This is a genomic window from uncultured Maribacter sp., assembly GCF_947496775.1.
GTDB lineage: Bacteria > Bacteroidota > Bacteroidia > Flavobacteriales > Flavobacteriaceae > Maribacter_B.
Genome location: NZ_CANMDU010000007.1, coordinates 173,014 through 230,684, shown reverse-complemented (window position 1 = coordinate 230,684; position 57,671 = coordinate 173,014). Strand labels below are relative to the sequence as shown.

Here is a 57,671-nt window from a genome sequence, read left to right as displayed (position 1 = left end):
GTTATTGGGTCTGTTGGAAATAAACAACCATTAGCATCTCTTACTGTTATAGTATAAGTTCCTTCAGTTAAATTTTCAAATCTATGTGCGTTAGGGGTTGTATCTGGAATAAAAGTAACTCCATTTATACTATACGCATAAGGAGCGGTACCACCAGTTACATTTTGAGCTTCTATGATTCCGTCTTGTGTACAAGTATAATCATTAATAAGTGATGAATCTGCACTTAAAGCAGTACTAGGAGTAGAAATAGAATAATATTCAAAGTAATCACAAGAAGAACTTCCTTTTCTTTGGTTAATTGCTATAGCATAATCACCAGCTGTTAAATCTGGAAAATAACCCGAGGTATTTGTATCTAAAGCAGTTGCTAGGTTATAGTTGTCTTCATCAAAACCTACAGCATTAAATAAATAATATGTAAGTTGATAACCGTTGGCACTTAGCAGATTAAATTGAATAGATCCCGTAGTATCGCCAAAACACAATACATCTGTAATAGATATTGGGTCAAATTCTGCTGCAGGTTGAAATTCAATACTTACGGTATTTGATATTGCATGACAACTATTTCTGTCTACTACTACAAATGTGTAGTCTCCTGGTTCTAGAATATCGAAAATTACACTGGTCTGATATTCTGAAGGAGGTATATCATTAATAGTTGGGTATGATGTTATAGTTGTGCCTGTTTCATCAACATATTCCCAAATGGCATAGGTATGTGGTGTTTGCCCACCGTCTGAATCCATTTGAATATTGCCTTCTTTACAACTAATATGTTGCGATACTAGGGCCGTTAAGTCTAAATCATTTTCATCTATAATAGTAATTTGTTCATTATAAGAACAACCATCTTCTGTTGTTACGTAGGCTATATAATTGCCTGCATTTAAACCTGTGAAAGTAAAATTATTATCATCTTCAGCAGCCGTACTAGTGTCAACAATACTTCCTAGTCCTCCATTGGAGCCATCATTTAATCTGATTTCATAGTAATATTTTGCATCTGCATTAGTCACCTGTATTGTAGCTGTGCCTAAAGTAGTGCAGTTTGCAGGAGTAACATTTACATTATACTGTACATCTCTTTCTACAATACCAATTACTGGAGTTTCAAAAATACAACCATCTACAATTGGAGTTCCAGTGCTGTCTAGTTGTGTTACTTGTACTCTATATGCTCCATTTTCTCCTGTTCCAAAATCAAAATTAGGGCCGTTATTTGCACTAAAAGGGATTATAACATTACCAGTAGCATCATCTACCAATTGGTAACCATAACCAGCTCCTAATGGATTCATATTAATATATCCATCTGTAGAACAAATTATATCTTTTTTTGTAAATGATATAGGTAGAGTGTTTAGAAAAACATTAAAATAGAAACGACTTGTACATCCGTTTTGGTAGGTTACAGACAATCTATATTTACCAGCATCATTAACAAGGTAGTTATTACCTGTACTTACTTCATTCCAGTCGCATGTTAAATTTTTATTTGCGCAATCATCGCCAGGGTCATCCCCTTGACAACTACCCTCAACTAACCTTTCCCATACTATGTTTTGCGTATCTAATATGTTAATTTGAAGTAGTCTGGTATCATTAATTCCACATAAAAATAGTTTAGGCAATTCATCATTATCTATACTACATTGAACAATTTCACCTGCTAAATCATTTGCAGGGTCAATATCGCTATTTACATCATTAAAATATTCAATTATTGGGTTTGTAATACTCCCTGTTCCATAAGGTTCTACATGGATTATTTCTTTAAAACCTTTACACGGATCTAGATCTTCTTTATCTACAATATAAGTACCTACTTCAGTAACAATTATTGTACTTGGGTCGTTGTCTGGATCGCCATCGGTTATTATGGTATCCGTTTGGTCAAAAATGCCATTATTATTATCATCTCTTCTCCATTCGTATCCTCCAAAACCATCTCCTGCATCTAATATTGCTTCATTACCACATAGTTCAACCGTTCTTTCAAAACTACAGTCAGAAAGATCATCTAATAAAAAGTTCGTTGCTCCAGGAATTATAAATCCACAAGCGTTAAAATCTGTAACACTAGGATCATCGGTAATTACTGCTGAATTTTCTATTCCTCTATAAGTAGAATAGGCTATATTTTCTATTAAATCGGAACAAGCATTAACAAAATCAAAACAATTCTCTGCTACTTGTACACGCATTCGAATGGAATAAGGAGTAAGCCCTTGTTCTACTAAATTATTAGGTATGGTAAAAGTAACGGTTCGTGTTGCTGGATCATAAACATAAGTTACGCCTGTTGGTAAAACCATGTCTGCAGCTGTAAAGTCTGTTCCATTTGGCGGAGCAACATTTACAGGAAGAACATCTCTAATAGTATAACTATCCGCATCATCATTACCAATGTTTTGAAAAGATAATACATAGTCTAGAGTCTGTCCAAGATTTACCCCTTGCCCTGTAATATCTACACCGCCAGGGGTATTTACTCTTTTTTCTAATACAATATTGGGTTCTATAATTTCTACATCAAAGGAAACGAAGAAAACATCATACTTGTCTTGATCGGAGTTAAGGCGTAAGACGGCATTAGTAGCATCGTTAGGAATTACATTGTTGTTAGGGACATTGGTAACAGGGAATAAATCTACATCCCAACCCAAAGTGTTTGTACTGTTAGGATTACGTGTTGTTACTATGTTTGGGTCAATGGAAATACTGGAGTTAAAAAAGTTATCTACAGGGTTTACGGTACTGTTTAATGGAGTGAAAGCGATAGGGTCATAAGGAATGGTTGCATTAATAGCTAAACCATCTCCCGAATTGCCATTAACACCACCAAATGCATTATCTCCTTCTAGAGCCGCTACACCTATATTAGCACGTACATTAAAAGGAGCTGGTAATGTAGTAAAACCACTTATTGGAATTTCAACATCTGGAGCAGCTGATGCAATCCCGGCATAACCATCAAAAGTGGTAATGTATTTACTACCAGGTAAGTTGGGGTTTTCATAAACTATTACCATGGACCAACCACCTGAAATTCCACCTGAAATTCCACCACCATTACTAGCAAGTACATTGGCAACGGTATATTCTCCATCTGGATTTGCAAGACCTGTAATTATAGAGGTTACATCTTTATAACAAGTATATGGGCTATAATATCCAAAATCTGTATCGCCATTACCATCAAAAAGGATTTCGTCTGCAGTTAAATCTTGGTATGTACCATTTGGAGTTCTAAATTTTATATTGTCTATATTGCTCCTGTCCGAGTTTACATAAACGGCACCCCAATACAGACCAGCATATCTTACTAAGGCGCAACCTTCATCTGGAACATCTAATGTGGCACTACTAGAACTAAAGGTGTCATCATTACCATCACCATCGCTATCAACAATTCCATCAACATCAATATATTGCATATTGTGACTGTCATTTGATGTTGAAGTACTTCCCGTATCATTATATGGGTCGTTAGGAGATACTGGTGGCACCCAAGTAGCTTGTGGATTCCATCTTCTATTTCTTCCTCTTCCTTCCCATGCTCCTATCCAATACCCATCTACTTGTCGGTTAACAATGTTGTTGGCTATGAAAGTTAGCTCACCACGAATATCTGCTGAATATCGAACATCAAAGTCGTTTTTTATTTGCGAGTATCCTGTGAATCCTATAAAAAGGAATAGTATAAAAAATAGTAGGTTTGGTTTCTTAAAAGTAATGGCTTTCATTTGGTCGCTTCTTAGTTTCAGTAGAGTCCCAAATTTCAGATGCGTCTTTCAACTGAGATTGGGGAATCTTCTAATAACAAATATTAACTTTATAAGCGAGCTGTAGAATTTATTGTTGTAACATGGTATATTATTGTTGTGAAAGCATATTTTACTAGTGTTACTAAACGATAAAACCCTCTATTTACAGAGGGTTTTATCGTTTTAATATTTTATAAATTTTTCTAAAAATCAAGAAAAATAGTACAACAATGTTTTTTTAAATACAGTTTTTCTCTTCATTTTCTTTTTTAGTTTATGCCATTTCTTCTTCTCTTGTAACTCTCATAATCCACATTTTATCATCATAAGAATCGTTTATTTTGGAGTAGTAAGATATAAGTGCATTATTCCAAGATTCATGTCTTTTTAAATATACATAACGGTAGTTGTTTTCTGGATTAATAAAATAACTGGCATTTAAGCCATAAGAGTTTAACAGTTTTACAAATCGGTTAGCATTATTAGGATTAGCAAATACATTTGCAATTATATAGTATCCAGAATTTGCTCCATCAATTTTATATGTTTTTGTTGTTGGTTCTGTAGCAGCAATATTGTCTTTTACAATAACATTGGATTGTAAATTATCTGTATTGTATTTAGAAGATTTCTCTTTTAGTTTATCTACATTACTAGCATAAGCTTCATTAGTGTATTTATTATCTACATTCATAATCCAAAGGGAGCCCTCGTAGCTGCCATTCATATTACTTTTATAGGCTTCAGCTGCTTCTTCCCAAGTATCATAACGTTCTAGGTACACATACTTAAGCCCATTATTTTGATTGTCTATATAGTCTGCAGCAATACCTTTATCCTCTAGTTTATTTATAAATTTGTCTAAATATTGGCCGCCTTTATATACATTAGCCACCACATAATAACCATCTTGAACGCCATCTAAGTTTTTAAACTTTCTACTTTTTATAGGTTCTTGAGTTGGTGTTGTAGAAGCATAATCTGTACGTTGTGTATTGTCTTGTGCGCTTGTAGGTTTTGGTGTAACCTTTGGTGCAGTATAGGTTGTGTTATTTTCTTTTCTTTTAGTAGTATTGTCTATTTGAGCTACAGCAGGTTTATCTCTTCCTGTGTAGAATAAGTTTTCTGCTCTTTTCTCCACATCTGGTCTTTGACCATTGGTTTCGCTACGAACCATTTTCATTACCAAATTAAATCTACGTTCTAAATCTTGTTGTCTATTGGCTTCTAAAGAATCTTGTTTAAACATTAATTCGGCAAGTACTTCATCATTTTCCGCTAACTTTTTCTTTAAAGCTTCTAGTTCATCATTAGTTGCTAAATCTTCTGCTTTTATAGTGGAATTATCTGCTAATTCGTCTTCAAAGTCATCCTCTAGCATTACACGATCTTCTGTAAGGTTTGGTGTAAAGGAATAAGCAAAGGAAATTTCATGAGTAACACCTAAATTATCAATATCTGTACTTAAACCTTTTTCCATAGTATATCCTAAAGAAAGTCTTCTATTAAGGTTAAAACCTATACCGGCAGATGCTCCGTAAAAACTATCATAGCCACCTTGGATCCAGCCTAATTTAGGAAGATCTAATAATAAACTACCTCCTAATTTAACATCTTCTTCTCCTTCCATTTTTACTCTTGCCAAAGGCATTAATCTAGCATTTTCCATTACACCGGAAGAGTTTTTAAACTGATGGGTATATTGTAAATGGGCAGAATATGTTTTATCCTTAAATTCTGTTAGTGTTTCACTAGTTTTTAAGTTGTAATCGAATAGGTTTTCAGCGAATGCACCAACATCAAAATTACCATAAGAAAGGTTGAATCCTGGTTGAAAGGATAGTATATTTTGATCTTGTGCCCCATTTAGTCTTGGGTCATTTATATCTACTTGCGATGTTCTATTTAAGTTTATTCCACTACTGTAATACGCTAAGTTGGCACCAAAAGTAAAATTGCTTTTATCACTTAGTTTAATACCGTAAGCGTAATTGGCCAAAACACCAATATTATCGGTAATACCTGCTCTTTGTGTGTACAGACTTAGTCCCAATCCACTGCGGTCGCCCATTCTACCACTATAACTTAAAAAGTAAGTTTGGTTGTTATTTTCAAAACTTGCGGATTGGTTTCTATGCAAGAGATTTATATAAGATTTATCTTCTCTAACCGTCGAGAATGTGGGGTTTATTAAAAAACGGTTGTATTTTAAAAGGTTTTGCGAGGCTACTTCATATGGCAAAGTAGGATTGTCTTCTTGAGCATTTACCGCAGTAAAAGCTAAGAAAGCAAATAGTAATAGGCTGGTTAATTTTTTTAGTTTCATCTTATTAACGGATAACTGTAATTGTACCTTGTTTAAGAGTTTCGTTGGCATTTTTTATAACATAATAAAATACCATATTTTGTTTGGCAAATGTTGTGGTAGATTGTGGCCAGTTATTCTGGTAACCCATAACATTCAATAATTCTATTCCTTTATCGGTATATATAACGACATTTATATCGGACTTATTAGAGTAAGTGTTTGGAATTACCCATTGGTCATTTGCACCATCTCCGTTTGGAGTTATAACATTTGGCACATTAAATAGATCTTGGTATACTACAGTAACTGGCTTGCTAATTTCGCAATTGTCAATATTAGCAATAAGAAGATAATTTCCTTCTTCTGTAAAAGTATAGGAGTTTGTTGTTCCCATTTCAATATTATTACTATCTAACCAACGATATGCTGTACCTCCATTTGCTGTAACGGTTTTAGAACTTCCTTCTGGAAAGATAACCTCACCATCTACATCTAAGGTTATTAAGCTCGAATCTAATGGAGATATAACTATGTCATTAGAGTTTAAAGAGCATCCATTTTTGTCTAGTACCAGTCGGTATGTTCCTGCTGTTGTGACTGTTATAGTTGGGTCTGTGGTATTGATAGATGTCCCGTCTAATTCCCATGAAAATGTTTCGGATGATAGATCTTTGGTGGTAGAAATAGTAATAATATCACTAGAACTACAATAAACAGTACTGGTGCTATTTATAGTTACGGTTTCACTTGTTAGTAACTGAACTGTTAAATTTTCCGATGTATCATTGTAAGTATTAAGGATGCCTTGCACAGTATATGTTCCGTTTTCAGGAGTATCTGTTAAGCTAATAGATTTACTAGTTGCTCCACTAACATTGACACCATCTTTTCTCCACTGGTAATTAAAAGAGTCTATTAAGGATGTTGTTACATCTGTTTTTGTTCCATCACTTTCTATTGCATTTATAGTTTGCACTTCTAAAATAATAGAAGTACTAACACATGCTGTATAGGTTGATGCATAATCTGCGATAATTTCAAAAGAACTAGGTACTACAGCAATAGTATTATCTGAACTTCTTGTAGTTCCCGGGCAAGTACCACCGCCTTGTGTTACCTCTGCATAATAGGTACCATCTTCGGTTATGTCTAAAGTACTATTGGTTGCACCACTTATAGGGGTATTATTTCTATACCATTGGTAGGTTGGTGAAATAGCGTTTGTTGTTATACTTAATGTTTCTGGTTGTGCCGGCAGAATTACTAAATTGGCTGCATTGTTTCTGGCAGCTGTAAAGTTGTCTGCATTAGTAATGGTAAGATTAGTAGATTTTTCAGTACATATTCCTGCTCCAGAAATTTCTACCTGGTAGTCCCCTTCGAAGCCTGTAACAGATGCATCTACTGTATAGGTGCTTGCGATAGCTCCGGAAATGGCAATATCATTTTTATACCATTGGTAAGACCAGCTTGGGTCTGTTAAATTTATGGATAACGTTTCTGTATCTCCATTACATAATGCTGTATTAGTAGGGCTATTAATAGCAATACCAGAACCTGTTGCTCCTATAGTAACATCTACCCAGTTAGAATCTGTATTACCATTACCCGTACAGATTGAACCATAATCTATAAATGCATAATATACTCCAGTTTGGGTTACATTAATAGTATGCCCTTTTTCTGAAGTTAATTCTGTTCCACTTCTGTACCATATATATTGGTAGGTTTCTGGGTTCGGAATATTATCTACTTGTAATGTTATTGCAGTGGCACTACAAATGCTACCTGGTGGAACACCATCTCCTAACTCACTAACATTAAGATTAGATGTTATATCCATATAGTACATATTATATGCTGCAGATTCTGGGCCTATTTTTGCCGGGTCTGTACTACGAACACGCATTTTATATCCATTACCTCTTGTCGTTGTTGGGATAGCAAAGAATGTATCAAAATTGTTATTACTATTTTGATCTGTTATTTTCTTCAATTCCGTTGCTGAACTAAAATCTCCATTAGCATCGGATAGTTCTAAAATAAACTCATTTCCAGAATTTGCTGTTCCAGACCAAGTGATGTTAACAAAATATTCATTAAACCCGCCATTCGCGCCTGCACATATTACACTCCATGTAGAAGTGCCGCCTAAATTGGGATTGTCAATGGGAGTTGGAGCATTTATTATTATTGCTTGAGCGCTAAGCGTAAATGAACTTAAAAAAAGAAAGAACATTAAAAGCAAAGCGTTACTGTATAGTAATTTTCGTTTCATAAGTAGGGGTAGTTTTGGGTTACTACTGTTTTCTTTAATTTGGGTGTTCTGTCACGTTTAGTGTCTCAGAATTATAGTCTATTTTACCGTTCATCGGTAATGCAATACTATACAACAACAAATATGGTTTTTAATTATGGGTATATAAATTTAATGTTGTATGGCTATATAAAACTGTTGTGAAACGCTTTTATTGTAAGGTGAGTGTATTTTAAGTACCAGTATTACTGCATTTTTGCTACTTTTGCTGGGCAAATAACTCTGGATTAATCCAGATGTAATTATTATGAACAAATCGTATGTATTTCAATCTAAGCATTGGGATATTAAACCCGCTAGAGGGAATAAAATAGCAGAGGATGAGTGAGACTTCAAAGTCATTGAATTTTATTGAGCACATTGTAGAGGAAGATTTAAGAAATAGCTTTCCTAAAGAGAATTTACGTTTCCGTTTTCCACCTGAACCTAATGGGTATTTGCATATTGGGCATGCCAGTTCTATATACTTAAATTTTGGTCTTGGATTACGCTATAATGCGCCGGTTAATTTGCGTTTTGACGATACGAACCCAGCAAAGGAAGAACAAGAGTTTGTAGACGCTATTAAAAGAGACGTAGAATGGTTGGGTTATACCTGGGATACCGAACGGTATGCGTCGGATTACTTCCAGCAGCTTTATGATTGGGCGCTTATTTTGATAAAAGAAGGAAAGGCTTATGTAGATGATCAATCTTCCGAAGAAATGGCGACTCAAAAAGGCACTCCAACCCAAGCAGGAACTAATAGTCCCAATAGAAATCGTTCTGTGAAAGAGAATTTGGCTCTTTTTAATCAAATGAAAGAAGGAAAATTTGAGGAAGGAACTCACGTTTTACGAGCAAAAATAGACATGACTTCTTCTAATATGTTAATGCGTGATCCTATTATGTATCGTGTGTTGCACAAGGCGCATCATAGAACAAATACCGATTGGTGTATTTATCCCATGTATGACTGGACACACGGTGAGAGCGATTATATAGAACAAGTATCGCATTCTTTTTGTACCCTAGAATTTGCTATGCATCGCGAGTTATACGATTGGTTTTTGGACCAGGTTTATGATGAAAACAAGGTAAGGCCTAGGCAACGAGAATTTGCACGTAGAAATTTAAGCCATACCGTAGTTAGTAAAAGAAAACTGGCAAAGCTAGTGGAAACTGGAGTTGTTTCTTCTTGGGATGACCCTAGAATGCCTACCATTTCTGGTTTAAGAAGAAGAGGGTATACACCAGAATCTATATATAATTTTACGGATACCATTGGTATTGCTAAAAGAGACAATTTAATAGATGTTTCTTTATTAGAATTTCAGATAAGAAATCATTTAAATAAAGTTGCACCTAGGGTTATGGGTGTATTAGATCCGTTAAAAGTTGTCCTAACTAACTATCCGGAAGGAGAAGAAGAATGGTTAGATGCTGAAAATAATCCTGAAGATGATAATGCTGGCTCCAGAAAAGTACCTTTTTCAAGAGAGTTGTATATAGAAAAAGAAGATTTTAGGGAGGAAGCTAATAAGAAATTCTTTAGATTAAAACTAGGGAAAGAAGTTCGGCTTAAGAATGGGTATATTATTAAGGCTGAGTCCTGTACGAAAGATACCGATGGGAATATTATTGAAGTACAATGTACATATGATCCAAAAAGTAAGAGTGGTAGCGGCACTGAAGAAAGCCTAAGAAAAGTAAAGGGAACGTTACATTGGGTTTCTATAAAACATGCGGTAGAAGCCGAAATTCGTTTATACGATCGTTTGTTTACGGATGAAAGTCCAGATACGCATAAAGAGAAAGATTTTATGGATTTTGTAAACCCGGATTCCTTACAAGTAATTAAAGGATATTTAGAGCCTCATCTTAAGGAAGCTAAAATTGGAGACAGAGTACAATTTCAGCGTTTAGGTTATTTTTGTGTAGATCCAGATTCTACCACCGAAAAATTAGTTTTTAACAAAACAGTTGGTTTAAGAGATTCTTGGGCCAAAATTGCGGAGAAATAGAAGTATAAATTTTAACAATAGAATAAAAAATAATAATTGGTATTTTTTATTCTATTGACTTTTTTTAATGCGTTTTGAGCACTTTTTTTAGAAAAACAATGTAAAGCCTTGAGTTGTCTGTTAACAATGCTTTAAATGTCCGTTATTTTCTTTTTTTACTTCCTCTAGAGTTTTTTTAAGACGTAACACTAAAATTTCTATTTCTTTTAAAGTATAAGATGCAAAACCAAAACGCATTCCGTTATGACCAGAATTTGTGGGATCATAATTTTTCCAGTCTGTAATTCTCAAATTGTGTTTTTCAGAAATTTCCGCAATTTGTTTCCATTTGTATTTTTTATGTAATACGACCCAAATTGCCATCCCTCCTTTTGGAATTTCAAATTCTAAAAATTCGCTTAATTCTTCTTTTATGAGTTTACAAAATAAATCTCTTCGTTCTTTGTAAATTTTCAACACTTTATTGGTATGTCTTTGTAAATCTCCATTTGCTATAAATTTAGAAAAGGTCATTTCTAAAAGAGCATCCCCTTGCCTATCTATATATTTTCTTCTAGTAGCTGCTTCATTAATAACATCTTTGGTGGCAATCATATAACCGACTCTAAAAACAGGGGCAACACTTTTGCAAATGGAGCCTAAATAAATTACATTTCCGTTAGTATCATGGCTAGCTAATGGTAGTATTGGGGAATGGCTATAATGAAAATCATAATCATAATCATCTTCTAAAATTGCAAAGTTGTATTTCTTAGCTAGTTGTAAAATAGCAATTCTGCGTTCTGCAGATAGTGTTACGGTTGTCGGGTGATGATGGTGCGATGTTATATAAATGGCTTTTATTTTGGTAGTTGCACATAGTTTTTCCAAGTCATTAATGCACAAACCGTTGGTATCTACTTTTATTCGTTTTATTTCTGCTCCTTGGTGAAGAAAAGTTCTATCGGCTGAAATATAATTGGTTTCACCAGTAACGATGATATCTTTTTGTTTTATAATTAATTGGGAAGATAAGTAGATTCCCATTTGACTTCCACGGGTAATTAAAATGTTTTCTTCGGTAATTTTTAAACCTCTGGTTTGGTTTAAGTAAATAGCCAATACTCTTCTTAAATCATTGTTGCCGTGTGTTGTACCGTAATTTATATACTGTATAGTATTTTTTTTGGATACTATATTTCTGTATATAATTGCAAGTTCTTTTAAAGGAGCTAGTCTGGTGTCAGGAACACCGTCATTAATATATATTAGCTCTTTTTTCTGGTTGTTTGTATGCGGAATTAGTTCTTTATTTTTATAAAATGTAAAGCCCGCTATTGTTTTTTTGTTGATTGCATTCTTGACTTTAAAATCCTTTTGTACAATTATGGGTACTTTAGAATTTACGAAGGTACCTTTTTTGGGTATTGTAGTAATCCATCCTTGTAATTGTAGTTCCTCGTAAGCCGCTATAACTGTTTTCCTATGAAGATTTAGAAGTTCGGCTAACTTTCTTGAACTAGGTAAAGGTGCATCCGATATTAGAGTGCCCTCTTTAATTAATTGCATAAGTTGATTGGCCAGTTGTAGATATAACGGTTTCTTTTTGTCTTTATAAAGTTTAACAATTGATTTATACGGAATCATCTGGACTACTCGATTTTTATATTCTGGATTACTTAAGTAGTCCATGAATGTACTAATTTTATTCCATATTTAAGATATAATACAATGGAAAAGGGAATAATAATAAAGCCAGCTACTTTGGAAGATGCTGTTTCTATTGCTCTTTTGGGTAGAATTACATTTACAGAAACTTTTGGAAATCTTTTTTCGGACAAACAGGATTTGCTAGAATATTTGGATAGAACCTTTGCGGTAGATAAAATAAAAAAAGGAATTGGAAAAAATAATAATGCCTTTTTTGTTGCATTTATAGAGGGGCTTCCTGTGGGATACGGGAAACTAAAATTAAATTCAGAAAATGAATTTCTAGAGGATACTAATATTTGTCAATTACAGAAAATATATGTCTTAAGCGATTTTCTTTCTCTAGGAATTGGAAAAAAATTACATAAAACGCTTATACTGGCGGCCTTAGAAAAAGGGTATGAAGCTATTTGGCTATCTGCTTTAGATAGTAACCAAAGGGCAATAGATTTTTATAAAAATTACGGATATCTAACTATGGGTAAGCATGGATATTCTATTGGAAAAAATGATTTTGAACTTTATGTAATGTATAAGCAGCTTAAATAATTTTGGTATGTTAGAAATAAGGCCAACGTGTGAAAATTGTAACAAGGCATTACTGCCTGATAGTATAGAAGCAATGATTTGCACTTATGAGTGTACTTTTTGTAGGGATTGTGTAGAACACATACTTTTTAATGTATGTCCAAATTGTGGTGGTGGTTTTGAAAAACGACCAATTAGGCCTAAGAAGGAATTAGAAAAGAATTCTCCTACTGTAGTCCAGGTTTTTAAACCAGTGGACCCAAAAAAGTTTAAAACAGTATTGGAAAAATTCAAAAAAATACAACCAGAAAATAGATAAGGATGAAAACATATAAAACTACAGATGTAAACAAGGTTAAAAGAGGGCCAAATAGAGCAACTTATGATGTTGCAACCATAAATACTATTATAGATGCAGGTTTTATTGCTCATGTTAGTTATATCTATGAAGGTAAAGCTATTAGTATTCCCATGGCATATACTAGAATAGAAGATAAAATATATATTCATGGTTCTTTAAAAAATAGAATGCTCACAGCTTTGTTAGAAGCAAAAGAAGCTAGTATGACTATTATGCATTTAGATGGTTTGGTATTGGCTCGTTCTGGTTTTCATCATTCTGTAAATTATAGATCTGCTACCTTATTTGGCACTGTAAGGAAGATTGAGGATACTCAAGAAAAAGATAAAATATTGGAAGCCATTGTACACCAAATGATTCCGGAGAGATGGGATAGTCTTAGACCTATGTCTGATAAAGAACGCAATGCTACCTTAGTAGTTGAAATGACTATTGAAACGGCTTCGGCAAAAATAAGAGATGTCGGTGTGACAGATGAAAAGGCTGATGAAAGTTTGCCTATATGGGCTGGTATTGTGCCTATAAAACAAATAGCCCTCCCTCCTATTTCGGACACTAAATTGGCAGATGATATTAGTGTTCCGGAACATGTGTTAGAATATTATGAACACAATAAAGCATAATTATATATCAGTTAGTTTGGTATAATGCTATATGCCATAAAAGTGATCGCAAAGAAATAAACGATTGTATGGAATGTAGAATTTTTTCGTCTTATATGAAGAAAGTTATTCAACATGAAAAAAATTGCGATACTATTTCTTCTTTTTTTTAGTAGCAACCTTTTTGCACAAGAAGATATTATTTCTGAATTAAAGTTTACAGGTTTAAAAAGAACAAAAGAATCTTTTTTAAAGCGGTTAATAAAAACAAAAGTTAATACGGTTTATGATTCTATATTAGTTTCCGAAGATGTGGAACGACTTAAGCGTCTTCCGGGAATTGCTAGTGCATCATACACTATTACACAGGATAATACTACTACGATATTAGAATATGCTATTGTAGAAAATTTTACTATTATTCCAGGTTTACGTATTGCTACAGCTAATGACGGTAGTTTTTCTTATCGTATTTCTGCTTTTGAATTTAATCTTTTTGGAAACAGTCAACTTTTAGGAGGTTTTTATGAAAAAAATATTTTTAATTCTTACGGAGCCTTTTGGGAGCATCCATTTTTGTTTAGTGATAAATTGGGAGTAGGGCTCAGCTACCAAGACCGTACAACCCAAGAACCCGTTTTCTTTACAGAAGGAGAAAAAGACTATCGTTTTAACTCTAAAAGTTTAGAAGCATCGTTATTATTTTCTTTTGATTTTAATAATGAAGCAGAGCTGGGGGCATCCCTTGTTAAAGAGTCTTATATTTTTGAAGGGGATAATGCAATACCAAATACACCACTTTCATTAAGTGCAGATAAATTAATATACAAAGCAGTATATAGGTATGTAGATTTAGATATTGATTATCAATATTTTGATGGATTTATAAGTGAATTTACGGGTCAATATGTTCAGTTTTCTGAAGGAGAAGCACCTAGTGAAGACTTTTTAGGCTCTTTTACATCTCTAAGAAATGATTTTATTTACTACAAAAAAGTAAAGACAAGAGGTAATTGGGCAAGTAGATTACGCCTAGCAGCAGCATTTGGTAATAATGATTCTCCTTTTGCCCCTTTTACTTTAGATAACCAATTAAATATTAGAGGAGTTGGTAATACTGTAGATCGTGGTACAGCTGCCATTGTATTAAATACAGAATACCGACATACATTTTATGAAAAAGGATGGTTTGTTGTACAAGGAAATGCTTTTGTTGATGTTGGTTCATGGCGTAATCCTGGGGAAAATTTCTCTCAGTTATTTGATGGAACTTCTACAAAGCTATATCCAGGTGTTGGTTTTCGTTTAACCCATAAAAAAATATTTAATGCAGTATTTAGGCTAGATTATGGTTTTGGTATAGGTAGTGCATCTACTAACGGTATTGTATTTGGAATAGGGCAGTACTTTTAAATCATAGTATCTTACAATACTTAAAAAGCCACTGAGAAATTTCTCAGTGGCTTTTTAATGCCTTTCGGGTTTGTCTACAGTTAATAAGATATCTTAAGAGTTATCTGAGGCCCCCTTCTTTTTATTTACAATTCCTTTCTTAGCATTTTGTTCTTTCATTGCCTCCCCAATTTGGTTAGATGCTGTGAAAGATGCAATCATATTATTTAGCATATCGCTACCAGCTTGTGGCGAGTTTGGTAATAATATTAAGTTAGAATTTGTTTCTTCTCCAATAGATTGTAAGGTATCATAATGTTGTGTTACTACAATAAGAGCAGACGCTTCTTGTGAGTTAATACCAACGTTATTTAACACATCTACAGACTCTTCTAAACCACGAGCAATTTCTCTACGTTGGTCTGCAATACCTTGCCCTTGTAAACGCTTACTTTCTGCTTCTGCTTTTGCTTTTTCTACAATAAGAATACGAGCAGCATCTCCTTCAAACTGAGCGGCAATTTTTTCTCTTTCAGATGCATTAATACGGTTCATTGCTTCTTTTACTTGCGCATCTGGATCAATATCGGTTACTAAGGTTTTAATAATTGTAAAACCATAATTAGTCATCGCATCTTGTAATTCCGCTTTTACGGCAATAGCAATATCATCTTTCTTTACAAAGACATCATCTAATTTCATTTTAGGAACTTCCGCACGTACCACATCAAAAACATAAGAAGTAATTTGATCGTGAGGATATTCTAACTTATAAAAAGCATCATATACTTTATCTTTATGTACAACGTATTGCACAGATACCTTTAGTTTGGTAAAAACATCATCAAGTGTCTTAGTTTCTACAATTACATCTAATTGCTGAATTTTTAAACTTACACGTCCGGCAATACGCTGTACAATTGGAATTTTAAATTGTAATCCAGATTGGCGAATGCTACTAAATTTACCGAAGCTTTCTATAATTACTGCGGTTTGTTGTTTTACTATAAATATCCCAGAAAAAAGAATTACTGCGACTAGTACTAAAATGGGTATTAATGTTAAATTCATGGTTGTGCGGTTTTAGGTTAAAAAATCAATTTACAAACTCTTTCACTAATTTGTAGGTAAAATACTCCTTTTGTTACACTTTTCTCTCTTAAAGAGTGTTAATTGCTTTTTTAATCCTTGCAATGGCTTCTTCTTTTCCTATCATTTCTAGTATGTCAAAAATATGTGGGCCCTTCATATCGCCAACAATAACAAGACGTAATGGAGGCATAACTTTACCAAAAGAAAGTTCTTTATCTGTAATCCACTTTTTTACAATAGTTTCTACGTTAGCAGAACTAAAATCTTCTATTGTACTTATTATAGAAAGTACTTCTTTCATAATATCTGGTGTGCCTTCTTTCCATTGCTTTTTTACAGCTTTTTCTGGATAGGAGGTAGGAGCAACAAAAAAGTAATCGCTTAAACCCCAAAAATCTTTTACAAAAACAGCACGTTCTTTAATTAAAGAAACTACTTTTTCTATCCATTCATCATTATATTCTTGTGAAGGAATCTGTTTTTCGGCAAGTATTATTTTGTATAACGAGGCCAGTTCTGCATCCTTCTTATTTTGTAAATATTGCTGATTGTACCACTTTGTTTTATCTGGATCAAAACGTGCTCCAGATTTGTTTACACGTTCTAAACTAAATTCTTTTACTAATTCTTCTAATCTAAATATTTCTTGCTCGGTTCCAGGATTCCATCCTAATAATGCTAAAAAGTTTACTACGGCTTCTGAAAAGTATCCTTCTTCTTTATATCCAGTAGATTCATTCCAAGATAAAGGAAATACAGGAAATCCTAATTTTTCCCCGTCACGTTTGCTTAGTTTTCCTTTACCAACAGGTTTCATAATAAGTGGTAAATGTGCAAAAGTAGGAGCAGACCAACCAAAAGCGTCATACAATTGTTGGTGTAATGCAAGAGAAGGCAACCATTCTTCCCCACGAATAACATGGCTAATTTCCATTAAATGGTCATCTACAATATTTGCTAAATGGTATGTTGGCATACCATCACTCTTATAAAGAACTTTATCATCTAACACATTGGTATCTATAGTGATTGTTCCACGAATAACATCTTGTAAAACTAGAGTTTCGTTTTCTGGTGTTTTAAATCGTATAACATAAGCATCCCCATTATCTAATTTTTCTTGGGTTTCTTCTTTAGTTAACGCAAGTGAATTATCTAACTTTAATCTATTATGCCAATTGTATATAAAGGTTTTCCCTTTTTCTTCGTGGTCTTTTCTATGCGCATTTAAACTATCGGCAGTATCAAAAGCATAATAAGCCATGTCTTTTTCTATAAGCTCATCGGCATATTTTTTGTACAAATGTTTACGTTCGCTTTGTCTGTAAGGACCAAAAGCACCTTCTTTTCCTGGGCCTTCATCAAAAGAAAGTCCGCACCAATTTAGCGCATCAACAATATAGTTTTCTGCACCTTCTACATAACGATTCTGATCTGTATCTTCTATTCTAAGAATAAAATCTCCACCATGTTTTTTGGCAAATAGGTAATTGAATAATGCGGTGCGTACGCCGCCAATGTGTAAGGGTCCTGTAGGACTAGGTGCAAAACGCACACGAACTTTGCTCTGAGACATTAACTTTTATTTTTAGGCCGTAAAGATAGGTTTAACACCCCTAAACCCCAAAGGGCTTTTTTTGTAACTTTGGATTAAAATAATAGCTATTGCAAAATTACCAATTAGTTCTTCATAAGATAAACCTCTTTATACGTAAGTATTATTCTAATATGCTTATTAAAGGGGCGTTGTTGTTTATAGCGTTTGCCCTTCTTTTTTGTATTGGTGTTTTGGGACTAGAATATTTTCTATGGCTAAATTCTACAGCTAGATTTTTATTGTTTTTTTTCTGTATTGCAATAGTGCTTTTTCTTTTTGTTCGTTATATATGTATTCCTTTGTTTTATCTTTTTAAGATTAAAAAAGGAATTAGTAACAAAGAGGCTTCTGTTTTAATTGGAAGGTATTTTCCAGAAGTGGGGGATACTCTTTATAATTTGCTAGATCTAGATGAAGACCAAAATAGGTCAGAATTACTTTTGGCGAGTATAGAACAAAGAAGTGCTAATTTAAAACCAATACATTTTGTTAATGCTGTTAATTTTAAAGATGCTTTTAAATACGCAAAATATATCGGTATTCCTTTTTTATTGATTTTGGTAATTGGAGCTTCCGGAAACTTGCAGTCGTATTTTAGTTCTTATAAAAGAGTGATAAATTATGATATAGCTTATGAAGCTCCTGCACCTTTTTCTTTTCATTTATTAGTGGATAATTTGGAGGTTTTAGAAAATAAGGATTTTACTATTTATGTAGAGGTAGTAGGGGAGTTTAAACCAGAAGAGGTTTATATGGTGGTTGAGGATAAAGAACTGCTATTACAAAAAGAAAGCGGACGGTATTATTATACGTTTAGTGCCCCATTAACTAGTTGCACGTTTTTTTTTAAGGGGAATGATGTTATGTCTAGGACCTATAATTTGTTGGCTCTAAAAACACCATCTATCGAAGATTTTAAAATGAATTTGGAGTATCCTTCTTATACTGGATTGTCATCTGAGGTTATTGAAGGTACGGGTAATGCTAAATTTCCTGAAGGAACAAAAGTTACTTGGAAGGTTAATGGAAAGAATACCGATAATATACATATAGTTACTAATGATACTATCGTGGAAATGACTTCTAAGGGATCTACACATAGTTACCAGAAAATTATTTATGACGAATATGATTATGTTTTAACTACATCTAATCAAAATATTAAAGAATTTGAAAAATTGTCTTATACTTTTCTCGTAGTTAAAGATGCTAATCCCTCTATCAATGTTCGGAAAGTCGTAGATAGTTTAAGGCCTAATATTGCATATTTTAATGGTAGTACTACGGATGATTATAGGGTAAAAAAGATTCAGTTATTTTGTTATGAAACGGATAATGAGGAAAAGAAGCAATCTAGAATCTTAGATTGGCCTAATTCAAATTATTATACTTTCTATTATACATTTCCATCTGGATTAAATGTAGAGAAAGGAAAGGCGTATAGTCTTTATTTTGAAGTCACGGATAATGATGGTATTCATGGTGGCAAAGTTACTAAGAGTGAAGTTTTTAGCCTTAATATTCTGAACGATAAGGGGTTGATAAACAGGGAGTTAAGTACTCAAAAAGCCATTTTGGGTAACTTTGATAAGTCTTTGGAAAAGGTAAAGGAGCAAAAGGAAAGTTTGAAAGAACTACAAAAGAACCAAAAGGAAAACAATAGTTTAGATTTTAATAAGAAAAACGAAGTCCGGGATTTTCTAAAACACCAGAAAGAACAAGAATCCTTGATGCAAAAATTTAGCAAGCAATTAAAGGATAATTTAAAGAAGAGAAATCCGGACAGTGGAAAGAATAAATTGTTACAAGAGCGGTTAGAAAGACAAGAGTTACTAGCAAAAAGGAATGAACAATTGTTAGAGGAATTGTCTAAAGTGGCGGATAAAATTAATAAGGAGGAATTATCAAAAAAGCTTGACGAATTAAGTAAGAAGCAAAAGAATAGTGAGCGTAATTTAGAACAACTTTTAGAGCTAACAAAGAGGTATTATGTAACCGAAAAGATAGATCAACTGGCTAATGAATTAAAAGAAATTTCGGAAAAACAAAAAGGACTTTCAGAAGACAAGAAGGAAGAGAATTCAATATCTAAGCAAGAAGAGTTGAATAGAGAATTTGTTGGAGTATCTAAGGAGTTAAAAGAGTTAAAATTGGATAATGAGGCTTTAAAAAAACCGTTGTCTTTGGATATTGATTCGTATAAACAACAAAGTATTAAAGATGATCAAAAGGAAGCAACTAAAGCTTTAAAGGAGAATGTTGAGGAAGGGCCTAGTAAGGATAGCGAAGCTAGAGAACGTAAAGCATCTAAAAAGCAGAAATCGGCGGCTCAAAGAATGAAGGAAATGAGTGAGTCTTTGGAGGATACGGCATCTTCTAGTGATGGAGGGTCTGGTATTGCTGAAGATGCAGAAATGTTACGACAGATCTTGGATAATTTGATTACTTTTTCTTTTAAACAAGAGGATTTATATGGGGCTATGAATTATGGTAGGGGTGCGGATACCCAGTTTGGAAATCAAATTAAGAAGCAACAGGAGTTGCGATTGTTATTTGAACATGTCGACGATAGTTTATTTGCATTATCTCTACGAAGAGAAGAACTGTCCGAATTTGTTAATGAGCAGATAACGGAGGTGTATTATAATATAGACAAAACTTTAATTAATGTTGCAGATGGTAGGTTGTATCAAGGTGCATCTAATCAAAAGTATGTTCTTACGGCTGCCAATAGTTTATCGGACTTCTTAGTTAATGTTCTGGATAATATGGAGCAAAGTATGAAAATGGGCAAGGGTGATGGAAATGGGCAACAGGGTTTTCAATTACCCGATATTATTAAGGCACAGGGTAGTCTTAAGGATAAAATGGATGGAAGCGGTAAACCAGGAAATGGAAATCCAGGTGGAAAATCTGGAGATGGGAACAAAGGAAATAATGGTGTTAAAGGAAAGGGAAAAGATGGAGGTGAATCGGCTCAAGGTATCAAAGGAAAGGCTGGAAAAGGAGCAAATGGTGCTAAAGGTATGGGAAAGGAAGGTGGTGAAAAAACGGGTAATAGCAATTCCGGACAGGGTTACGGATCTGGTCAAGGGCAGGGAATGAGTGCATCTGAATTAAAGGAGATTTACGAAATCTATCAATCCCAACAAACCATTAGAAACGCTTTGGAAAAGCAGCTTTCGGATATGTTGAATGCTAATGATAGAAAATTGGGAGAAAAAATTCTTCGCCAAATGGAAGATTTTGAAAATGATCTGTTAGAAAATGGAATTACCCAGCGCACTGCTAGCAAGGCTAATATTATAGAGTATGAATTATTGAAGTTGGAAAACGCAGCCCTTAAAAAGGGAAAGAAAGCAGAAAGGGAGAGTAATACTAGTACAGATAAGTTTGGTAACGCTATTATTACGAAACCCTCATTATTAGACAATTATCATAATGAAACCGAGATTTTAAACAGACAAAGCTTACCTTTGCGCCACAATTTTCAAAATCGGGTAAAATTATATTTTAAGAAGAATGATTAATTTCAATTATGAAATCGGTTTGGAGCCGTTCGAGGAGGCTATATATGAGGATTGGCTTCTAAGGATTTTGCAATCTGAAGGTTTTTTGTTAGGAAGTTTGGAGTATATTTTTTGTGGCGATGCCTATCTTTTGAAAATTAACCAGGACTATTTAAACCACGATACTTATACAGATATTATTACTTTCGATTATACGGAAGGGAGAATAGTAGGTGGAGATGTTTTTATATCTGTAGAACGTGTGAAGGAAAACGCTGACCAATATGAAGTAGATTTTATAAATGAATTGCAAAGGGTAATGGCCCATGGATTGTTACATTTATTGGGCTATAAGGATAAATCTAAGGTAGAGGCAGCATTAATGCGCGCTAAGGAAGAAGAAAAAATTAAAATGTTCCACGTGGAACAATAGGCTATGTTTGGAGAAGTATACGATGTAATTGTAGTAGGAGGTGGGCATGCTGGTGCGGAAGCAGCGGCAGCGGCAGCTAATATGGGTTCTAAAACTTTATTGGCAACCATGAATTTGGAAACCATTGGACAAATGTCTTGTAACCCAGCCATGGGCGGGATAGCTAAAGGGCAAATCGTTAGGGAAATTGATGCTCTTGGAGGGTATAGTGGTATAGTAACAGATATGTCTGCTATTCAGTTTAAAATGTTGAACAAGTCCAAGGGACCAGCGATGTGGAGTCCTCGCGCTCAAAGTGATCGTAAACGTTTTGCGGAGCAATGGAGATTGATGCTAGAAGGAACTAAGAATGTAGATTTTTATCAAGAAATGATATGTGGTCTGCTAATAGAAGGGAACAGGGTTGTTGGTGTAAAAACTTCTTTAGGAATAGAAATTAAATCGCGGTCTGTTGTTTTAACAAATGGAACATTTTTGAATGGACTAATTCATATTGGTGAGAAGCAGTTTGGAGGTGGAAGAGCTGGAGAAAAGGCCGCTACAGGTATTACGGAACAATTGGTTAGTTTGGGTTTTGAAAGTGGAAGAATGAAGACGGGAACCCCTCCTAGAGTGGATGGTAGATCTTTGGATTATTCTAGAATGATTGTGCAGCCTGGTGATGCAAAACCAGAGAAATTCTCTTATGCAGATACCAGTTTTTTAACTACTCAAAGGGATTGTCATATGACCCATACTTCAGAAATGGTTCATGACCTTCTTCGTGAGGGTTTTGATAGGTCGCCTATGTTTAATGGTAGAATTAAAAGTTTAGGACCGCGTTATTGCCCGTCTATAGAAGATAAGATTAATCGTTTTGCAGATAAGAATAGTCATCAAATTTTTGTGGAACCTGAAGGATGGGATACGGTGGAGGTGTATGTAAATGGTTTTTCTACATCGCTTCCAGAGGATATTCAATTTAAGGCTTTGCGAAGTGTGGTTGGATTTGAAGAAGTTAAATTCTTTAGGCCGGGTTATGCCATTGAATACGATTATTTTCCGCCTACGCAGTTGAAGCATACATTGGAAACAAAAAATATTGAAAATCTGTATTTTGCTGGGCAAATAAATGGAACTACAGGCTATGAAGAAGCAGCTTCACAAGGTTTAATGGCTGGCATAAATGCGCATTTAAAAATTAGTGAGCAGGAGGAATTCATCCTAAAGAGGGATGAGGCATATATTGGTGTATTGATAGATGATTTAATTACAAAGGGAACCGAAGAGCCATATCGTATGTTTACCTCTAGAGCTGAATATAGAACTTTGTTACGTCAAGATAATGCAGATTTGCGTTTAACGCCTAAGGGGTATGAACTAGGAATAGCTAAAAAAGAACGGTTGATGAAGATGGAGGAGAAGGAGCGTAAGTCTAGTCTGTTTGTGAACTTTTTCAAAGAAACTAGTGTTATTCCTGAGGATATTAACCCAATTTTGGATAGTGTCGATTCTGCTTTGGTTAAACAATCGGATAAAATGTATAAGGTTTTTTCAAGGCCAAAAGTAACTATGGAACATATGCTTCAGTTGAATAGGGTTTCTAGTTTTGTGGAAGAACATAATTTAAATAGAGAAGTATTAGAGCAAACCGAAGTGCAAGTTAAGTATGCCGGCTATATTGCTAAAGAAAAATTGAATGCTGATAAATTACAGCGTTTGGAGAATGTGAAGATTCCTTCGAACTTTGATTACTCTAAGCTTAAATCCTTGTCTTATGAGGCAAGAGAAAAGCTCACAGCAATCCAACCTGTAACCATTTCTCAAGCCTCTAGAATTAGTGGAATTAAACCCAGCGATATAAGTGTCTTATTAGTATTTATGGGTAGATAATGAGCTCTCTTTTTTATAAACAACAAAAGCCTTTAACAGTAAAAATTCTTGGATGTTTAATGTTGCTTTTTGCCGTATATCTTTGGGCAACTGATTCGGGACCGTTAAATCAAAAGGTTGTTTTAGGTATTCTTTCTATTGTGGTTTTAGGATATTCTATTACGTTCCAAATTGGAAAAGAGTTTACCAATTACAAGCATTTTCAGTTGTTTGGGCTCACCTTTTTTAAATCTAGATTATCTATCCATATCCGGATTATATGATTGTTTTTTCTGCTAAGTTTAAACAAGGAGCCGAATGGGGTTCTCTTGCTGCTATAGGTAAGGAACGGAGAGAGGATAGTTTTGTTATACGATTCTTTACGGGGAACAAACATTTTACTGTATATAGGACATCTTCATTGAAGAAAGCCAAGGAAAAGGCTTTGTAGTTATCTTGCTTTTTGGGCATAGGGATTAGAGGGAAAAACTAAAATGTTCCACGTGGAACATTTAGGGGGTTTAATTTTGGCTTAGTTTTTGATGTAGGAATTCCCTTAATCAATACCTTTAGAATGAATAAGTATATAAGCTTCTTCTTGAGCCTTCTGTTTTTGAGTTCCTGTATTCCTTTAAGAATAGCTCCTAGCATTTCCGATTATAATGTTACCAAAGGAAAAAAGTTCAAAAGAAGTTTGTCTAAAAGACAAATGTTTATTTTTGAAGACCCTAAAGAGGCCAACGAGTTTTACAATTACGTGAATACTAAATATCATTTAGAAAACGAAAATGTGTATGATGATGTTCCTTTTAAAATTAATGGAGAGCAATATTTCTTTTCTTTTTACGAAGTAGAAATTCCAGATAAAGCTATTAATTTTTTACCTTTTGTAACCAGCATATTATTTAATGCTGCAACTGGACATTTTGAGGATGCAGAAATTGCAGATCCAACAATGGCAAGAATTAATAATTGGTATTTGGCTATAGAAGTTTATAGTGATTTAGAAAAAGATTGTTTGAAGACTGATTCGCTTTCTAGAGAAGTCGTTTTAAAGTATCTTCGTGCATTGAAAAAAGAATATTTGTCTACCCATAATTATAATGAAGTCGTATTTAAAAACTAAAGATTTTTTAATCACCGGAGAAGAATTTCGGCTTGAGCTAGATTCCGATTTAGATATGTTGGTGACCCAACCCCAGCCAGAAAATTTAGCAGCATATTACCAGAGTGAAGATTATATATCGCATTCCGATGCTTCTAAAACAACGATGGATAAAATTTACCAAAGGGTTAAAAAATATAGTATTAAAAAAAAGATACAATTAATAAATTCATTTACTAACACTAATAAAACACTTTTGGATGTTGGTGCCGGTACAGGAGATTTTTTAATAGGGGCAAAAAACCAAGGTTGGAAAGTTTGTGGAATGGAACCTAGTACTACTGCAATAGAAAAGGCTTTAGAAAAAGGAGTAACTCTTTATCCGGATTTTACAGAATTGCAAAACAAAAAATTTGATGTTATTACCCTTTGGCACGTTTTAGAACATTTGCCAGATGTAGAGAGGCAAATTAAAAATCTGAAAAATCTTTTGAATGATAATGGAACTTTAATTGTAGCCGTACCAAACTATAAATCTTTTGATGCAAAATGGTATAAAGAAAATTGGGCTGCTTATGATGTACCAAGACACCTATGGCATTTTTCTAGGACTTCTATTTCTAAAATATTTGGCAGACATAATATGGAGGTTGTAAAAACCAAACCTATGTGGTTCGATTCTTTTTATGTATCTCTTCTGTCTGAGGAGCATATAAACAAAAGAAAAAATGTTTTTCGGGCTTTTGCTGTTGGTTTGTGGTCTAATTATCGTGCGCTTTTTAATAAAGAGTGCTCCTCTGTTATTTATGTCCTTAAAAACGTTTAATATTCGTTGTAAAGAGCCCTGCAAGGGTTTTGTTGATGCATCCTTATGTGCGGGTGTGTTTTTTTCAAAGCAACTTTAAACGGCTTTAAAAACGCTTATCAGCAATAGATGTTTATTATTAAAACATGTTTTAATAATAGTATTTGTTTATAGTGTTTGTTTTAAGGATTTTAGGAGCACAAACTGCGGAATTTAACAATTCTGTTTATAAAGGCATACAATTTAAAAAGCTTTGCTATTTTAGCGCAGCAGAAAATTAATTTCTGTAGTAAGGAAAAATTAAAGAGAACAAAATGAAAAAGATTTTATTAGTATTAGCTGTATTAGGAATGGCTTCTTGTCAACAAGAGAAGATTGGTTATGTAGATAATGTAAAGCTAATGGATGAATACCAAGAGAAAATAGATGTAGAAGCAAAATTTAAAACAAAAGTGGAAGCTTTAGCAAAAAAGAGAGATAGTATTTCTCAGGCTTTTCAATTAGAAGCACAAGCTTTTCAGTTAAAAGCTCAAAAAATGTCTCAGAAAGCTGCACAGGAAGAGTACGGTTTAATGCAACAAAAGGGACAAATGATGGGGCAACAATTACAACAAGAAGACCAGCAATTACAAGCTGCTGGGCAAGTAGAAATGGATAGTATTGTAAGCAAAGTAAAGAAAGAGATTATAGCTTATGGTAAAGCAAATGGTTACTCTTATATTTTAGGCGGTGGTGAAGGCGGTAGTGTACTATACGGTACAGATGCTAATAATTTAACTAGCCAAGTGGTTAAAATCTTAAACGATAATTATAAGAAGTAAGATTTTTATAAAAATAGTAAAGCTGCAACAGTAATGTTGCAGCTTTTTTTATGCACTAAATTTTGATTTTTTTAGTTAACTTAATAACTAGTTACTTGTTAGTTAAAACTATCTCATTCTTATTAATAGAGTTAAGATTCAATACTATTTTACTAGTAGAAGTATATATAGTATTAACCTTGCTATGACTAATAGTTTCTTAGGGAGTTTAATATTATAAATAAACTTATATAGATTAAGTATTATGATTGAGTTAGCAAATGCTTTAGGGGCAAAATTAAAAATTGCAGCCTTATTTGAATTTGGCTTATTCGAAGAAATTATACTAGTAGACAAGGGCAAACAAAACTTAAAAGAGGCGAGTAGCGATAATCCCTTGTATGGTTATATAGTAGAGGTGTTAAAATTAATTACAGACAACATTTCGGTACCCGATTTTTTAGACGAAACCGAAAGATTAGGTTATATGGGGCCTTTATTTGCCATACAATCTACAAAAACAACAGCAAAATGAGAAAAATAATAGTAATGCTTTTAGGTAGTTTATTATTCTGTGGATGCTTTAAAAATGAAAATAAAGAATTTGTTAAAGTAGAAATTGATCAAGGTATAATAGTACATGGAAGGCCTGAAAAAGTTACTTATTTTCCATACAAACCTGTGGAAGATGAAAATGGTAATATAACCAAAGGAGAGTTAATTAATAAAACGATTCCAAATTACTTTATAAGTGAAGGGTTTGTGTTAAAATTTAATAAAGAAGGAAAACATATACAGACAAAAATATATAGAATGGGGGATACACTTCATTATTTATTAAAGAAATGGGAATATTTAAAAAAGAACCAAAGAAAATATACCTCATACTATGCTCCATATGAAGAGGTAGATGATATGTCAATAGAAAAATTTGACGATTCTGGTAATTTAATTTATGAAAGTTATTATTGCCCACCATGTTTTGATAAAAATATAAAGATAAAGCCAAGTATTGAAAAATTCTACAGTTATGATGAAAAAGAGAGTTTAATAAAGATGAAACGATATACTTATGATTATGGTCTTTATAACGACCAAGCAGGAAAAATAACAGATTCTTTAATTACCCATTTTACACCAGAGTATAAAAACGGAAAATTGTATAAAAATGGGGGGATTAAATATATATACGAAGAGGATAATTTATTAAAAAAAATATTCGAAGAAACTGGAATGTATGAAGAGTATTATCCTAATGGAATGATAAAAAAAAGTGCTCTTCGTGAAAATAGTTATTTTGAATATAATGCAGATGGGTATAGGATAGTAAGGAAGTTTTCTAAAAAACATTACATAAGGAGTGAATATGATAGAATAGATGAATATGGTAACTGGACCAGAGTAATAATTAGAGAAAATGGAAAGCCAGTTATTTACGGGGAACGTACAATAAAGTATTACAATTAAAAACGAATAGATAAGATGCCTATAAACCCTATTTACCCCTGCAACAAAAACACCAAAAATATAGCAGGTATAAAGTATATTGCAATGGTTCTTGCACCGTCGTAATCTTTGGCTACACGTTGTCCAAAAAGAAGCATTAAGAGTACTAGACAAGATAATATAGCTCCATACATAGCCATGATGGAAACTCCATCACTACATAATTGGTATATGCCAAGAATACACAAAACACCAGCAATAATTTCTGTAATTAAAATTATTGCAACCATTGCGGGAACTATATTTTTAAGAGGTGTTTCTGCAAAGTGCCCTTTTAACCAAGAAACGTTACCATTCCAATCGGCAATTTTATCGTATCCACTTTGTAAAAAAGTAATGATTAAAAAAAGAAGAATAAGTATTTCTGTAGCGTTGGTAAGTAAAAGTTTCATAGAAGGTTTTTTAGGCTGCTTTAGCATGTAGCAGTCGGGTTAGTCGTATAGAAAGATCGGTAAGTATTAGTTTAGAATTTCCGTTGCGTTCTATATGGTAAATTGCATCTTCTAATTCTTTAACAATACTAAGAATATTATTTTCATGAACAAAAGGCGCAAATTTTTTCAATTGAAACCCTTCGGATTCTATATGCATATAGGCAAGTTCTTCTGCATTAAAATTAATAAGCATGGCTTGGCGCATTACAGCCATGCAATAGAGTAAGAACTTTTTTTGTGTTTCTCTGCCTGTTTTTGCTACTTCTTCACTCCACAAAATTAAATCGTGTATAGCCGCTTTATTTCCTTTGGCTTTAAAAGCACTACGAACCCATTGTACAAACCATTTTTCAAAAACTAAATCTTCAGAATCTTTATTTAGTAAATCTAACGCTTTATTAAAATTACCATCGGCTTCATGGGCAAGACGTAAAGCCTCGTCTCTATTAGCTCCTTTTTCTATTAAAGCATTAGCAATAGCATCTTCCGAAAGCGGAGGAAAATGTAGTATTTGGCATCTGGATTTAATAGTTTGTAATATTTGCTCTTCGTCCTCACATAATAAAAGAAAAACAGTTTTATTAGGTGGCTCTTCCAGTAATTTTAAAAGTTTATTAGCCGCAGAAACATTCATTTTTTCTGCCATCCAAATAAGCATAACTTTATAACCACCCTCGTAGGATTTTAAAGATAGTTTTTTAACTATTTCCAGAGATTCATCCACTCCAATTTGTCCTTGTTTTTTTTCAATACCAATAGCTCTATACCAATCGAATAAGTTTCCATAAGGTTGTTCGGTTACAAATTGTCGCCATTCGTGCATATAATTGTTACTTACTGCATGGCTTTTTACTTTGTCCGAGTTGGCAACAGGAAAAGCAAAATGCATATCTGGGTGTGCTAATCCATCGAATTTTACATTACAAGCACTATTGGCGCCATCATTTTCTCCATTAGTATTACCACAAATAATATACTGGGCATAAGCCAGAGCCATAGGGAGTATACCTGAGCCTTCTGGTCCAACAAATAATTGGGCATGTGGAATTCTACTAGCATCTGCACTAGTGGCTAAGTGTTTTTTTATATGGGAAAGCCCTAAAATTTCGTGAAATAACATAAGCTCAAAGATAGCTTTTTTGGTCTATTATGTAATTATAACGTTATAGTAGATTTATTAGATGTTATACTTTAGCTAAAGGCCAGAAATCTTTACCTTTACGACTCATAAAAAGTATTCCTATGAAATGAGCCATACCGATTCTGAATATACTTTTAAAGGAATTTAATGGCTAATTACATCTGACTTTAAAAACAAAAAATATCCACAGATGAAAGTAATTAATGATTTTAATTTTGAAAACAAGAAAGCACTTATCCGAGTAGATTTTAATGTGCCTTTAGATGAAAATTTTAATGTCGCTGACGCAACAAGAATTGAGGCAGCAAAACCAACGATAATAAAAGTATTAGAAGATGGTGGTAGTGCCGTTCTTATGAGTCACTTAGGAAGACCAAAAGGAACTCGCAATGCAGATATGTCTTTAAAGCATATTTGCGATAAGGTTTCAGAAATTATTGGAGTAAAAATAAAATTCGTAGAAGATTGTGTTGGCGAAGCTGCAGAAAAAGCAGTTGCCGAATTACAAAGTGGAGAGATTTTATTATTAGAAAACTTACGTTTCTATGGAGAAGAAACTAGTGGAGATGTTGGTTTTGCAGAGCAGCTTTCTAAATTAGGAGATATATATGTAAATGATGCTTTTGGTACTGCCCATAGAGCACACGCTTCTACAACAGTTGTAGCACAATTTTTCCCAGATAATAAATGTTTTGGCTTTTTGTTGGCTCAGGAAATAGAGTCTATTGAAAAGGTAATGAAAACAGGAGACAAACCAGTTTTAGCAATTTTAGGTGGATCTAAAGTTTCTTCTAAAATTACTATTATAGAAAATATTTTAGATAAAGTAGATCATTTAATTATTGGAGGAGGAATGACCTACACTTTTATTAAAGCACAAGGCGGAAAAGTAGGTGGTTCTATCTGTGAGGATGATAAAATGGAATTAGCTTTAGATATTTTAAAGCAAGCAAAAGAAAAAGGAGTAGAAGTACATATTCCAGTAGATGTTTTAGCTGCAGATGATTTTAGTAATGATGCTAACACACAAATAGTAGACGTTAGAGCTATTCCTGATGGTTGGGAAGGCTTAGATGCAGGACCTAAGACTTTAGAGAACTTTAAAGAGGTAATTTTAAAATCTAAAACTATTCTTTGGAATGGGCCAATCGGTGTTTTTGAGATAGAATCTTTTGCAAAAGGAACTATTGCTTTAGGAAACTATATAGACGAATCTACGCAAAAAGGAGCTTTTTCCCTTGTTGGTGGAGGAGATTCTGTTGCCGCGGTAAAACAATTTGGGTTCTCTGATAAAGTTAGTTATGTATCTACAGGAGGAGGAGCTATGTTAGAGAGTTTAGAAGGAAAGACTTTACCAGGTATTGCTGCTATATTAGAGTAGTAGGGAGATTATCGACAAACGGTATTTAATTTAAATCGCACATTTTAAGAGAGAAAATTTTATTCTCCCAGAAAAATGTGCGATTTTCGTTAGTCCCGTATTTAATCTTTACTAATATGATTATGTTAAAAAAGCGTTACTATTTAGGAATAGCGCTATATATATTTAGTTTGCCATTACTTTCTCAAGAGAAAGAAACTGCCCCTATCAGCGAAGTTAAAATTATAGAATCTAAAGATATTCCTTTAGATAGTATGGCATTACCGTTGTTGGAGGCAAAGCCTATTAACCTTATAAAAGCTTCAGATGCTATAAAGGATAACTCTTTGGCTGCTGTTACTAAAGATAATACGGCCAAGTACGATTTAAAAGATTTAGAAAATGCAGCCAAGTACGATAGCCTTTGGATGAAAGAACTTTTAGAAACCAATGCTCTTTTTGAGGATATGTACGAGGAAGTAACCACTCTGGATCCGGATAAAACTTATGAAACAGAGATTAATACAGATTCTTTAAAAGCTAGGTTAGAACGACTAAATCAAAGAACGCCATTTAATATTGCATACAACCCATCTTTAGAAAATGTAATAAAGTCTTTTTTAAATAGAAAAAGAGGTTTAATGGAACGTATGCTAACGGTTAGTCAGTTTTACTTTCCTTTATTTGAAGAACAATTAGACAATTATGATATTCCGTTAGAAATGAAATATTTGTCTATTGTGGAGTCTGCTTTAAACCCTAAAGCTAGATCAAGGGTTGGTGCAACAGGACTTTGGCAGTTTATGTACAGTACTGGTAAAATGTATAAGTTAGATGTTAGTAGTTATGTAGACGAACGTAGTGACCCAATAAAAGCAACGGAAGCAGCCTGTAAATATTTAGGTAAATTATATGATATTTTTGAGGATTGGGATTTAGCATTGGCGGCGTATAATTCCGGGCCGGGTAATGTAAACAAAGCAATTAGAAGGTCTGGAGGATATAAAAACTATTGGAATATTAGAAGAAATCTACCACGAGAAACTGCTGGTTATGTGCCTGCGTTTATCGCGACTATGTATTTATTTGAGTACGCCGAAGAATATGGTTTAAAAGCAAAAGAAGCAGACCGCACTTATTTTGTTACTGATACAGTACACGTAAAGAGCTTAATAACCTTTAAGCAAATATCTGAATTAGTAGGGGTAGATACGGAGGAAATAAAACTTTTAAATCCTTCCTATAAATTAGATGTTATTCCGTTTATAGAAGGAAAAAATTATTCTTTGCGTTTGCCAGTTGCCGCCTTAGGTAAGTTTGTAGCGAATGAAAAGGCTATTTATGCACATGTAAAAGAAGAATTAAAGAGTAAAGAGAGTCCTTTACCGAAATTAGTAAAAGCGCAAGACCAAATTCGTTATAAGGTGCGTAGTGGTGATTATTTAGGTAAAATAGCAAGTAGATACGGAGTAGGTGTTAGCCAGATTAAACGTTGGAATGGATTGCGTAGCAATAATTTAAGAATAGGACAAAGGCTTACTATTTTTACAAAAAACCCAGCTGTAGTATCTTCTAAAAAACCGAAAAGAAAAAGTTCTGGAACTGCAAATTTGAAAGGTGTAAAAACCCATACAGTAAAAAGTGGAGACTCGCTTTGGACTATTTCTAAAAAATATCCTGGAATTAGTATCGAAAATTTACGAGAATGGAACGGTATTAGTGGTAACAATTTAAAACCAGGAACAAAGCTTAAATTATGCGACTGTTCATCTTAAAATAATTAAAAGAATGAAAAGACTAGGAGTAATTTCTATGGTGCTATTTTTAGCACTGTCTGCTTGTAAAGAAGGGACTAAAAAAAGCTATTTACCAGAATCAATTGGAGCTATAAATAACTTAACAATTGTTATAGAGAATGATTTATGGAATGGAGAAGTTGGTAATAAGATAAGGCAACATTTTGCCGCTCCAGTAGTTGGTTTAACTTGGGATGAGCCATTGTTTAATATTACGAATGTTCCAAATAGTGTTTTTTCAGGAGCTTTAAGAAAGACCAGAGCTGTTTTATATGTACAGAAAGATTCTTTAAGTTTAGGACATATTAAAACAGATATGTATGCGACACCGCAAAAAATCGGGGTTATTAAAGGAAGAACAACAGAAGAGATAATAACTAATTTAGATAGAAAGGCTGCTGATATAATCGCAACTTTTAAACAACAGGAAATTACTGCTGCGCAAAAAAGATTTTTAAAATCTTTAAATAAAGAAAAAGCATTGGAAAATAGTTTTGATATTAGCTTAAATATCCCATCAATTTATAAAGTAGGAAGAGAAGAAGACAATTTTGTTTGGATAGATCATCAAATCCCTAAAGGAACGGTGAATATTGTTGCGTATACCATGCCTGCAGATAGTTTTAAAACAGATTCTACTTTGGTAAAAGATATTGTTAGAATGAGAGATTCTATTGGCGCTGCATATATTCCAGGACCAGATGTAGAAAACAAAATTACTCATATGCGTACAGAGCCTGCTTTTTCTCCAAATGTTTTTCCAGCAGAAATTGGCGGAATGAAGGCTATTGAAGTACGTGGTATATGGGATATTAAGAATTACCCAATGGCAGGTCCTTTTCTTATGTATATAATTGATGATAAAGAGAACGACAGACAATTAGTATTAGAGGGCTTTACCTTTGCTCCAGCTACAGAGAAAAGAGATTATATGTTTCAGTTAGAAGCAATATTAAAAACGGTAAAAACGAATATAAAGACAAAGAAATAATAAGACTCTTTTAAGGACCATAAAGGCGCAATAAAATTTTATAAGTTAAACTCCTTAAGAAATTAAAAAACGCCCATAGCGAAAGCTTATGGGCGTTTATTGTATGAGTTAAGGTTTGTTTTAATCAAAAGCAAATCCTGTAGACATTCTAAAGACTAAAGCGTAGAGTGTTACAGCAATGAGAAAAAAGCAAACCCAAGAGAATACTTTAAAATAGCTTTTTAGAAAACGGCTTCCCCAATTTTTAAAAGCTTCAAAATAAATTTGTTTTACGAGTAATAATTTTTCCATACATAATTAATTTAGGCTCAATGCAAATTTCTGATATTTAGATAATTGCGTTGAATTGTTTAGGTGAAAGGGGAAAAAATAGGGATGGAAAACAAGATTTTTATTTCACTGAGTTGAACGGTAAAAAAATCAGATAACTTGTAATTTACAATCGTGGGTTTACCCTACAAATAATAGCTATATATTGGCTTTTCTCACAGATAAGTAAGATATACCTTTTGTAACATAAGGTTTTTTTTGGAGGCAAAGTACTATAAATAGAAAAAGCGCCCTTTTAAAGGCGCTTTTTCTTATTTGGTTGGTTGGGTATTATTAATCAAATGCAAAACCAGTAGATAGCCTAAAAATAAATGCATAAAGGACTATTGCAAAGCTGGCAAAGCAGAACCATGAGAATAATTTAAAATAGGACTTTACAAATGCGTGTCCGATATTTTTAAATGCTTCCATGTAAATTTCTTTGATAAGTAGGGCGTTTTTCATGATTTTTTGGATTTGGGGTTAAATAGGTTTTTCTTTATATATAACTACAAATCAGCGTTTAATGTATATTTTGAACCCTGTAATGTTGTGAATGTATCTGGTTTTGTTGTGAAGTTTTAAATGTTATTTGTTTACTACTTTAGATTTAGAGCCCTAAAACAGAAAATCCACTAACACAATGTATTAGTGGATTTTATTACACATTTTTTTGTTTTTACATTTTTACGATTATAAATTCTGATCTACGGTTTAAGTAGTGTTTCTTTTCAGTACATGCTACAGAACCATCACACTCATTAATTAACTTTTCTTCACCATAACCAATGGCACTTTCAATTCTATCCGCAGAAATACCTTGGGAAATTATATAATCTCGTGTAGATTTTGCTCTCTTGTCTGATAAGTATTTGTTATATGCTCTTTTACCTCTAGAATCGGTATGAGATTCTATCTTAATTATCATATTTGGGTATTCTGTCATTACTTCTACAAGTTTATCTAATTCTTCAGAAGCATCTTGGCGTATATACGATCTATCAAAATCGAAATGAATCATTTCTGTTTTTAATTTCTTAATGCCATCTTCAACAGCAATCATTTCTTTTAATTTGCGTAAAGAGACATCTACACTTACCGTATCATTTTCCTTAGTAGTTACTTCTTGTAACTCATCAAAATATGTTCCTTTGGTAGTTTTTATTACATATTTAGTAGTAGCTTCTAAGTCTTCAAAAATAAAACTACCATCGTCTCCGGTAACAACTTCTTTTAATTTAATGTTATTTTCATCTAGTAATTCAACCAAAGCTTTAGGCATAAAATCACCTGTTACTAATTCAGTAACTACACCGGCAATTGCATTTTTATTTGCAGGGATTTCTTCAAGCACCAAATTTTTAAAGGAATAAATATCATCATCTCCTTTACCTCCTTCTCTATTAGAGGCAAAGTATCCTTTTTTTGTTTCTTCATCTACAATATATGAGAAGTCGTCTTTATTACTATTAATAGGTTGCCCTAAGTTTACAACATCTAGGAAACCAGTTTCTTCTTCAAAAGCTACTTCATATACATCTAAACCACCAAGACCAGTGTGCCCGTCTGATGAAAAGTATAACTTTTTATTATTAATGAACGGAAACATTTCTCGTCTTTCTGTATTTATTTCTGGACCTAAATTTCTTGGTTCAGAAAAACTACCATCTTCATATACTTCTACCATAAAAATATCGGTTTGGCCAATACTTCCAGGCATATCAGATACAAAATATAACTCCTTACCATCAGGGCTTAATGCCGGGTGACCAGTAGAGTAATTATCACTATTAAAAGGAAGTTCTGTTGCCTCTGTCCACTCTCCGTTTACACGTTTAGATTGGTATATTTTTAGGTGGTTTACTCCTTTTTTATCTCTTTTTAGTTTTTTACCATAGTTATTTCTCGTAAAATACATGGTCTTATTATCCGGAGCAAATGTTACCGATGCTTCATGGTATTTGGTATTAATTTTCTTAGAAAATTTAATAGCGTCTTTAAGCTCTTGAGATTCCTCATTGATTTTGGCAACATAAAGATCTAAATAGGGCTGATTGTTCCACTTGTATTTTCTTGTACTAAAAAAGGAAGAATCTTTAGCAGAAGCATAAACTATTTTATTATCACTATGGAATATTGGAGAGAACTCTGAGTACTCTGAATTTATTTCTAAATTTTTAACTTCAAAGTTTTTACTAGTTCCTAAAATATTATCCAAGACAATTTCATTTGGTGTAGCATTTTTATTATTCAATGCAGCTAAGTCTTCTCTTTTTAGTTTTTTATTATACAAACGCATTAATCGTTTGGATCTAGCATATTTTCCTGTACCTTTTAATGAGTGTGCATATTTAAAAATATTATCTGCTGACATTTCCTTTTCATACTTTTCATAAAGTATATTATACCAATGATATGCTTTTTCCATATCAGTATTAAAATAATGTGAATCTCCTGCTTTTTGCAAAACATCATAAGAGTAATTCTTTTCACTTTTTTTAAGTGCTATTTCGTATAAATCTGCAGCTTCGGCATACCACATTTTATTAAAGTAATAATCTGCTCTTTGAATTATTTTACTTTTGTTTGGTGTACCTTCTATCGTTTTAGAAGTATAATCCTCTTCTGAAATTTCTTTAGTAGAATTGTTGGTTAGTAATTCTTCTTTGGTAGGATTTTCCATTGCTGGCAAACTATTTTCTACCTTCATAATCCAAACCTCATCTTTATATTTACCATCAAATTTAGAGATTATTTTGGCAAGACTATTTCTCCAATCGCTTTGGTAGTCTAAGGATAAATAATTTAGTCCGTTTTCTGGATTTACAATAGCAGCAGCATTAAAACCTTTTTTTGTGTACTTTTTTACGTGCTTATTTAAATTTCTATCCTCACTAAAGACACCAGCAATAATATAATAACCATTATATATATTTGATAAATTGGTAAACGTTCTATGTGGTATTTTGTTCTCTTCTGCAGCTTCTGCAAAACCAGAACTATGTACAGAATCAATATCTTGATCATTAGGAATACTTATACCTGTACCTGGTTGAGGTAAATTTATATTTTGAGTTTCTTGTGCGCTTAAGCTCAATGACAAAAAGAGAATATAAGCAGTAAATAGTTTTTTCATGATTTGGGTAATTAGAAAAAGCGTGGTGATTTAATTTTGGTTAGTTTTGATATTAGTTGATATCTGATAAAAATCTCATGTGTACCAGAGTTGTATGCATTTAGCTCATTTGTATTATAATCATAGGCATAACCTATATTAAATTGAGGATTAATTTGGAAGCCAAAAAGTGCTCCGACAGAATCATCCCATCTATAGTTAACGCCTAAATTTAGTCTTTCGTATAAAAGAAAGTTAAGAGATACATCTGCAATTAAAGGAGCTCCCTCTACATATTTAACAAAAGTAGATGGTTTAAATTTTAACGAATGGTTCATATTAAAGACATAGCCCCCGATAAAATATAAGTGCATACGGTCTTTACCAACAGACTCACTAATAACATCATAGCGTTTGTTATATAGAATATTGGGCGTAGAAATACCTAAATATGCATTATCGGTATAATAAAACATTCCTGCACCTATGGTAGGCAAAAATTCACTATTAATATTTTCGTTAAACAAAACATCTGGGTCTCTATGTCGCCCTTTAGACCAATCGACGCTTAAAAATCTACCACCAGCTTTTACGCCAAGAGCAAGCTTGTGACCTTTTCTATTTAATATAATATTGTGTGCGTAATTAAAATCTATGAAGGTTTCTGAAGAAGGCCCTAATTGGTCTTGTACTATGGAAAGACCTACGCCATCAAATTTATCGAATGGCGAATCTATACCTAAGGAAATTGTTTTGGGAGAACCTTCTAATCCAACCCACTGCGATCTATATAAAGATATAGCGGCAAAATGGCCTCTAGAACCTGTATAAGCAGGGTTTATTGTCATGGTATTATAGTTGTATTGGGTGTATTGAGGCTCTTGTTGACCAAATGTTAGTCCTAATCCCCAAAATAGGAATCCTATACACCCTACTTTTTTAACTATATGTTGTTTCGCAATTTTCATTTTTTCTGTCTTATCTGGTAATATATAACCATCCCGTTTTCGCCTCTTTATCTCCTTCATTTAAAAGTAAAATGTAATAATATGTACCAATCGGTAGTTTTTCTTTGCCATTTACAGTTGCTCTTCCTTGTGAAGTTCCGTCCCAAGTATTTGCATAACCATTGGTTTCGAACACCAAGGTTCCCCAACGATTAAATATTTGCAAAAAGTTGTTAGGATAATTTTCTATACAATTAATATAAAAGTATTCATTACTAGTATCGTTATTTGGAGAAAATTCATTGTAAATAATTAAACAATCCTCTTCGATTGTAATCGTAACCTGAGATTCATCATTATCCGTATTAAGGTCAATTTGATCTACAAAAGACAAACGAACTATATTGGTATAATCAGTACCTTCAATAACTTTAACCGTAATATTTAATTCTGCTATTTCCGTATTACTTAACGAAGGGATGTTCCAGTCTCCGACAATATAGTCGTAGCTACCATGACTCGTTGTTTGAGAAACAAATTCAAAACCGTTAGGTATATTTTCTTCAATACTTATGTTAGTCGCTTCTATAGCGCCTAAGTTGGTAGCTGTAATAGTGAATGTTATTTCTTCTCCAATAGAAGCAGTCATTTGGGATGCAATTTTATTAATTGCAATATCTGTAAATGGTATTCCTATTTCATATTCACTTTCATCATCTTCATTTGGTAAGTTAGAATCATAATTATCTGGAGTAGAATCTATATCTAATTCATTTGTTCTTGTTATTTGAACAATGTTTTTATACTCATCTATTGACCCAGATGGATCATTTATCGTTACATCGTAGGTTAGAACTAAGCTACCTGGATTTAATGTATTTATAACCCAAGTAATAGTGTTATTGGCGTATGTACCTCCATTAGATATAGAATTTACATCTAGATTAAAACCAATGGGTATATAATCTTCTATTACTATTCCTGTTGCATTATTGCTGCCAGAATTGTTTAGAGTTATTTCGAAAGTTACTTGCTCTCCAACATTTGGATTACTATTTGACGTCGCAGATAGTTGTTTATCTAAACTTAAGTCTACCGTAGGTACCATTAGTGTATCTACAGCATCTTCATCATCTTCAGATTGATCACCATCATCATTATTCGGTGTGGAGTCTGGATCGGTTTGATCACTGGCAGTTACTTGTGCAATATTCTTGTATTCTTCAACAGCACCGGTTGGTGTATTAATAGAAACATCATAAGTTAAAGAAGTGGTACCTACTATAGCAGTGGTTACATCCCAATTAATTGTATTTCCTGTTACAGTTCCGCCATTGGATATAGTAGCTACATTTATTGTATACCCTGCCGGAACAATGTCTTCTATACGTACATTGGTTGCTTCGTTAGGGCCGTTATTGATAAGGTCAATAGTAAAGGTTATGGTTTCTCCTACGTTTGGACTGGTATTAGAAACGGATTTATCTAAGGATAGATCTGCCGAATTAGTATTGGGGCTCGTAGCAATTGTAAAAGTAAGGGTATTACAAAAACAATTGTCTAATGCGGGTTCTAACTCTATGAATAAATTGGCATTTGCACCACAAAAAGTTGTGGTTGTAAAAGAGGCGGTTTCGTTAATAGTATTACCAGCAAGTAGCTCAGTATCCAATGCTCCAGTATAAATGGCTGAACCAGATTTATTGTCTAATGCATCTGTGCAATAAACGGAATAAGTTGCTCCTGTATCTATAGTGTACGTGCCAATATTATCTATATTAAAATCTATAGTATAGGTATAATCTGTTCCACTACTAGTGTAAGAACCTTGGGGACTAATAGCAGAAAGTGCTATTTGAGATTTAAAGGTTTCTAAAGGAATAGTTGCTGTACCTGTTAAAATTTCTGTGGTACCGCAAGCAACACCTAAACAACTTAATGCACTTGTAGTAACATATGTTGTTACATCTAAATTCGCTGTAGTTGTGCAACTTGCAGATTGATTAGATATATCAAAATTATAAGATAACATGTCCATGCTAGTTGCTCCTACAGGTAATTGTAATTCTATTTCTTGATGATTACCTACGGTGTTTGTGGTTATATAAGTAAGCTCTAAGGCACCTGTAGACGCAAATGATGATGCTACATAATTTACACCGTCAGGCAGTATAACTCTAACAAAATCATCGTTGCCCGTAGTACCATCAATAATGGTTGTATTTACAGTTACAGTTTCTGGAGTACAACCTTCTAATCTTGCCGTATTTGTTATAGATAAATTGCTAGTAGTGCTATATGGAGGTTCTGCTCCAGTAATTATTATTGGGTTAGCAGCTATTCTACTACCGCTACCTGTTGCAGGAGTGCCGTAAGGATTGTTTCCTGTTATCATATAGGTAGTTCCAGTATTAGATATGTAATTACATTGTGCGTTTAGAGTAAGGTTAACTATTGCAATTTGCTCATTAATTGTAGTAGAATTAAGGGAACCTATTAATCCGTTATTAACAGCAATAAGAGAATGGTCTAATAAATTGATGGACACATTATTTCCAGAAATGGTAGGAGTAATGGTTTCTATATTTCCAGAATTTCTTGGATATTCCACGGTAAGTCCATTAATTAAGAGTGCAGAAATATCACCAGGAACATCAAAATCTATTATTGGAGAAATTAAATCGGCCTCACCAGCATTTCTTGCTTCTAGAGTTATGTTAAAATCGGCACAAGTATCTACGGTTGTACTTGGTTGATTTAATATTTGTAATTGTATAGCTGCGGGAGTTGGTTCTAGGGTAAAGATTTGTTCATGAAAGAAAGGTATAGTACTATAATTTGTTGGATAAGCAACACAATCATAATTGTTGGATATTCTTAAATCTATTGGTGAAGCAGAAGAATAAGTTCCTTCAAATCGAATTTTTCTACAGACCCAACTTCCAGATTCCATAGTTCCGAATGGAATATAAGTTACATTATTTTCAGAGCTAAAAGTTAAAGGAGTTTCTGTTCCTCCATTTACTAAATACGCATTAGTAATTGTATAATCTGCCCCAGTATCTACGCGTAACCAATTATTGTCTATTTCTGCTGCATCTTGTTTGCATATATCTATAACAAAGCCCTCAATTTCGGAGTTTCCAACTTCAACAGGATTAGTAGAGTATATATAATATAATGGTATTGTATATGCAAAATCTTTAGTATCGTTTTCTGTTTTCCTTACAGGAGCATCTGCATAAGCATATTCATCATAAGTAACCGAAATGTTATGAGAGCTTAAACTTGGCGTGGTACTAGTTGCAGTTAAACTTATTTGTACACTAGGATATCTATTACCACCTTGATCATGATGAATAAAACGAGGTCCAGGTGTTATGGTAACTATGTTTCCAGAAACAGAATAATTTAAACCATTATTCCATGAGGCTGGGGATTGGTTCTCTGGCATTAATTCTGGATACCCGTAACTGCTTACCAGATTATTAAATTGCATTCCATCTGGAATTTGAATAGTAGTAGAATCCCATAAAAGTGGGGGTCTAAACTCATCTGGAAATTTATCACCAATACCTGAAGCTTGTGCAAGGCCCACATAAAGCCATTTATCATCACAACCATTTACAGAATTACTGATGTCTGCGGTTAGGTGTATTTCGTTTTGAAAGAAAAATGCTCTTTCGTTAAAAATACCACAACCAATTTCATTACTAGAATTATCAAGGCTGTAAAAGCGTCCTTGGAAAGAATGAAATTCATATAAAACAGCTTCATCAGGAAAATCTTCTTTAAATTGAAAATGTAGTTCCAAAGAAATTTCGTCTGCCTCTAAACCTTCGCCATATTGGTACGTTGGAGATATTAAATTTTGATAAGAACTTAAATCTAAGGTAAAGAAATTATCATTTGTCCCCTGAGTATTTATTACTGGAATGTTGGTAATAGGGAAAGTTTGCGGCGTTCCAGTAGATATGTCATTAATTGTAATAGAGCCATTTGCGAATTGAATAATATCGGCCATACTTAAACCGCTATCCGTAACATATCGCATTTCAAAATGTAAGTTGTCTTGTGTACTACTTTGCATTATTGCACTGGTATTAATTACCATATTGTCTTTTGGCATGTAATACTTAGTAGCATGAACATTAGGATCTAAAACTACTTTGGTACTCATAGTTTCATCGGTCCATCCAGTGGTAGTTCTACTTGCTTCGAAATCTGTAGTCATTGGACCAGTACAACCATTAGGACAATGTGTAGTTACGTTAAAAGTACCGCAATGCAAGTTCGTATTATAACAAGAGCTTTCATAAGATGTAGTATAGGTTAAGTCCAAATCTTCAGGACCGGAATAAGTGCTACAATCTATGTTCAATGCAAAATCTATAGGAATGCGTAACGAAAAGGAATTGTATTCAAAATCTTGTAATTGTGTCTCTGTAAATATAATTTGATTTCCAACTTGAATATATCGAGAATCGGCACTAGAATCCAATGTTATACCATTTGGTATATCTAAAATCGCTCTATATATAGTAGAGGGGTCGTTAGAAAACATTTCTATACCATTACAAGTAGGAGATTGATTAGAGGCTACAAAACTTCCTGTAAAAGTTAAATGAAATACCGAACCATCTACGGCGTCTAAATCATAATCTTCCGGAAAATCCCAGTTAAACAACCCATCCCTTCTTACATAATGTCTTTCTAATTCTTCTCTTAATGTTTTATTGCTATTATTACATCTATTTACTGTCCAAGTATCTATATTTAAACTTTGACTATGGGAGTATTCTGCATTATAAGCATCGCAACTTGGTGTACTGGGTAGCATAGTTAAATCTACATTTATTTCTGTAGAGGCGCCTGGTAGCATATCATCATAAAAACCGTCTCCATCTAAATCTTCTAAACCACCTGGACCATCAGGATCAGAGGTAAAAAAATCTGTTCCTATAAGATAAGAACCTAGGCCTGTTCCACTACTTGTTGTAGTTGGCCATCTTTGAGGAGAAAAATTTGCACCGCCAGTAAATCTAAAATTAGAAAGCTGTCTATTGGTATTATTATCATCTCCGTACATAGGGTTAAAACCTATAGAGGAATATCTATTGTCCCAAGTAAAGCCTATATTGAAGTTTACGTTGTATGCATTATCTGCGCTGGCATCATTTTCTAGTCTATAAGTATATGTTACAGGGGCATCCCATCTAGGTCGCGGGTCACTAATGGTTTGTAAGGAAATATCGGACCATTCTTGGTCTACACCTATAAAGCCAGGAATAGGAGCACCAATTTGACAAAAAGAACCAGAAGAACACCCCCACCTAGGACTGTGATTGGTAGCTTGGTTATCGGCGCAATCTGTTAGTACTAATTGTTCTACAAGAACTATATTTTCGTTTTCGAATAGATTATCACCATCACCTACTTGTCCGGCAAATGGCGCAGTGTTTAAATCGATTATATAGGTATAGAAATCTCCGCTTATTGTAGGAGTAAGAACAGTGCCGTTAAAGGATAATTGATAATTAGCTTGTAAACCGTTACTAATTTCAACCTGGTGTTCAAATGTCGAAATACTTCCGTTTCCTGAATTGGTAATAGTTATATCTCTATTGGTAATATCGCCAACCAAAGCATTTTCGGTATCCATATCTTCAACAGCTAAATATGCTTTTAGAAAGGTATATGCATTTACGGTTAAATCCGTATCGCTATCGGATATTGGATTAGAATCTTTTATATAGTTTATAGTATGAACGTCTTTAAAAAGACCACCATTATAAGAAAATTGAACCGCTTCGCATGTTGCTGTTTTACCAAAAGTAAATTCTACCTCATCCATCATCTGCCATACGGCATTACTAGGTCGTTCTATTTGAAAAATGGGTTGATTAAGGTTACTTACATCAAATTCTGATACTATAAAATCTCCAGAACCTGTTTGGGAATTTATTGTTGCAGTACCAGATTTATAGGTAACACCATCCGGTAAATTAAAATTTATTTTAAAAGTTTGTAATTGCCCTGTTTTGGCAAAAATGGTTACTGTAGTTGTTCCATCGTTAGTACCTGCACAAGCCCCCATGTTGGTAGAACTAAGACTTACTGTGTAATCGGCATTGTTAATTTGCCCTTGGATGGTTAAGGCGTTTAATAGAAAGTATAATAGAAAAATAATACCTTTTGTCTTATTAAAAACAGACATTAGCAGTATGTATAAACGATCGTAAAACATAGATTGGTTGGTAAACTAAATGCTAATAATTGGTTTAGTATTATTATTGGCATATATAATTTATAATCAAATCTAACTTTATAGGTAGGGAATAAATATTTTTTGTTGTGAACGTAGTTTAATACGTTGTATAGGCTATAGTTATGTGTTTTTCTTACAAACCATAATAGTTAAAGTATAGTGTTTGTAAGAGTTTAAGAGGTTTTTAATAGCTAAAATGGGGTATAAAAAAACCAGCCTTAGCTGGTTTTTACATAAAACGTTTATGTACTTTAATCGTTTTTGTTTTCCTCTAATTTTTCGTCTTCTTTAGATGCATCTTTAAATTCTTTAATTCCGCTACCTAATCCTCTCATTAATTCAGGAATTTTTTTACCTCCAAATAATAGAAGAACTACTACTACTACTAATATTATTTGCGGAGCACCAATGGCTAAAAATGTTTGTAAAGCTATCATGTTGTATGATTTTGTGGAAAACAAATGTACTAAAAAGATTATATACTCCTGTTAATTTGGAGCTAAGAGTATATAATATTTTTAAGTTTATGAACTAATTAAAATAAAAAGTATTGCCTAAAAGGCTATTTGTTTTAATGAAATATCGTAAATAAACTAATTTTAAAACGTATAACGTATGTATTATAATAGATAAATTATCGGAGAACTAGCTAAAGTTTAATTGTAGCATTATATTTGTATGGAATGGCAAAAAAGACGAAAAAAAGAAAAGAAATAAAAAGAAAGTTACTTCACAAGTACCGTTTAGTAATACTGAATGAAAGTACTTTTGAAGAAAAGATTTCTTTTAAATTAAGTAGACTTAATGTTTTTGTTTCAGGAACATTATGTATTATTGGCTTAATTGGTCTTACTACGTTATTAATTGCTTTTACTCCTTTAAGAGAATATATTCCTGGTTATTCTTCAACAAAATTAAAAAGACAAGCAACGGAACTTACCTATAAGACAGATTCTTTGGTTAGAACTTTAAATTATACCAATAAGTATTTAGAGAATATTCGCATGGTATTAAAAGGAGATATTGCTAATAACCAAGTAAACAGAGATTCTCTTTTTGAGCAATTTAAGTTAGATCCATCTTCTGTAGATTTAACACCAATAAAAGAAGATTCAGTTTTAAGAGCAGAGGTTGCTTTAGAAGATAAATACAATTTATTTGAGCAAGGAACAGACAAAACTGATTATATTCTTTTCCCGCCAATATCTGGAGTATTGTCTCAAAAACATGACGGTCAAAGCAAACATTTTGGAGTAGATGTTGTTGCTCCCAAAGATACACCGGTTAAGGCTGTTGCTAATGGAGTAGTAATTTTTTCTGAATGGACTGCAGATACAGGTTATGTTATTATTATGGAGCATAAGGATGGACTACTTAGTGTTTATAAGCATAATGGGTCTTTAAATAAAAGACAAGGAGAAGTAGTAAGAGCAGGAGAAATAATAGCTTCTGTTGGTAGTACCGGGGAATTAACCACCGGTCCACATTTACATTTTGAGTTATGGAATAATGGAACTCCAGTTAACCCAATGGATTTTATAGATTTTAAATAAAACCGAATGTCATTAAAATCGTTTTTAGCAAAAATATTTGCGCAAAGGATAGTTGCTAAAACTAATAAGTGGGTAAATAATCCAGAAACTGCGCAAGAAAAGGTTTTTTTAAATTTAATTAATGAAGCTAAGAATACCGTTTTCGGAAAAGACCATGATTTTGCAAATATTAAATCTTATGAAGATTATGCAAATGCGGTTCCTGTTAGAGATTATGAAGAACTAAAACCTTATGTAGAAAAGATGGTTGCTGGTAAGCAAAATATACTATGGCCGGGAAAACCTATTTATTTTGCTAAAACTTCAGGGACAACTTCTGGTTCTAAGTATATACCAATAACTAAAGAATCTATAAAAGAGCAGGTAAATGCTTCTAGAAATGCTATTTTAACGTATATACACGAAACTGGAAACACTTCTTTTGTAGATGGGAAAATGATTTTTTTACAAGGAAGTCCAGAGTTAGAGTTGAAAAACGGAGTTAAACTGGGAAGGCTTTCAGGAATTTCAGCGCATTATGTTCCAAATTATTTACAAAAAAATAGATTGCCCAGTTGGGAGACGAATTGTATTGAAGATTGGGAAACAAAGGTAAATGCTATTGTAGAAGAAACTATCCAAGAGAATATGACAGTTATTGCCGGAATACCTTCTTGGGTACAAATGTATTTTGAGAAACTCAATGAAAGAACCAATATAAAAGTTGGTGAGTTATTCAAAAACTTTAACTTATTCATATATGGCGGGGTAAACTACGAACCTTATAGGGCAAAATTTGAAAACTTAATTGGTAGAAAAGTAGATAGTATAGAATTATTCCCTGCAAGTGAAGGATTTTTTGCTTACCAAAATTCGCAAAAGGATAAAGGGATGTTGCTTTTATTGAATTCGGGAATCTTTTACGAGTTTATAAAGGCAGATGAATTTTTTGATAAAAATGCGCGAAGACTAACCATTAAAGATGTTCAATTACATGTAAATTACGTAATGATTATCTCTACAAATGCTGGATTATGGGGGTATAACCTAGGAGATACCGTTCAGTTTATTTCTGTAAAACCATTCAAAGTAATAGTATCTGGACGTATTAAACATTTTATTTCCGCTTTTGGAGAACATGTTATAGCTAAGGAAGTGGAGCAAGCCATGCAAGAGGCAATTAAAGCTACAAATGCAAGTGTAAACGAATTTACTGTTGCCCCGCAAATTACACCACAAGAAAATGAGTTGCCTTATCATGAGTGGTTCATAGAATTTGAAACTTTGCCGAATAATATGGAAAAGTTTATTGCAATTTTGGATCAATCTTTACAAAATCAAAATAGTTATTATTATGATCTTATAGTTGGTAATGTTTTACAAACTTTAAAAGTTACTCAAATAAGTAATGGTGGTTTTAAGGCATATATGAAATCCATTGGTAAATTAGGAGGGCAGAATAAAGTACAACGATTATCTAATGATCGTAAGTTAGCAGAGGCTTTAATAAAGTTAGGAAGCATATAATACTTAAATAATAATTGTAATTTTACATGAAACTCGTTTATGGCAAAAGCAATTACTACAACTAGAGCGCAAGAATCTACCAATGCAATAGAGCGCTTATATATAACAATGCGCCATCTATTTAATCGTGGCTTTTATAAACCAACAGGGGTTTCAGGAGAAACTTTAAAGCAAGCTTTACTTTTGTTAAGGCCAGAAATTTATGGTTCTATTGCTGATGAAAAGGCAGAACTAAGTGGGTTAATATATGTTATAGAGCGTTTACCAGAAGGTATTGAACAGTGTCGGTTTATTAACCTTACTTCAGATGAGGGATATCGTAAATCGCATTTTAAAGCAATAGTACCTCCAAAAAGAAGAAGAAATTGCTATCGCATAGACGATGAGCAAATGAATATAGAGATTACACGAGGAAGATCTGATATTTATGATATACTTACCCATTTAACATTTTTATTTATCGAATCCGAGAAGATTTGTAAACGTGTTTTAATAGAAGATACAGATAAGACTATAAGAGATTGGACTAAATTGGAAACTGCGGTAAATAAAAAGAAACTTACACAAGCAGAACGTGAGGTAGCTTTAATTCATACAGCAAATATATTAGGCAGGTCTTTTGAAGAAATTATAGAAGTTTATGAAAGCTTTGCTACAGCTACTGATTCAGATAGATTTTTAAGGATAATTTATTGGTTAGGTAAATTGGCAATAGAAGAGGAAATTTCTGGAGATAAAAGAGCAATTACCTTTAGTGCTATATTAAGAGAGCGTCTAGGACATCATATACACGGAGAAAGATGGGCTAATACAATTAAAGAAACTCTTAATAAGAATAATCTTTTAAATAGACCCATTCATATTATAAGTGCAAATATGCACAGTGTAATGAATTCCCTTTTTGCGAAAAAGGCACTAAAAAAGGAATTTACTAATACTACAGATTCTTTAGATATTTATGAAGCACTAAGCTCTCCGGAGAATGAAAAATTAAGAACTAAGGTAAAGTCAATAGCATCTAAAAACGGAATGATTAGTATAGATGATAAATCTGGTACAAATATAGACGTGCAGATTTTTGATATGGCTAAATTGGGAAAGGAATCTTGCTGTTATGACTTATCCAACGAAACAAAAACAGAAGATATTCCAGTAATTTTTGTGATGGATTATGCATTTGGTGAGCAAGCATATGAAACTATTGATGAGTTATTGAAACCCTATAAAAAAGAAAATAAAGAGCTTCAGTTTCTGAATATAGATTCTATTTCTGTTATGGGAAAAGCAGGAATTTTAGAAGGCGGTAAAGGAGATTTAATGATTCCAAGCTCTCATATTTTTGAAGGTACCGCAGATAATTACCCTTTTAAAAATGAGTTGTGTGCAGAGGATTTTAAGGGCCATGGTTTAGAAGTTTTTGAAGGCGCTATGGTTTCAGTTTTAGGAACTTCTCTTCAAAATAAAGATATTCTTAAATTTTTCTATGAATCTACATGGAATGTAATAGGGCTTGAGATGGAAGGAGTGCATTACCAAAAAGCAATACAGTCAGCTTCCAAAATACGTAAGAGTATAAAAGAAAATGTAAAAGTAAGATATGCATATTACGCATCAGACAACCCATTAGAAACAGGAAGTACTTTGGCTTCCGGAGGACTTGGAACCACTGGCGTAAAACCTACATATTTAATTACAGATAAAATTCTAAAACAGATATTTAACAACTAAAAAAATGGCAGATAATTTACCAAAGGACGCAAATACTTCCTCAGATGAAATAGACTTAGGGCAGTTGTTTGAATTAGTAAAGATTGGGCTGAATAAGATATTCTTAATCCTTCTTAGGGTTTTTTTATATTTCAAAAAGAATATTCTTATACTTATTGCTTTGGCTTTAATTGGAGTTGGAATTGGCTATGGATTAAGCCAGATATCCGAGGTTACAAAAAAGACAGAAGTTATTGTTAAACCTAATTTTGAGAGTAAAGATTATTTGTATGGAATAGTATCTGAATTGCAATCGAAGGTTAAAGGGAAAGACTCCATTTTTTATCATAGTTTGGGGATAAATATAAATGAAATAAAAGGTTTTAAAATTGAAATACTACCTGTTCAGGAAGCTAATGTTAAAACAGATTTGGAGAAGTCTTTAAAGTATTTGGAGTATTTGGGCTCTCTTAAAGATGATAATTCTATTAAAGAGGTTATAAAGAATGAAGTTTTGGCAAGTAGTTATGTTAACCATAAAATTTCATTTTATTACAAAGACCAAAAATTGGGACAAGATGCTGCAAAAAAAATAATGACATTCATAAATGATAATGATTATTTTAGGGAATTAAAAGAGATTTATTTACAAAACTCGCAATCTCGAATAAAAGAAAATGAAGCACTCATTCAACAAATAGATGTCTTAATTACAAATTACTCAAATGCACTTGGAAATAAATCTGATGATAATGAAAAAGGGGAAGGGATGGTACTTTTAGGAGGCGAAGAAGGTCTTAATATTCCGCAATTATTAAATTTAAAAAACAATTTAATTGAAGGCACAGCATCGAATAAATTATTAAAAAGGGAGTACAGAGAAACAATTAAAGTTTTAAGTTTTGGAGGACCTCAACTTGTTAAGAAAGAATTTTTTAAAGAAAAACTTACCGTAATTCCAATGATATTAATAAGTTTATTCTTTGGCTTTTCATTAATAAAATTTTTGAATAAAAAAACAAAAGAGTTATTATAAATGAATAAGATAAACCGAAAAATATTAATAACAGGAGGTGCTGGTTTTATTGGCTCACATGTTGTAAGAAGGTTATTAACTTCCTATTCTAATTATCATATTTTTAATCTAGATGCGTTAACTTATGCTGGTAATTTAGAGAATTTAAAAGATATTGAGACATTAGCAAATTATACTTTTATTAAAGGTGATATTACAGATGAGGCCTTTATTAGCTCCATTTTTAAGACCTATAATTTTGATGGTGTTATCCATTTAGCTGCTGAATCTCATGTAGATAGATCCATAACAGACCCTTTAGCTTTTGTTAAAACCAATGTTATAGGAACTATGAATTTATTAAATGCAGCTAAGGAGGTATGGAATGAGAATTTTAATAATAAAAGATTTTACCATGTAAGTACTGATGAGGTATATGGTTCTTTAGGTGAAACGGGTTTGTTTACGGAGGATACTTCTTATGACCCTAATTCTCCTTACTCAGCTTCCAAAGCAAGTTCTGATCACTTTGTAAGATCCTATGGTGAAACTTATGGTCTGCCATATGTAATTACTAATTGTTCTAATAATTATGGTCCGAATCATTTTCCGGAAAAGTTAATTCCTTTATTTATTAATAATATTATTAATAAACAATCTCTACCAGTGTATGGTGATGGAAATTATACGAGAGATTGGTTATTTGTTGAAGACCATGCTGTAGCTATCGATTTGGTTTTTCACAAAGGAAAAAATCAGGAAACCTATAATATTGGAGGGTTTAATGAATGGAAGAATATAGATTTGGTTAAATTACTTTGTAAGTTAATGGACCAAAAGCTTAATAGAAAACAAGGGGAAAGCGAACAATTAATTACCTATGTGAAAGATAGACCTGGACATGATTTACGCTATGCTATAGACGCAAATAAAATTAATAAAGAATTAGGTTGGAAACCTTCTGTCAATTTTGAGGAAGGTTTGGATAAAACTATTGATTGGTTTTTGGAAAATCAAAAATGGTTAGATAATGTTACTTCTGGAGAGTATAAAGAGTATTACTCTAAAATGTATAAATAAGAAAGAGAATAAACATATCCAAAAATGAAAGGAATTATATTAGCAGGAGGTTCAGGTACTCGTTTACATCCTCTAACATTGTCAGTAAGCAAACAGTTAATGCCTATTTATGACAAACCCATGATATATTACCCTTTATCCACATTAATTTATACAGGAATAAGAGAAATTCTTATTATTTCTACTCCTAAAGATTTAGCTCTATTCAAGGATTTATTGGGAGATGGGAGTAAATATGGTTGTTCTTTTGAGTATGCTGTACAAGAATCACCAAATGGTCTTGCCGAAGCATTTATAATAGGTGAAGAATTTATAGGGAAAGATAAGGTTGCACTTATATTGGGCGACAATATTTTTTATGGTTCTGGTTTGGCAAAATTACTACAATCAAATAATAACCCTGATGGAGGGATTATATATGCCTATAGAGTACATGACCCCGAACGTTATGGTGTAGTTGAATTTAACGAAAGTGGAAAAGCAATTAGTATTGAAGAAAAACCATTAGAACCTAAATCTAATTATGCAGTACCTGGTATTTATTTTTATGATAATGATGTGGTACAAATTGCTAAAAATATTGAGCCTAGCTCTAGAGGAGAATTAGAGATTACAGATATAAACCGAGAATATTTAAAAAGAGATAAACTAAATGTTAGTATTTTGGATAGAGGTACAGCTTGGTTAGATACAGGAACATTCCAATCTCTAATGCAGGCTTCTCAATTTGTAGAAGTTATTGAAGAACGTCAGGGCTTAAAAATAGGAACAATAGAAGGTGCAGCTTATGAAATGGGTTTAATAAGTAAAGAGCAATTAATTGCTTTAGCGGAACCACTTATGAAAAGCGGGTATGGTAAAAACCTGTTAGGAATATTAAATAAAAAGTAAGAATGATAATAGAAAAAACTACTCTAGAAGGTTGTTATGTTTTAACACCTAGAGTATTTGAAGATGATAGAGGATACTTTTTTGAAAGTTTTAATAAAGAAACATTTACAAATTTAATAGGTAAAGAAGTAGACTTTGTTCAAGATAACCAATCGTATTCATCTAAAGGGGTTATAAGAGCAATTCATTACCAAACAGGGGAATATGCCCAAGCCAAGCTTGTTCGTGTATTAAAAGGAAGGGTATTAGATGTAGCCGTAGACTTAAGAAAAGATTCCAAAACATTTGGAAAGCATTTTTCTATAGAACTTTCTGATGTAAATAAAAAACAATTATTTATACCGCGAGGTTTTGGGCATGGATTTTCTGTTTTAAGTGAAACTGCAGAATTTTTTTATAAATGTGATAACTTTTATAACAAGGAGTCTGAGGGCGGAATTATTTATAATGATAAAAACTTAAGTATTGATTGGAAACTGCCATCTAATGAAATTGAAGTGTCTGAAAAAGATTTAGAATTGCCAATATGGGAAAAGGCGCAGATATAAAATGAAAAAGAAATCGAAAATATTAGTTACAGGTTCTAATGGTCAATTAGGAAAGTGTATTAGAGATTTAGTAGAAAGTTATCCAAATTATAATTTTCATTTTAGAAATTCTAAAGAATTAAATGTTACGAAAAAAGATCAAATAGAATCTTTGTTCTTAAAGGAGGATTATGATTATTGTATAAATTGTGCAGCTTATACAGCAGTAGACAAAGCAGAATTAGAAGAAGATAAAGCATATTTAGTAAATGCAGAAGCTGTAAAATATTTAGCGGAAACTTGTAAAGAAAATAGCTGTGTTTTAATTCATATATCTACCGATTTTGTTTTTGACGGGACAAAAAGTATACCTTATACAGAAAACGACACATCAAATCCTGTAAATATTTATGGGGCATCTAAGTTAAAAGGGGAAAAATATATAAGAGCAATATTATCAAACTATTTTATAATTAGAACCTCATGGGTATATTCTAAATATGGAAATAATTTTGTTAAAACTATGTTGCAATTAGGGAGAGAAAGAGATGAAATTAGTGTGGTAAATGACCAAGTAGGAACTCCAACGTATGCAGGGGATTTAGGGAAAGTAATTCTTTCTATAATTAAAAAAGAAAGTTGTGCTTTTGGAGTTTACCACTATAGCAATGAAGGTGTTGCAAGTTGGTTTGATTTAGCAAAGGAAATATTCGAAAGTAGAAAAGCTAATGTAAAAGTTAATTCTATTCCGACAAGTGAATATCCTACAGCTGCAAAACGCCCTACGTATAGTGTTTTAGATAAATCAAAAATAAAAAATAATTTAGATGTTGAAATTTCGTATTGGAGAGATAGTTTAAAAATTATTTTAGAAGAAAATTATAAATGAAAAAAAACATATTAGTAACAGGTTCTGCTGGATTTATAGGCTTTCATCTAGTTAAAACTTTATTACATGATGAAACGTATAATATAGTAGGTATTGATAATATAAACGATTATTACGATGTTAATTTAAAACTATCTAGATTAAAAGAAATAGGTATTGAAAAAGAAAATATAAATGAAGACTGTAGTTTAAGTTTAAGTAGTAAAAATAGTAACTATCGTTTTGGAAAAATTGATATAACAAATGCTCATAATTTAGAGATTTTGTTTAAGAAGGAAAACTTCGATTATGTTATTCATTTGGCCGCCCAAGCAGGGGTTAGGTATTCAATCGAAAACCCTTCAGCATATATTCAAACAAATATGTTAGGGTATTTTAACGTATTAGAGTGCTGTAGAAATTATAAAATTAATCATTTTGTTTATGCTTCAAGTTCTTCTGTTTATGGAGGAAATAAAAAGGTTCCTTTTTCAGAAGAAGACAAAGTAGATAATCCTGTAAGCTTATATGCAGCAACAAAAAAAGGGAATGAGTTAATGGCTTATACATATAGTCATTTATTTGACTTTAGAACAACGGGTCTTCGTTTTTTTACAGTATATGGTCCTTGGGGTAGACCAGATATGGCTCCTATGCTTTTTGCAAATGCTATATGCAAGAGTAAACCTATTAAGGTTTTTAATAATGGCGACATGTTGCGAGATTTTACCTATATAGACGACATTGTTGATGGAGTAATTAAATGCCTTAATTTTAAAACAACAAAAATTCCGAAAGCAGAAATTTTTAACATTGGGAACTCAAAACCAATAAACCTAATGGAATTTATTGAAACATTAGAAATAGCTATAAATAGAAAATCAGAAAGAATAATGATGCCTATCCAGCCAGGTGATGTTAAGGTAACTTATGCTGATACAACTAAATTGAAAGATACCACAGGGTATAATCCCAAAACGGAAATAAAACAGGGTGTTAAAAATTTTATTGATTGGTATAAAGAGTATTATAAACTTAGTTTTTAAAATAAGGAATGAAAGTCCATTTTATAACTGAAAATGAGTATCCAAATATTAGCGCTTCTGCTAATAGGCTTTCTTTACTTATTAGGGCGTTAAAACACGAAAATACAGAGGTTGATGTTATTTCAATCGGATACTTTAAAAAGATGCCCTTTAAAATTGATTTATTTATATCTTTTATTTTAAAGTTTATTGCAACGTTTACTATTATTTTTAAAGTAAATAAAACAGACATCGTTTTCTTTTATGGGGCTTTTAGAATGCCTTGGATTGCTTTTTTACTAAAGTTAAAAGGGGTAAAAATGATTACAGAAAGAACAGAATATCCTCATTATTTGATACTTCAAAGTAAGAATTTTTTAAGTGTAATTAAAAGTAAATTAGCAATATTAAGTATGAGTTTTTCTGACTCTTTCATCACTTGTTCTAAAAATCTTGCAAATTTTTATTCTGAAAAAACTAAAATAAAGAATTTTTTGATATTGCCATTAATTCTTGATGATGACACTATTGATGGTTATGAAAATGGTTTTAGTAAAGAGATTACCTATTGTGGTTATATGGGAAATAATAAGGATGGGGTCTTCGATTTAATTACCTCATTTAAAAAAGTAAATAACCTATTTCCTGAGTGGAAATTAAAGTTAATAGGACATGCAGAAGAAGAAGTTATGAATGACCTTAAAGAAATGGTTTATGAAAATAATTTATCAAATAATGTTGATTTTACAGGGAAATTACCGCATGTAAAGGTATTAAAACTGTTACGTAAATCTTCAATTTTAGCTCTTGCAAGACCAGATAATTTGCAATCTCAAGGTGGTTTTCCATCGAAATTGGGAGAGTATTTATCAACAAGACTTCCTGTTGTTGTAACAAGAGTTGGTGAAATTCCAAATTACATAGAGGACGGAATTAATGGATTTTTAGCAAACCCTAATGACCCTAATGATTTTGCTGAAAAACTAATTTTTGTGATTAATAACTACGAACAGGCAAAGAAAATTGGTATAAGTGGTAAAAAAATAGCGGAAAATTTTGACTATAAGATTCAAGGAAAAAGAATTTTTGATTTTATTAAGAAATGATGTATAAATAGATTGTATTAGTTATTTAATGAAAAATTTTTCTGTAAAAAAGATATTTAAAAACCAAAAAGTAAAGCAGGCAATTGTTTTATATAGCTCTACTATTGGGTCGATGCTCATAGGTTTTTTAATAAGTGTTTTAAACACAAAATACTTGGGAAAGGATAATTACGGTGATTTTAAGTTTATAGAAGTTCTTTTTTCATTAATTGTGTTATTTTCAACTTTTGGGTTTTTTTATAGCTGTACGTATATGACAGCTAAAGAAGAGAATGAGCAAAAGAAAAACAAGTTGTTTGGAGCGCATATTATCATTGGTTTAGTAATTTCACTTTTTCTGATTTTAATTTTGACATCGTACATTTCTTTTTTTTATACCGGAAATTTAGGAATATATATACATGTGCTTCTACCATTTATGTTTGTATTGGTTTTTAATAATAGTCTAGAAAATATACTCCAAGGTAATAACAAAATATACTCCTTGTCTATTTTAAAAATAGGGCCTAAATTTATTTATTTATTGACTTTATTAGGAATAATCTTCTTTTTTGATGAATTATCTCTTAAAAGTGCATTAGTATTTTTTTATGCTTCAACAGGAATAATTATAGTTTCTATTATTTTAAAAACACCTTTTTCTTTTAAAGACTTAAAAGCTACAATTAATAGTATTTTCGAAACGAACAAAATAGTAGGATTCCCTATATATATAGGAGGAGTTTTAGGGGTTGCTTCTACCCACTTAAGTTCATTGTTCATTAGTTTTTTCAATAATAATACAGATTTTGGTTTTTATGCGCTAGCACTTACAGTTTCTTCTCCAATGGGTGTTTTACCAGGAATAGTAGGTACAACTTTAATGAGAGATTTTGCAAATAAAAAAAAGATGCCAGTAAATATTTTGAAACTAATTGTAATAATATCTCTAATCTTTTTTGTGCTTTTTTTGACTTTTTTAAACCCTCTTTTTAATTATTTTTATAGTAGGGAATATGAACCTGCGATTAACTTGGCGATTCTTACTTCAGTGGCATTTTTGATACATGGATTCGGGGATTTATATAATAAATTTTTGTATGCAAAAGGGGAAGGTAAAAAGATGAGAATATCAAGTATTAATATTGGTTTAAGTAATATAATTCTTTCATTGTGCTTAATACCATTATTTGGTTCTTCTGGTGCGGCTTACGTTAAGATTATTAGTTCTGCTGTGTATTTAGGAACTGTATCCTTTTTCTATTATAAGAGAATAAAATAGCTTTATTTTGTGTAAATAAATAATAATTGAATTTGACGATGTACATTAAGAATTTTTAGACTACTATATGAAAATAGCCTTTACTGGAGACTTAGTACTTCAAGAAATTCATGATGACCCAAGTTGTATATTTGGGGATTTTAAAAAGAAATTAGATTTTCATGATGCCGAATTATGTGTAAATTTAGAATCTCCTTTTATCGAGGAGAATATGAAACCCATTAAAGATAAAATTACCCTTTATGCATATGAAGATAAAGTAAAGTATTTGAAATACCTTTCCCCTTCATTAATTAATTTATCTAACAACCATATTAATGATTTCGGAAACCTTTCTTCTCTACTTACCGTTTCTATTTTAGAAAATGCTAAGCTCTCTTTTTTCGGTGTAGGATTGGAAAACCAAGAAAAGAATGTAATAGTTGATGAAAAAAATAGAATAATTTATCTTTCTTATTCAACAAGATCTACGGATTTTACAGGATCTAGATTATTTGCAGAATCAAATTTTATAGGACCTTATCTTCCAAATTTTTTTCAAATCAAAAAATTAAAAGAAAAACATATTGACTTTAAATTAATTCTGAACATGCATTGGGGGATAGAAGATATTGCGTACCCAGAACCAAATAAAAGAACATTAGCTTATGAATTAATAGACGCAGGAGCTGATTTAATAATTGGTCATCATCCACATATTATCCAGCCTTACGAAATGTATAAGGATAAATACATATTTTATTCATTAGGAAATTTCTATTTTCCAGATTTGTATGATAGAAACGGAGAAATATTTAAAAAGGCTTTACCTCATCAAAAAACAGGTATAGTGCCTATTTTTATAATTAAAGAAAAAATTTTTCTTAAACATATTATTCAAGTTAAGATTGATGAAAAAAAAAACTTATTGGTAAGTGATGCGAGCTTAAAGAGTTTAACCTATCAAAAAAAGTTATATAAGATTCTTCATCCAATTTATTTATTTATATTATTTAATATTAGACGTTTTTTTAGAGTAATAAAAAATCCAAGAATAATACTTAGAAAGTTAAAAGTATCATGATAAGAGATTATATTGAAGTGTTACATCGTAAAAGTTT

Annotated in this window: 42 protein-coding genes and 1 pseudogene (1 of these 43 running past the window's edge); 29 read left to right on the top strand and 14 right to left on the bottom strand. The window is 32.5% G+C overall.

Annotation, left to right across the window (positions count from 1 at the left end):
• The 3 genes and pseudogenes from Q0856_RS12860 to Q0856_RS12850 form a co-directional block, all read right to left on the bottom strand.
• Nucleotides 1–3,752: pseudogene (locus Q0856_RS12860) on the bottom strand (hypothetical protein) (its annotated part extends 260 nt beyond the left edge of the window); the annotation flags it as partial.
• A gap of 295 nt (nt 3,753–4,047) precedes the next feature.
• Nucleotides 4,048–6,099, bottom strand: coding sequence for a type IX secretion system membrane protein PorP/SprF (locus tag Q0856_RS12855; protein WP_298505614.1), 2,052 nt, complete (start codon nt 6,097–6,099; stop codon nt 4,048–4,050).
• A gap of 4 nt (nt 6,100–6,103) precedes the next feature.
• Nucleotides 6,104–8,359 (bottom strand): gliding motility-associated C-terminal domain-containing protein, encoded by a 2,256-nt coding sequence (locus tag Q0856_RS12850; protein ID WP_298505611.1) that lies wholly within the window; start codon nt 8,357–8,359, stop codon nt 6,104–6,106.
• Between the two features lie 359 nt (nt 8,360–8,718).
• Here Q0856_RS12850 and Q0856_RS12845 point away from each other — a divergent pair, with 359 nt between their 5' ends.
• On the top strand, nt 8,719–10,401 hold the full coding sequence (locus tag Q0856_RS12845) for a glutamine--tRNA ligase/YqeY domain fusion protein (protein ID WP_298505608.1): 1,683 nt from the start codon (nt 8,719–8,721) through the stop codon (nt 10,399–10,401).
• 120 nt (nt 10,402–10,521) lie between these two features.
• On the opposite strand, the gene Q0856_RS12840 is transcribed toward Q0856_RS12845, so the two are convergent.
• Entirely contained in the window at nt 10,522–12,072 is a 1,551-nt protein-coding gene (locus Q0856_RS12840; protein WP_298505605.1) for a PLP-dependent aminotransferase family protein, read from the bottom strand.
• A gap of 39 nt (nt 12,073–12,111) precedes the next feature.
• On the opposite strand from Q0856_RS12840, the gene Q0856_RS12835 reads away from it, so the two are divergent.
• The 4 genes from Q0856_RS12835 (at nt 12,112) to Q0856_RS12820 (ending at nt 14,994) form a co-directional block, all read left to right on the top strand.
• Entirely contained in the window at nt 12,112–12,639 is a 528-nt protein-coding gene (locus tag Q0856_RS12835) for a GNAT family N-acetyltransferase (RefSeq protein WP_298505601.1), read from the top strand.
• Between the two features lie 7 nt (nt 12,640–12,646).
• Nucleotides 12,647–12,937: a DUF1272 domain-containing protein gene (locus Q0856_RS12830; protein WP_298475097.1), complete on the top strand. Its 291-nt coding sequence runs from the start codon at nt 12,647–12,649 to the stop codon at nt 12,935–12,937.
• 2 nt (nt 12,938–12,939) lie between these two features.
• Nucleotides 12,940–13,602, top strand: a complete 663-nt coding sequence (locus tag Q0856_RS12825) for a pyridoxamine 5'-phosphate oxidase family protein (protein WP_298505599.1) — start codon at nt 12,940–12,942, stop codon at nt 13,600–13,602.
• Between the two features lie 114 nt (nt 13,603–13,716).
• The gene (locus Q0856_RS12820) at nt 13,717–14,994 is read left to right on the top strand and encodes a POTRA domain-containing protein (protein WP_298505596.1); all 1,278 of its coding nucleotides are present in this window, start codon (nt 13,717–13,719) and stop codon (nt 14,992–14,994) included.
• Nucleotides 14,995–15,087: 93 nt separating this feature from the next.
• Here Q0856_RS12820 and Q0856_RS12815 read toward each other — a convergent pair whose 3' ends face one another.
• Nucleotides 15,088–16,044 (bottom strand): SPFH domain-containing protein, encoded by a 957-nt coding sequence (locus tag Q0856_RS12815; RefSeq protein ID WP_298505594.1) that lies wholly within the window; start codon nt 16,042–16,044, stop codon nt 15,088–15,090.
• Between the two features lie 88 nt (nt 16,045–16,132).
• Nucleotides 16,133–17,641: a glutamate--tRNA ligase gene (gltX, locus tag Q0856_RS12810; RefSeq protein WP_298505591.1), complete on the bottom strand. Its 1,509-nt coding sequence runs from the start codon at nt 17,639–17,641 to the stop codon at nt 16,133–16,135.
• Between the two features lie 89 nt (nt 17,642–17,730).
• Between gltX and Q0856_RS12805 the strand changes: the two genes are divergently transcribed.
• The 9 genes from Q0856_RS12805 to Q0856_RS12765 all read left to right on the top strand — a co-directional run bounded on the left by Q0856_RS12805 (nt 17,731) and on the right by Q0856_RS12765 (nt 27,632).
• Complete coding sequence (locus Q0856_RS12805) at nt 17,731–21,192, top strand: hypothetical protein (protein WP_298505588.1); 3,462 nt, start codon at nt 17,731–17,733, stop codon at nt 21,190–21,192.
• Complete coding sequence (gene ybeY, locus Q0856_RS12800; RefSeq protein WP_298505585.1) at nt 21,185–21,604, top strand: rRNA maturation RNase YbeY; 420 nt, start codon at nt 21,185–21,187, stop codon at nt 21,602–21,604. The genes Q0856_RS12805 and ybeY overlap by 8 nt, the downstream gene beginning before the upstream one ends.
• Before the next feature lie 3 nt (nt 21,605–21,607).
• Nucleotides 21,608–23,476 carry a tRNA uridine-5-carboxymethylaminomethyl(34) synthesis enzyme MnmG gene (gene mnmG, locus Q0856_RS12795; RefSeq protein ID WP_298505583.1) on the top strand — a complete coding sequence of 623 codons (1,869 nt, stop codon included), beginning with the start codon at nt 21,608–21,610 and terminating at the stop codon, nt 23,474–23,476.
• A gap of 259 nt (nt 23,477–23,735) precedes the next feature.
• Nucleotides 23,736–23,906: a hypothetical protein gene (locus Q0856_RS12790; protein WP_298505580.1), complete on the top strand. Its 171-nt coding sequence runs from the start codon at nt 23,736–23,738 to the stop codon at nt 23,904–23,906.
• A gap of 123 nt (nt 23,907–24,029) precedes the next feature.
• Nucleotides 24,030–24,581, top strand: coding sequence for a hypothetical protein (locus Q0856_RS12785; protein ID WP_298475078.1), 552 nt, complete (start codon nt 24,030–24,032; stop codon nt 24,579–24,581).
• Nucleotides 24,559–25,386: a class I SAM-dependent methyltransferase gene (locus tag Q0856_RS12780; RefSeq protein ID WP_298505577.1), complete on the top strand. Its 828-nt coding sequence runs from the start codon at nt 24,559–24,561 to the stop codon at nt 25,384–25,386. The genes Q0856_RS12785 and Q0856_RS12780 overlap by 23 nt, the downstream gene beginning before the upstream one ends.
• 293 nt (nt 25,387–25,679) lie before the next feature.
• On the top strand, nt 25,680–26,186 hold the full coding sequence (locus Q0856_RS12775) for an OmpH family outer membrane protein (RefSeq protein ID WP_298475074.1): 507 nt from the start codon (nt 25,680–25,682) through the stop codon (nt 26,184–26,186).
• A gap of 244 nt (nt 26,187–26,430) precedes the next feature.
• Nucleotides 26,431–26,700 carry a hypothetical protein gene (locus tag Q0856_RS12770; RefSeq protein WP_298505574.1) on the top strand — a complete coding sequence of 90 codons (270 nt, stop codon included), beginning with the start codon at nt 26,431–26,433 and terminating at the stop codon, nt 26,698–26,700.
• Nucleotides 26,697–27,632: a hypothetical protein gene (locus tag Q0856_RS12765; RefSeq protein WP_298505573.1), complete on the top strand. Its 936-nt coding sequence runs from the start codon at nt 26,697–26,699 to the stop codon at nt 27,630–27,632. The genes Q0856_RS12770 and Q0856_RS12765 overlap by 4 nt, the downstream gene beginning before the upstream one ends.
• A 32-nt stretch (nt 27,633–27,664) precedes the next feature.
• Here the strand turns inward: Q0856_RS12765 and Q0856_RS12760 are convergent, their stop codons facing one another.
• Nucleotides 27,665–28,063, bottom strand: a complete 399-nt coding sequence (locus tag Q0856_RS12760; RefSeq protein ID WP_298475069.1) for a DoxX family membrane protein — start codon at nt 28,061–28,063, stop codon at nt 27,665–27,667.
• A gap of 10 nt (nt 28,064–28,073) precedes the next feature.
• On the bottom strand, nt 28,074–29,225 hold the full coding sequence (locus Q0856_RS12755) for a DNA polymerase III subunit delta' (RefSeq protein WP_298475067.1): 1,152 nt from the start codon (nt 29,223–29,225) through the stop codon (nt 28,074–28,076).
• A 211-nt stretch (nt 29,226–29,436) separates the two neighbouring features.
• Here Q0856_RS12755 and Q0856_RS12750 point away from each other — a divergent pair, with 211 nt between their 5' ends.
• The 3 genes from Q0856_RS12750 (at nt 29,437) to Q0856_RS12740 (ending at nt 33,393) form a co-directional block, all read left to right on the top strand.
• On the top strand, nt 29,437–30,627 hold the full coding sequence (locus Q0856_RS12750; protein ID WP_298475065.1) for a phosphoglycerate kinase: 1,191 nt from the start codon (nt 29,437–29,439) through the stop codon (nt 30,625–30,627).
• A gap of 116 nt (nt 30,628–30,743) precedes the next feature.
• Nucleotides 30,744–32,381: a LysM peptidoglycan-binding domain-containing protein gene (locus Q0856_RS12745; protein ID WP_298505571.1), complete on the top strand. Its 1,638-nt coding sequence runs from the start codon at nt 30,744–30,746 to the stop codon at nt 32,379–32,381.
• A 13-nt stretch (nt 32,382–32,394) separates the two neighbouring features.
• Nucleotides 32,395–33,393: a DUF4837 family protein gene (locus Q0856_RS12740; RefSeq protein WP_298505569.1), complete on the top strand. Its 999-nt coding sequence runs from the start codon at nt 32,395–32,397 to the stop codon at nt 33,391–33,393.
• A 120-nt stretch (nt 33,394–33,513) separates the two neighbouring features.
• On the opposite strand, the gene Q0856_RS12735 is transcribed toward Q0856_RS12740, so the two are convergent.
• The 6 genes from Q0856_RS12735 to Q0856_RS12715 all read right to left on the bottom strand — a co-directional run bounded on the left by Q0856_RS12735 (nt 33,514) and on the right by Q0856_RS12715 (nt 44,469).
• Complete coding sequence (locus Q0856_RS12735; protein WP_291867303.1) at nt 33,514–33,684, bottom strand: DUF6747 family protein; 171 nt, start codon at nt 33,682–33,684, stop codon at nt 33,514–33,516.
• 312 nt (nt 33,685–33,996) lie between these two features.
• Entirely contained in the window at nt 33,997–34,167 is a 171-nt protein-coding gene (locus Q0856_RS18130) for a DUF6747 family protein (RefSeq protein ID WP_363317937.1), read from the bottom strand.
• A gap of 214 nt (nt 34,168–34,381) precedes the next feature.
• Nucleotides 34,382–36,838, bottom strand: coding sequence for an OmpA family protein (locus tag Q0856_RS12730; protein ID WP_298505567.1), 2,457 nt, complete (start codon nt 36,836–36,838; stop codon nt 34,382–34,384).
• An 11-nt stretch (nt 36,839–36,849) separates the two neighbouring features.
• A complete protein-coding gene (locus Q0856_RS12725) occupies nt 36,850–37,785 on the bottom strand; it encodes a type IX secretion system membrane protein PorP/SprF (protein ID WP_298505565.1) in 936 nt (311 codons plus the stop codon).
• Nucleotides 37,786–37,795: 10 nt separating this feature from the next.
• Nucleotides 37,796–43,981 carry a gliding motility-associated C-terminal domain-containing protein gene (locus Q0856_RS12720; protein ID WP_298505564.1) on the bottom strand — a complete coding sequence of 2,062 codons (6,186 nt, stop codon included), beginning with the start codon at nt 43,979–43,981 and terminating at the stop codon, nt 37,796–37,798.
• Nucleotides 43,982–44,283: 302 nt separating this feature from the next.
• Entirely contained in the window at nt 44,284–44,469 is a 186-nt protein-coding gene (locus tag Q0856_RS12715; RefSeq protein WP_298475052.1) for a twin-arginine translocase TatA/TatE family subunit, read from the bottom strand.
• Nucleotides 44,470–44,715: 246 nt separating this feature from the next.
• Between Q0856_RS12715 and Q0856_RS12710 the strand changes: the two genes are divergently transcribed.
• From Q0856_RS12710 to Q0856_RS12655, 12 genes are all read left to right on the top strand, one after another.
• Nucleotides 44,716–45,585: a M23 family metallopeptidase gene (locus Q0856_RS12710; protein ID WP_298505562.1), complete on the top strand. Its 870-nt coding sequence runs from the start codon at nt 44,716–44,718 to the stop codon at nt 45,583–45,585.
• 6 nt (nt 45,586–45,591) lie between these two features.
• Nucleotides 45,592–47,091 (top strand): GH3 auxin-responsive promoter family protein, encoded by a 1,500-nt coding sequence (locus Q0856_RS12705; protein WP_298505559.1) that lies wholly within the window; start codon nt 45,592–45,594, stop codon nt 47,089–47,091.
• Nucleotides 47,092–47,130: 39 nt separating this feature from the next.
• Nucleotides 47,131–48,819, top strand: coding sequence for a hypothetical protein (locus tag Q0856_RS12700; protein ID WP_298505556.1), 1,689 nt, complete (start codon nt 47,131–47,133; stop codon nt 48,817–48,819).
• A 4-nt stretch (nt 48,820–48,823) separates the two neighbouring features.
• Nucleotides 48,824–49,834, top strand: coding sequence for a hypothetical protein (locus Q0856_RS12695; protein WP_298505553.1), 1,011 nt, complete (start codon nt 48,824–48,826; stop codon nt 49,832–49,834).
• On the top strand, nt 49,835–50,893 hold the full coding sequence (gene rfbB, locus Q0856_RS12690) for a dTDP-glucose 4,6-dehydratase (protein WP_298505549.1): 1,059 nt from the start codon (nt 49,835–49,837) through the stop codon (nt 50,891–50,893).
• Nucleotides 50,894–50,917: 24 nt separating this feature from the next.
• On the top strand, nt 50,918–51,784 hold the full coding sequence (gene rfbA, locus Q0856_RS12685; protein WP_298505547.1) for a glucose-1-phosphate thymidylyltransferase RfbA: 867 nt from the start codon (nt 50,918–50,920) through the stop codon (nt 51,782–51,784).
• A gap of 2 nt (nt 51,785–51,786) precedes the next feature.
• Nucleotides 51,787–52,332 (top strand): dTDP-4-dehydrorhamnose 3,5-epimerase, encoded by a 546-nt coding sequence (gene rfbC / locus Q0856_RS12680; RefSeq protein ID WP_298505543.1) that lies wholly within the window; start codon nt 51,787–51,789, stop codon nt 52,330–52,332.
• 1 nt (nt 52,333) lies between these two features.
• Nucleotides 52,334–53,200, top strand: a complete 867-nt coding sequence (gene rfbD, locus Q0856_RS12675; protein WP_298505540.1) for a dTDP-4-dehydrorhamnose reductase — start codon at nt 52,334–52,336, stop codon at nt 53,198–53,200.
• The gene (locus Q0856_RS12670) at nt 53,197–54,225 is read left to right on the top strand and encodes an NAD-dependent epimerase/dehydratase family protein (protein WP_298505538.1); all 1,029 of its coding nucleotides are present in this window, start codon (nt 53,197–53,199) and stop codon (nt 54,223–54,225) included. Before rfbD ends, Q0856_RS12670 begins: the two co-directional genes overlap by 4 nt.
• 8 nt (nt 54,226–54,233) lie before the next feature.
• Nucleotides 54,234–55,310 carry a glycosyltransferase family 4 protein gene (locus tag Q0856_RS12665; RefSeq protein ID WP_298505535.1) on the top strand — a complete coding sequence of 359 codons (1,077 nt, stop codon included), beginning with the start codon at nt 54,234–54,236 and terminating at the stop codon, nt 55,308–55,310.
• Nucleotides 55,311–55,338: 28 nt separating this feature from the next.
• Nucleotides 55,339–56,571, top strand: coding sequence for an oligosaccharide flippase family protein (locus Q0856_RS12660; RefSeq protein WP_298505533.1), 1,233 nt, complete (start codon nt 55,339–55,341; stop codon nt 56,569–56,571).
• A gap of 67 nt (nt 56,572–56,638) precedes the next feature.
• The gene (locus tag Q0856_RS12655; protein WP_298505532.1) at nt 56,639–57,634 is read left to right on the top strand and encodes a CapA family protein; all 996 of its coding nucleotides are present in this window, start codon (nt 56,639–56,641) and stop codon (nt 57,632–57,634) included.
• The last annotated feature ends 37 nt before the right edge of the window (nt 57,635–57,671 follow it).

What these genes read in the sequence shown, in the direction of transcription:
- Q0856_RS12855 (WP_298505614.1), bottom strand. Translation starts at nt 6,099, where the DNA reads ATGAAACTAAAAAAATTAACCAGCCTATTACTATTTGCTTTCTTAGCT.
- Q0856_RS12850 (WP_298505611.1), bottom strand. Translation starts at nt 8,359, where the DNA reads ATGAAACGAAAATTACTATACAGTAACGCTTTGCTTTTAATGTTCTTT.
- Q0856_RS12845 (WP_298505608.1), top strand. Translation starts at nt 8,719, where the DNA reads ATGAGTGAGACTTCAAAGTCATTGAATTTTATTGAGCACATTGTAGAG.
- Q0856_RS12840 (WP_298505605.1), bottom strand. Translation starts at nt 12,072, where the DNA reads ATGGACTACTTAAGTAATCCAGAATATAAAAATCGAGTAGTCCAGATG.
- Q0856_RS12835 (WP_298505601.1), top strand. Translation starts at nt 12,112, where the DNA reads ATGGAAAAGGGAATAATAATAAAGCCAGCTACTTTGGAAGATGCTGTT.
- Q0856_RS12830 (WP_298475097.1), top strand. Translation starts at nt 12,647, where the DNA reads ATGTTAGAAATAAGGCCAACGTGTGAAAATTGTAACAAGGCATTACTG.
- Q0856_RS12825 (WP_298505599.1), top strand. Translation starts at nt 12,940, where the DNA reads ATGAAAACATATAAAACTACAGATGTAAACAAGGTTAAAAGAGGGCCA.
- Q0856_RS12820 (WP_298505596.1), top strand. Translation starts at nt 13,717, where the DNA reads ATGAAAAAAATTGCGATACTATTTCTTCTTTTTTTTAGTAGCAACCTT.
- Q0856_RS12815 (WP_298505594.1), bottom strand. Translation starts at nt 16,044, where the DNA reads ATGAATTTAACATTAATACCCATTTTAGTACTAGTCGCAGTAATTCTT.
- gltX (WP_298505591.1), bottom strand. Translation starts at nt 17,641, where the DNA reads ATGTCTCAGAGCAAAGTTCGTGTGCGTTTTGCACCTAGTCCTACAGGA.
- ybeY (WP_298505585.1), top strand. Translation starts at nt 21,185, where the DNA reads ATGATTAATTTCAATTATGAAATCGGTTTGGAGCCGTTCGAGGAGGCT.
- mnmG (WP_298505583.1), top strand. Translation starts at nt 21,608, where the DNA reads ATGTTTGGAGAAGTATACGATGTAATTGTAGTAGGAGGTGGGCATGCT.
- Q0856_RS12790 (WP_298505580.1), top strand. Translation starts at nt 23,736, where the DNA reads ATGATTGTTTTTTCTGCTAAGTTTAAACAAGGAGCCGAATGGGGTTCT.
- Q0856_RS12785 (WP_298475078.1), top strand. Translation starts at nt 24,030, where the DNA reads ATGAATAAGTATATAAGCTTCTTCTTGAGCCTTCTGTTTTTGAGTTCC.
- Q0856_RS12780 (WP_298505577.1), top strand. Translation starts at nt 24,559, where the DNA reads ATGAAGTCGTATTTAAAAACTAAAGATTTTTTAATCACCGGAGAAGAA.
- Q0856_RS12775 (WP_298475074.1), top strand. Translation starts at nt 25,680, where the DNA reads ATGAAAAAGATTTTATTAGTATTAGCTGTATTAGGAATGGCTTCTTGT.
- Q0856_RS12770 (WP_298505574.1), top strand. Translation starts at nt 26,431, where the DNA reads ATGATTGAGTTAGCAAATGCTTTAGGGGCAAAATTAAAAATTGCAGCC.
- Q0856_RS12765 (WP_298505573.1), top strand. Translation starts at nt 26,697, where the DNA reads ATGAGAAAAATAATAGTAATGCTTTTAGGTAGTTTATTATTCTGTGGA.
- Q0856_RS12760 (WP_298475069.1), bottom strand. Translation starts at nt 28,063, where the DNA reads ATGAAACTTTTACTTACCAACGCTACAGAAATACTTATTCTTCTTTTT.
- Q0856_RS12755 (WP_298475067.1), bottom strand. Translation starts at nt 29,225, where the DNA reads ATGTTATTTCACGAAATTTTAGGGCTTTCCCATATAAAAAAACACTTA.
- Q0856_RS12750 (WP_298475065.1), top strand. Translation starts at nt 29,437, where the DNA reads ATGAAAGTAATTAATGATTTTAATTTTGAAAACAAGAAAGCACTTATC.
- Q0856_RS12745 (WP_298505571.1), top strand. Translation starts at nt 30,744, where the DNA reads ATGATTATGTTAAAAAAGCGTTACTATTTAGGAATAGCGCTATATATA.
- Q0856_RS12740 (WP_298505569.1), top strand. Translation starts at nt 32,395, where the DNA reads ATGAAAAGACTAGGAGTAATTTCTATGGTGCTATTTTTAGCACTGTCT.
- Q0856_RS12735 (WP_291867303.1), bottom strand. Translation starts at nt 33,684, where the DNA reads ATGGAAAAATTATTACTCGTAAAACAAATTTATTTTGAAGCTTTTAAA.
- Q0856_RS18130 (WP_363317937.1), bottom strand. Translation starts at nt 34,167, where the DNA reads ATGAAAAACGCCCTACTTATCAAAGAAATTTACATGGAAGCATTTAAA.
- Q0856_RS12730 (WP_298505567.1), bottom strand. Translation starts at nt 36,838, where the DNA reads ATGAAAAAACTATTTACTGCTTATATTCTCTTTTTGTCATTGAGCTTA.
- Q0856_RS12725 (WP_298505565.1), bottom strand. Translation starts at nt 37,785, where the DNA reads ATGAAAATTGCGAAACAACATATAGTTAAAAAAGTAGGGTGTATAGGA.
- Q0856_RS12720 (WP_298505564.1), bottom strand. Translation starts at nt 43,981, where the DNA reads ATGTCTGTTTTTAATAAGACAAAAGGTATTATTTTTCTATTATACTTT.
- Q0856_RS12715 (WP_298475052.1), bottom strand. Translation starts at nt 44,469, where the DNA reads ATGATAGCTTTACAAACATTTTTAGCCATTGGTGCTCCGCAAATAATA.
- Q0856_RS12710 (WP_298505562.1), top strand. Translation starts at nt 44,716, where the DNA reads ATGGCAAAAAAGACGAAAAAAAGAAAAGAAATAAAAAGAAAGTTACTT.
- Q0856_RS12705 (WP_298505559.1), top strand. Translation starts at nt 45,592, where the DNA reads ATGTCATTAAAATCGTTTTTAGCAAAAATATTTGCGCAAAGGATAGTT.
- Q0856_RS12700 (WP_298505556.1), top strand. Translation starts at nt 47,131, where the DNA reads ATGGCAAAAGCAATTACTACAACTAGAGCGCAAGAATCTACCAATGCA.
- Q0856_RS12695 (WP_298505553.1), top strand. Translation starts at nt 48,824, where the DNA reads ATGGCAGATAATTTACCAAAGGACGCAAATACTTCCTCAGATGAAATA.
- rfbB (WP_298505549.1), top strand. Translation starts at nt 49,835, where the DNA reads ATGAATAAGATAAACCGAAAAATATTAATAACAGGAGGTGCTGGTTTT.
- rfbA (WP_298505547.1), top strand. Translation starts at nt 50,918, where the DNA reads ATGAAAGGAATTATATTAGCAGGAGGTTCAGGTACTCGTTTACATCCT.
- rfbC (WP_298505543.1), top strand. Translation starts at nt 51,787, where the DNA reads ATGATAATAGAAAAAACTACTCTAGAAGGTTGTTATGTTTTAACACCT.
- rfbD (WP_298505540.1), top strand. Translation starts at nt 52,334, where the DNA reads ATGAAAAAGAAATCGAAAATATTAGTTACAGGTTCTAATGGTCAATTA.
- Q0856_RS12670 (WP_298505538.1), top strand. Translation starts at nt 53,197, where the DNA reads ATGAAAAAAAACATATTAGTAACAGGTTCTGCTGGATTTATAGGCTTT.
- Q0856_RS12665 (WP_298505535.1), top strand. Translation starts at nt 54,234, where the DNA reads ATGAAAGTCCATTTTATAACTGAAAATGAGTATCCAAATATTAGCGCT.
- Q0856_RS12660 (WP_298505533.1), top strand. Translation starts at nt 55,339, where the DNA reads ATGAAAAATTTTTCTGTAAAAAAGATATTTAAAAACCAAAAAGTAAAG.
- Q0856_RS12655 (WP_298505532.1), top strand. Translation starts at nt 56,639, where the DNA reads ATGAAAATAGCCTTTACTGGAGACTTAGTACTTCAAGAAATTCATGAT.